At 65.8% G+C, this 56,266-nt stretch carries 50 protein-coding genes (2 of these 50 running past the window's edge); 8 read left to right on the top strand and 42 right to left on the bottom strand.

Features of this window, described 5'->3' with window-relative positions:
- From ntrB to FEZ61_RS06810, 26 genes are all read right to left on the bottom strand, one after another.
- Window positions 1–365: the 5' portion of a nitrate ABC transporter permease gene (ntrB, locus tag FEZ61_RS06935; protein ID WP_017642297.1), read on the bottom strand. It extends 481 nt beyond the left edge of the window; the window shows 365 of its 846 coding nt (coding positions 1–365); its start codon is at window positions 363–365; its stop codon lies off the left edge, out of view.
- Window positions 366–394: 29 nt separating this feature from the next.
- Window positions 395–1,720, bottom strand: coding sequence for a CmpA/NrtA family ABC transporter substrate-binding protein (locus FEZ61_RS06930; RefSeq protein WP_173147943.1), 1,326 nt, complete (start codon window positions 1,718–1,720; stop codon window positions 395–397).
- A gap of 290 nt (window positions 1,721–2,010) precedes the next feature.
- A complete protein-coding gene (locus FEZ61_RS06925; RefSeq protein WP_017642299.1) occupies window positions 2,011–3,255 on the bottom strand; it encodes a nitrate regulatory protein in 1,245 nt (414 codons plus the stop codon).
- A 63-nt stretch (window positions 3,256–3,318) separates the two neighbouring features.
- Window positions 3,319–4,989, bottom strand: a complete 1,671-nt coding sequence (locus tag FEZ61_RS06920) for a bifunctional protein-serine/threonine kinase/phosphatase (RefSeq protein WP_017642300.1) — start codon at window positions 4,987–4,989, stop codon at window positions 3,319–3,321.
- Window positions 4,990–5,062: 73 nt separating this feature from the next.
- On the bottom strand, window positions 5,063–7,096 hold the full coding sequence (locus FEZ61_RS06915; RefSeq protein ID WP_242455105.1) for a M13 family metallopeptidase: 2,034 nt from the start codon (window positions 7,094–7,096) through the stop codon (window positions 5,063–5,065).
- A gap of 150 nt (window positions 7,097–7,246) precedes the next feature.
- Entirely contained in the window at window positions 7,247–8,698 is a 1,452-nt protein-coding gene (nuoN, locus tag FEZ61_RS06910) for an NADH-quinone oxidoreductase subunit NuoN (RefSeq protein WP_173147941.1), read from the bottom strand.
- Between the two features lie 7 nt (window positions 8,699–8,705).
- The gene (gene nuoM, locus FEZ61_RS06905) at window positions 8,706–10,238 is read right to left on the bottom strand and encodes an NADH-quinone oxidoreductase subunit M (RefSeq protein ID WP_064308993.1); all 1,533 of its coding nucleotides are present in this window, start codon (window positions 10,236–10,238) and stop codon (window positions 8,706–8,708) included.
- A gap of 27 nt (window positions 10,239–10,265) precedes the next feature.
- Window positions 10,266–12,113 carry an NADH-quinone oxidoreductase subunit L gene (nuoL, locus tag FEZ61_RS06900; RefSeq protein WP_017642304.1) on the bottom strand — a complete coding sequence of 616 codons (1,848 nt, stop codon included), beginning with the start codon at window positions 12,111–12,113 and terminating at the stop codon, window positions 10,266–10,268.
- On the bottom strand, window positions 12,110–12,418 hold the full coding sequence (gene nuoK / locus FEZ61_RS06895) for an NADH-quinone oxidoreductase subunit NuoK (RefSeq protein WP_007158894.1): 309 nt from the start codon (window positions 12,416–12,418) through the stop codon (window positions 12,110–12,112). The genes nuoL and nuoK overlap by 4 nt, the downstream gene beginning before the upstream one ends.
- A gap of 25 nt (window positions 12,419–12,443) precedes the next feature.
- Window positions 12,444–12,956: an NADH-quinone oxidoreductase subunit J gene (nuoJ, locus tag FEZ61_RS06890; RefSeq protein ID WP_017642305.1), complete on the bottom strand. Its 513-nt coding sequence runs from the start codon at window positions 12,954–12,956 to the stop codon at window positions 12,444–12,446.
- Window positions 12,957–12,965: 9 nt separating this feature from the next.
- Entirely contained in the window at window positions 12,966–13,514 is a 549-nt protein-coding gene (gene nuoI / locus FEZ61_RS06885; protein ID WP_017642306.1) for an NADH-quinone oxidoreductase subunit NuoI, read from the bottom strand.
- 10 nt (window positions 13,515–13,524) lie between these two features.
- Entirely contained in the window at window positions 13,525–14,535 is a 1,011-nt protein-coding gene (nuoH, locus tag FEZ61_RS06880) for an NADH-quinone oxidoreductase subunit NuoH (RefSeq protein WP_017642307.1), read from the bottom strand.
- Window positions 14,532–17,249, bottom strand: coding sequence for an NADH-quinone oxidoreductase subunit NuoG (gene nuoG, locus FEZ61_RS06875; protein ID WP_173147939.1), 2,718 nt, complete (start codon window positions 17,247–17,249; stop codon window positions 14,532–14,534). Before nuoG ends, nuoH begins: the two co-directional genes overlap by 4 nt.
- A 138-nt stretch (window positions 17,250–17,387) precedes the next feature.
- Complete coding sequence (gene nuoF, locus FEZ61_RS06870; protein ID WP_093252346.1) at window positions 17,388–18,737, bottom strand: NADH-quinone oxidoreductase subunit NuoF; 1,350 nt, start codon at window positions 18,735–18,737, stop codon at window positions 17,388–17,390.
- Window positions 18,734–19,234, bottom strand: coding sequence for an NADH-quinone oxidoreductase subunit NuoE (gene nuoE, locus FEZ61_RS06865; RefSeq protein ID WP_017642310.1), 501 nt, complete (start codon window positions 19,232–19,234; stop codon window positions 18,734–18,736). The genes nuoF and nuoE overlap by 4 nt, the downstream gene beginning before the upstream one ends.
- Window positions 19,235–19,236: 2 nt before the next feature.
- Window positions 19,237–21,021: an NADH-quinone oxidoreductase subunit C/D gene (gene nuoC, locus FEZ61_RS06860; RefSeq protein ID WP_173147937.1), complete on the bottom strand. Its 1,785-nt coding sequence runs from the start codon at window positions 21,019–21,021 to the stop codon at window positions 19,237–19,239.
- Between the two features lie 51 nt (window positions 21,022–21,072).
- A complete protein-coding gene (locus tag FEZ61_RS06855) occupies window positions 21,073–21,747 on the bottom strand; it encodes an NADH-quinone oxidoreductase subunit B (RefSeq protein WP_007158886.1) in 675 nt (224 codons plus the stop codon).
- 10 nt (window positions 21,748–21,757) lie between these two features.
- Window positions 21,758–22,171: an NADH-quinone oxidoreductase subunit A gene (locus tag FEZ61_RS06850; protein ID WP_007158885.1), complete on the bottom strand. Its 414-nt coding sequence runs from the start codon at window positions 22,169–22,171 to the stop codon at window positions 21,758–21,760.
- A gap of 259 nt (window positions 22,172–22,430) precedes the next feature.
- Window positions 22,431–23,192 carry a secretin N-terminal domain-containing protein gene (locus FEZ61_RS06845; protein WP_064308994.1) on the bottom strand — a complete coding sequence of 254 codons (762 nt, stop codon included), beginning with the start codon at window positions 23,190–23,192 and terminating at the stop codon, window positions 22,431–22,433.
- Complete coding sequence (locus FEZ61_RS06840) at window positions 23,189–23,719, bottom strand: hypothetical protein (RefSeq protein ID WP_093252342.1); 531 nt, start codon at window positions 23,717–23,719, stop codon at window positions 23,189–23,191. Before FEZ61_RS06840 ends, FEZ61_RS06845 begins: the two co-directional genes overlap by 4 nt.
- 12 nt (window positions 23,720–23,731) lie before the next feature.
- Window positions 23,732–24,910, bottom strand: a complete 1,179-nt coding sequence (locus FEZ61_RS06835; RefSeq protein WP_093252337.1) for a cupin domain-containing protein — start codon at window positions 24,908–24,910, stop codon at window positions 23,732–23,734.
- Window positions 24,911–25,111: 201 nt separating this feature from the next.
- Window positions 25,112–26,482: an adenylosuccinate lyase gene (purB, locus tag FEZ61_RS06830; RefSeq protein ID WP_017641462.1), complete on the bottom strand. Its 1,371-nt coding sequence runs from the start codon at window positions 26,480–26,482 to the stop codon at window positions 25,112–25,114.
- An 83-nt stretch (window positions 26,483–26,565) separates the two neighbouring features.
- Window positions 26,566–27,186, bottom strand: a complete 621-nt coding sequence (gene hflD / locus FEZ61_RS06825) for a high frequency lysogenization protein HflD (protein ID WP_017641461.1) — start codon at window positions 27,184–27,186, stop codon at window positions 26,566–26,568.
- Window positions 27,183–28,292, bottom strand: a complete 1,110-nt coding sequence (gene mnmA / locus FEZ61_RS06820) for a tRNA 2-thiouridine(34) synthase MnmA (protein WP_017641460.1) — start codon at window positions 28,290–28,292, stop codon at window positions 27,183–27,185. The genes hflD and mnmA overlap by 4 nt, the downstream gene beginning before the upstream one ends.
- Before the next feature lies 1 nt (window position 28,293).
- Window positions 28,294–28,746 (bottom strand): NUDIX hydrolase, encoded by a 453-nt coding sequence (locus tag FEZ61_RS06815; RefSeq protein WP_017641459.1) that lies wholly within the window; start codon window positions 28,744–28,746, stop codon window positions 28,294–28,296.
- A 129-nt stretch (window positions 28,747–28,875) separates the two neighbouring features.
- A complete protein-coding gene (locus FEZ61_RS06810; protein ID WP_173147935.1) occupies window positions 28,876–31,107 on the bottom strand; it encodes an NADP-dependent isocitrate dehydrogenase in 2,232 nt (743 codons plus the stop codon).
- A 423-nt stretch (window positions 31,108–31,530) separates the two neighbouring features.
- On the opposite strand from FEZ61_RS06810, the gene FEZ61_RS06805 reads away from it, so the two are divergent.
- Complete coding sequence (locus FEZ61_RS06805; protein ID WP_007158876.1) at window positions 31,531–31,740, top strand: hypothetical protein; 210 nt, start codon at window positions 31,531–31,533, stop codon at window positions 31,738–31,740.
- A 425-nt stretch (window positions 31,741–32,165) separates the two neighbouring features.
- Here the strand turns inward: FEZ61_RS06805 and FEZ61_RS06800 are convergent, their stop codons facing one another.
- The 3 genes from FEZ61_RS06800 to FEZ61_RS06790 form a co-directional block, all read right to left on the bottom strand.
- The gene (locus FEZ61_RS06800) at window positions 32,166–33,632 is read right to left on the bottom strand and encodes an inorganic phosphate transporter (protein ID WP_173147933.1); all 1,467 of its coding nucleotides are present in this window, start codon (window positions 33,630–33,632) and stop codon (window positions 32,166–32,168) included.
- Window positions 33,633–33,856: 224 nt separating this feature from the next.
- Window positions 33,857–34,213, bottom strand: coding sequence for a 6-carboxytetrahydropterin synthase QueD (gene queD, locus FEZ61_RS06795; RefSeq protein ID WP_017641456.1), 357 nt, complete (start codon window positions 34,211–34,213; stop codon window positions 33,857–33,859).
- A gap of 106 nt (window positions 34,214–34,319) precedes the next feature.
- Window positions 34,320–34,577: a hypothetical protein gene (locus FEZ61_RS06790; RefSeq protein ID WP_173147931.1), complete on the bottom strand. Its 258-nt coding sequence runs from the start codon at window positions 34,575–34,577 to the stop codon at window positions 34,320–34,322.
- Window positions 34,578–34,691: 114 nt separating this feature from the next.
- Here FEZ61_RS06790 and FEZ61_RS06785 point away from each other — a divergent pair, with 114 nt between their 5' ends.
- Window positions 34,692–35,309, top strand: a complete 618-nt coding sequence (locus FEZ61_RS06785; protein WP_173147929.1) for a hypothetical protein — start codon at window positions 34,692–34,694, stop codon at window positions 35,307–35,309.
- Here the strand turns inward: FEZ61_RS06785 and FEZ61_RS06780 are convergent.
- From FEZ61_RS06780 to FEZ61_RS06770, 3 genes are all read right to left on the bottom strand, one after another.
- Window positions 35,264–37,135 carry an ABC transporter ATP-binding protein gene (locus FEZ61_RS06780; protein ID WP_017641453.1) on the bottom strand — a complete coding sequence of 624 codons (1,872 nt, stop codon included), beginning with the start codon at window positions 37,133–37,135 and terminating at the stop codon, window positions 35,264–35,266. The genes FEZ61_RS06785 and FEZ61_RS06780 overlap by 46 nt on opposite strands.
- A 104-nt stretch (window positions 37,136–37,239) precedes the next feature.
- Entirely contained in the window at window positions 37,240–37,791 is a 552-nt protein-coding gene (locus tag FEZ61_RS06775) for a peptidylprolyl isomerase (RefSeq protein ID WP_017641452.1), read from the bottom strand.
- A gap of 65 nt (window positions 37,792–37,856) precedes the next feature.
- The gene (locus tag FEZ61_RS06770; protein WP_017641451.1) at window positions 37,857–38,747 is read right to left on the bottom strand and encodes a LysR family transcriptional regulator; all 891 of its coding nucleotides are present in this window, start codon (window positions 38,745–38,747) and stop codon (window positions 37,857–37,859) included.
- 172 nt (window positions 38,748–38,919) lie between these two features.
- Here FEZ61_RS06770 and FEZ61_RS06765 point away from each other — a divergent pair, with 172 nt between their 5' ends.
- The 3 genes from FEZ61_RS06765 (at window position 38,920) to rarD (ending at window position 41,341) form a co-directional block, all read left to right on the top strand.
- A complete protein-coding gene (locus tag FEZ61_RS06765) occupies window positions 38,920–39,510 on the top strand; it encodes a DUF3060 domain-containing protein (protein WP_017641450.1) in 591 nt (196 codons plus the stop codon).
- Window positions 39,511–39,584: 74 nt separating this feature from the next.
- On the top strand, window positions 39,585–40,436 hold the full coding sequence (locus FEZ61_RS06760) for an EamA family transporter (RefSeq protein WP_017641449.1): 852 nt from the start codon (window positions 39,585–39,587) through the stop codon (window positions 40,434–40,436).
- Window positions 40,433–41,341, top strand: a complete 909-nt coding sequence (rarD, locus tag FEZ61_RS06755) for an EamA family transporter RarD (protein ID WP_173147927.1) — start codon at window positions 40,433–40,435, stop codon at window positions 41,339–41,341. Before FEZ61_RS06760 ends, rarD begins: the two co-directional genes overlap by 4 nt.
- Here rarD and FEZ61_RS06750 read toward each other — a convergent pair.
- From FEZ61_RS06750 to puuE, 4 genes are read right to left on the bottom strand one after another with little or no spacing between them, the layout of a single operon-like run.
- On the bottom strand, window positions 41,338–41,838 hold the full coding sequence (locus FEZ61_RS06750) for an ureidoglycolate lyase (protein ID WP_173147925.1): 501 nt from the start codon (window positions 41,836–41,838) through the stop codon (window positions 41,338–41,340). The two genes, rarD and FEZ61_RS06750, sit on opposite strands and share 4 nt — an antisense overlap.
- Window positions 41,835–42,842, bottom strand: coding sequence for an allantoicase (gene alc, locus FEZ61_RS06745; RefSeq protein WP_173147923.1), 1,008 nt, complete (start codon window positions 42,840–42,842; stop codon window positions 41,835–41,837). The genes FEZ61_RS06750 and alc overlap by 4 nt, the downstream gene beginning before the upstream one ends.
- A gap of 24 nt (window positions 42,843–42,866) precedes the next feature.
- Complete coding sequence (gene uraD, locus FEZ61_RS06740) at window positions 42,867–43,379, bottom strand: 2-oxo-4-hydroxy-4-carboxy-5-ureidoimidazoline decarboxylase (protein ID WP_017641445.1); 513 nt, start codon at window positions 43,377–43,379, stop codon at window positions 42,867–42,869.
- Window positions 43,376–44,284, bottom strand: a complete 909-nt coding sequence (gene puuE, locus FEZ61_RS06735; RefSeq protein WP_017641444.1) for an allantoinase PuuE — start codon at window positions 44,282–44,284, stop codon at window positions 43,376–43,378. Before puuE ends, uraD begins: the two co-directional genes overlap by 4 nt.
- A 214-nt stretch (window positions 44,285–44,498) precedes the next feature.
- Between puuE and uraH the strand changes: the two genes are divergently transcribed.
- Window positions 44,499–44,870, top strand: a complete 372-nt coding sequence (gene uraH, locus FEZ61_RS06730; protein ID WP_093252289.1) for a hydroxyisourate hydrolase — start codon at window positions 44,499–44,501, stop codon at window positions 44,868–44,870.
- 69 nt (window positions 44,871–44,939) lie between these two features.
- On the opposite strand, the gene FEZ61_RS06725 is transcribed toward uraH, so the two are convergent.
- Together FEZ61_RS06725 and FEZ61_RS06720 are read right to left on the bottom strand one after the other, a co-directional pair.
- Window positions 44,940–45,986 carry an SGNH/GDSL hydrolase family protein gene (locus FEZ61_RS06725; RefSeq protein ID WP_173147921.1) on the bottom strand — a complete coding sequence of 349 codons (1,047 nt, stop codon included), beginning with the start codon at window positions 45,984–45,986 and terminating at the stop codon, window positions 44,940–44,942.
- Between the two features lie 176 nt (window positions 45,987–46,162).
- Window positions 46,163–46,486 (bottom strand): metalloregulator ArsR/SmtB family transcription factor, encoded by a 324-nt coding sequence (locus FEZ61_RS06720; RefSeq protein WP_064309005.1) that lies wholly within the window; start codon window positions 46,484–46,486, stop codon window positions 46,163–46,165.
- A 92-nt stretch (window positions 46,487–46,578) separates the two neighbouring features.
- Between FEZ61_RS06720 and FEZ61_RS06715 the strand changes: the two genes are divergently transcribed.
- Window positions 46,579–47,676, top strand: coding sequence for an NADH:flavin oxidoreductase/NADH oxidase (locus FEZ61_RS06715; RefSeq protein ID WP_064309006.1), 1,098 nt, complete (start codon window positions 46,579–46,581; stop codon window positions 47,674–47,676).
- A gap of 154 nt (window positions 47,677–47,830) precedes the next feature.
- Here FEZ61_RS06715 and guaD read toward each other — a convergent pair whose 3' ends face one another.
- Genes guaD through xdhA form a run of 4 tightly spaced genes read right to left on the bottom strand, consistent with a single transcriptional unit; the run spans window position 47,831 to window position 53,808 of the window.
- A complete protein-coding gene (gene guaD, locus FEZ61_RS06710; protein WP_173147919.1) occupies window positions 47,831–49,135 on the bottom strand; it encodes a guanine deaminase in 1,305 nt (434 codons plus the stop codon).
- Window positions 49,136–49,155: 20 nt separating this feature from the next.
- Complete coding sequence (gene xdhC, locus FEZ61_RS06705) at window positions 49,156–49,980, bottom strand: xanthine dehydrogenase accessory protein XdhC (RefSeq protein ID WP_093252276.1); 825 nt, start codon at window positions 49,978–49,980, stop codon at window positions 49,156–49,158.
- Entirely contained in the window at window positions 49,977–52,376 is a 2,400-nt protein-coding gene (xdhB, locus tag FEZ61_RS06700; protein ID WP_173147916.1) for a xanthine dehydrogenase molybdopterin binding subunit, read from the bottom strand. Before xdhB ends, xdhC begins: the two co-directional genes overlap by 4 nt.
- Window positions 52,369–53,808: a xanthine dehydrogenase small subunit gene (gene xdhA, locus FEZ61_RS06695; protein ID WP_173147914.1), complete on the bottom strand. Its 1,440-nt coding sequence runs from the start codon at window positions 53,806–53,808 to the stop codon at window positions 52,369–52,371. The genes xdhB and xdhA overlap by 8 nt, the downstream gene beginning before the upstream one ends.
- Before the next feature lie 314 nt (window positions 53,809–54,122).
- Here xdhA and FEZ61_RS06690 point away from each other — a divergent pair, with 314 nt between their 5' ends.
- Window positions 54,123–56,266, top strand: partial view of an EAL domain-containing protein gene (locus tag FEZ61_RS06690; protein ID WP_017641435.1) — the 5' portion only. It continues 433 nt past the right edge of the window; 2,144 of the gene's 2,577 nt are visible here — the first part of the coding sequence; its start codon is at window positions 54,123–54,125; the stop codon falls past the right edge of the window.

The following is a 56,266-nucleotide window of genomic DNA, read 5'->3' as shown; positions in this document are numbered from 1 at the left end:
CCGCGCATGGCCCAGGCCGACTGGCCCACCAGCACGCCCAGGGCGATACCCACCACGGCGGCCATCAGGTAGCCGTAGGCGACGCGTTCGAGGCTGGCCAGCAGTTGCCAGGCCATGCCCACGTCATTGCCGCCGTTGTCGTAGAAGGGCTGGGTGATCAGCTCCCAGGTGTCGTTGACCACCTGGCTCGGCGGCGGCAGGGCCGCGCCGGGGCGACTGCACAGCAGTTGCCAGACGATCAGCAGCAGGGCGCCCACCACCAGCGGTGGCAGGCCATTGCGCAGCACCTGCTGGCCGAAGCGACGCAGACGGGTTTGCGGACGAAAGGTCGCGAGGGCCTTGGGCGGCCGGGTGTGGGCGTTCATCGGCGGCACTCCTTGAGGGATGGTGGACGTCAGGCCTTGAGCGTCAGGCTGGCGAGATAGGCCTTGGGATCGGCGGGGTCGAACACCTTGCCGTCGAAGAAGCTTTCCTTGCCGCGCGAGTTGCTGGCGGGAATGTCGCCGGCCGGGACACCGATGGCCGCCGCCGCTTCGCGCCAGAGATCGGCGCGGTTGACCTTGGCGATCAGGCCCTGGGCATCCAGGTCGCCGGGTAGATAGCCCCAGCGCTGGTTCTCGGTGATGAACCAGAGGTCGTGGCTCTGGTAGGGGAAGGAGGCATGCTCGTTCCAGAACTTCATCAGGTGCGGACTGTTCTGCACCACCCGGCCGGTACCGTAGTCGAAGGTGCCCTGCAGGCGGCCGACTACGTCCTCGGCGGGCGCGCCGATCCAGCGCCGCTTGGCGCAGATCTCGGCGACCTTCGGCTTGTTCGCCGCCACGTCGCAGTATTGCTGGGCCTCCAGTACCGCCTTGAGCAGCGCCACGGTGGCCTTGGGATTGGCCTGGACATAGTCGCCGCGCAGGGCCAGGGCCTTCTCGGGGTGATTGGCCCAGAGCTCGCCGGTGGTCAGGGCGCTGTAGCCGATGTTCTGCTTGATCAGCTGGGCGTTCCAGGGCTCGCCGACGCAGAAGGTGTCCATGTTGCCGACCTTCATGTTGGCGACCATCTGCGCCGGGGGCACCACCAGGGTGGTGATGTCCTTGTTCGGGTCGATACCGTTGGCTGCCAGCCAGTAGCGAATCCACAGATCATGGGTGCCGCCCGGGAAGGTCATGGCGGCCGAGGTCTTCTTGCCAGCGGCCTGGCGCGCGGCCAGGGCGGTCTTGAAGCCGCTGGCGTCTAGGCCGACCTTCTGCTCCTTGTAGTCGTTTGACAGGGAGATGCCTTGGCCGTCGACGTTCAGCCGCGCCAGCAGCGCCATGGGCAGCGGCTGGCCGTTGGGGGTGATCTTGCCGGAGGCCAGGTGATAGACCATGGGGGTGAGGATGTGGGCGCCGTCGATGCCATTGGCCGCCGAGCCCAGCACCAGGTTGTCGCGGGTGGTACCCCAAGAGGATTGCTTGAGCACCTCCACCTCGGTCATGCCGTACTTGGCGAACAGCCCGAGCTCGTCGGCGACGAACAGCGGCGCCGCATCGGTGAGGGCGATGAAGCCCAGTTTGGCCTTGGTCGTCTCCACGGCATCGCTGCCGGAGGCCCAGGCGGCGGACCTCAGCCCGGGTGGCAGCAGCGTGAGCGCGGCGCCAGCGCCCAGTACGCCGAGCGACTGCTTGAGGAAACTGCGGCGGGGGAGTCCGCGACCGGCCTGGTCATCGTTACGCGAGCTGTCGTCCATCGTCCTTCCTTATTTCGCGGGCACAAAAAAAGGCATCCACTCTCGGCAGGCTTGGGCTGCGAGCGTGGACACCTTCGTCCGGGGATTGCTGTGGGAGCGCATGGCGCTCGCCAGGGCTTCTGCAGGGACTGTGCCAAGCCCGGAATCCCGGGCGATCCAGGCCTTTTACGGTTCCTGGGCGCACAGTCAGGGGGCGTTCCGCTGGCGGGGTGCGCCCTGGCGGCGCATGGAAGGTGCCGAACGGGCCCAGGCAGTACGATGGCCAATACTGATCGATGAATAGTACCGACCTAGGGCTCCTGGCCGAGTAGCTGCCGGACCAGTTCGGGCAGCGGTCGGCCACTGCGCATCGCCAGTCGCTGCAGATGCTGGTGGGCGTCCGCCTCCGGCAGTTGCAGTTGCTGCATGAGCTGCTGCTTGGCGCGCTCCAGCAGCTTGCGCTCGACCAGGGAGCGGCGGGTTTCCTGAAGCTCCGCCTCCACCTCATGCAGGCGTCGGGTCTGCTCGTGCAGCAATTCGAGGATGCCGGGCTGACCTTCGCCTGGCCGGGCTTCACCCAGCGGATTGGCGGTCAGGCTGAACAGCAGTGGCGTGCTGGGCTCGCGGTCGAGCTCGGCCAGGCGGCGGGACAGCTTGCGATGGCTGTCCAGGTCCGCCCGGGCCTGGGCGATGCTCTTCGCACAGCGCGCGCGGAGCTCCAGGACCAGGTGCTGGGCGACCTCCTGCATGGCGTCCAGGCGGCGGGTATTGAGTTCGAACCAGATTTCGGCCAGCGCCGGCTCCACCTGGGCACTCGCCGAGGTGCGCTGGGCGACGCCGCGCAGCCGTTCGATCTGCTGCCGCGAGGCGCACTCCTGCACCCCGTGCCAGAGGACCAGGGCCTGGGGATCGGCATGGTCGAGGAAACCGGCGAAGCAACGGGCCTGGCCACTGTCCAGGTCGTCGAGACGGGCCAGCAGCACGGCATCGAAATGACCCTGGGCGAAGCCGACCACGCCGGTCGCCCGGGCCTGGCCCGCCAGTTCCTTGCCCTGCATGAAGTTGAACAGCGCCACCAGGGCCCGGCTGAGACCCGGGTCGCTCGCCGTGTCGGCCGCCTCGAAGATGACCGCCAGCAAGCCACCGATCAGGTGCGAGAAGGCCGCGGTGGCCTCTTCCATCCCCAGGCGCCGGTCGAGCACGCCGCGCCTCAGGCCCGGCAGGCCATCGAGCAGGTGCAGGACACAGGCGATGCGATTGAGCAGGCGCGGGCGATCCTGGGCCAGGCTGGCGTCGAAGGTGTCCAGGCCTTCGCGCAGGCGCGTCTCGCTGCAGCGCGTCGTTGCCGAATGCCGTTCCAGGGCGCTGCGATAGCGATCGCTACCCGTCCCCAGCAGGATATTGCTGAAGCCGCGCTCGCGCTGCAGGTCATGCACCAGCGCGCTGGCGTCCTCCACCAGCTCGCAGGTCAGGGCAAGACCCTCCAGTTGCTGCAGTTCGCAACGGCGGGCCGCCAGCATGAAACGCAGGGCAGGGGGCATCTGGCGATCGGACATGGGGCGAGACTCGAACAGGAGGCTGGCCAGTGGCCTGCAAAAGCTGCTCCAGACCGGGACGCCTCAGTGGCGATAGAGCCACAACAGCCCGAGCACCAGGTTGGCCAGAAGCGACAGGGTCGCGACCACCTGCCAGGTGCGCAGCGGATCGCGGTGCAGCAGCGGCAGAGCGCGGACTGCCGGCTGCCGCTCGCCCTGCTCTAGCAGCAGCAGGGCTTCTTCCGCGGTTTCGAAGCGCTCGGCGGGGTCGACCGCCACGGCCCGCTGCAGCCAGTCGTCGAGCCAGGCCGGTACATCCGGACGCCGGCGCAGGGCACTGGCGGGCGTGCCGAAGCGTGGGCGCTGGAAGGGCTCCACCTCGCCGTAGGGATAACCATCGGTCAGCAGTTGATAGAGGGTCACCCCGGCCGCATAGAGGTCCTGGGCGGGACTCGGCTCGGCGCCTTCGAAGGATTCCGGGGCCCGGTAGCTGGGGGTGCCCGGACTGTCCTGCAGATCCTGGGACAGTTGCGGACAGTAGGCCAGGCCGAAGTCCAGCAGGCGCAGTTCGCCGTCTTGGCCGCGGTGCAGATTGTCCGGCTTGATGTCGCGGTGAAGGATGTTGCGTCTGTGCAACTGGCCGAGCGCACGCAACAGGCGCGAGGCGACGTCCAGCCAGTCGGCCAGGGCCAGGGGCCCGTCGCCGGTCAGTTGCTGCGCCAGGGTGCGCCCCGGATATTCGCGCTGCACGAAATAGAGATGGGCGCGCCGTGGCAGCGGATGCACCTCGACGAAGGCGCGGCCGGCGACGCGCCGCAGGAACCACTCCTCCATGAGCAGGGCATGACCGGCCAGAGTGTCGAATTGCAGCGCCGCGGGCAGGGTCTTGAGCAGCCAGGGGCGGCCACCCTCGTCGGTGACCCGGTAGAGCAGCGATTGCCGCGACTCGGCCAGGCGCTCCACCACCGTCCAGCCCTCGAAGGCCTGGCCAGGCTTCAAGGCAGGCAGCGGCGGCCAGGTGTCGGCATTGGCCAGGGTATCGGCCAGGGAGATGTCCGGCAGGCGATCGACCCGCACCAGCAGGGCGCTGGCATTGTCCTGGCCGCCGGCATGCAGGGCGCCAGCCACCAGCGCCTGAGCGGTGGCGTCCAGATCGCTGACGCAGTCGACGAGGATGCGCCTCATGCTGTCTTCGCCCAGCGCGGCCCAAACCCCATCGCTCACCAGCAGCAGGGTTTCGCCGGCTTCCAGTTCGCCTTCGCGAAAATCCACCACCAGGTGGTTTTCCAGCCCCAGGGCGCGGGTCAGCACATGCTGCATGCCGGCCTGCTGCCAGACGTGGTCGACGGTGAGACAGGTCAGCCGACCGCCATGCCAGCGATAGGCACGGCAGTCGCCGACATGGGCCAGGGTGTAGCGCCGCCCGCGGATCACCAGGGCGGTAAGGGTCGTCAGCAGTGGCTGGCCATTGCCGGCGGCCTGCAGCCAGCGATTCTGCGCCAGCAGTAGCCGTTCCAGGGCCTGGGCCACCGGCCAGGTCTCCGGCGTGGAGTAGTAGTCCTGGGCCAGGGCCTGGAGCGTCGCGCGCGCGGCCAGGCCACCGTCCGGACAGCCGCTGACGCCATCGGCCAGGGCGAACAGATGTCCCTTGGTCGCCGCCAGGGCCGCACTGGGCTGGACGCTGCGCAAGGCGTCCTGGTTTTCCTTGCGCGGACCGGTCGCGGTGGCTTCGGCAAAGGCGAGTTCTAGGGGCATGGAAGGGGCGCCGGCAGGGAGGGGCGACAGCCGATGCAAAAGCGATACCCGTTCACCGGACGCCCCCGGACCCTCACCAGATTTCCACGCGTTTCTCGTCCGGTCGGACCATGGCATCGCCCACCTTGCAGCTGAACGCCTGGGCAAAGGACGGCATGTTGGACGGCGCGCCGATGGCGCGGAATCTCATGGGCGCATGGGGATCGGTGTTGAGCGAGAGGCGTAGCTGTTCCTCACGCACGGAGCTGCGCCAGACCCGTGCCCAGTTGAGGAAGAAGCGCTGCTGCTGGGTGTAGCTGTCGAGGGTGCGGTTGGCTTCCTCCGGCTTCTTCGCCAGCGCCAGTTGCAGGGCGTCGTAGGCTGCATTGATGCCGCCGAGATCACCGATGTTCTCGCCCAGAGTGAGCTTGCCGTTGACGTGCAGGTCCGGGTGATCCGGCAGCGGACGATAGTTGTCGAATTGCTCCACCAGCTTGCCGGTGCGGGCCTCGAAGGCCTTGCGATCGGCCGGGGTCCACCAGTCCACCTGGTTGCCGGCGCCGTCGAACTTGCTGCCCTGGTCGTCGAAACCATGGCTGGCCTCGTGGCCGATCACCGCGCCGATGCCGCCGTAGTTGATGGCGTCGTCGCCGTCCGGATAGAAGAACGGCGGCTGGAGGATGGCGGCCGGGAAGTTGATGGTGTTGTCGGTGGGGCTATAGTAGGCATTCACCGTCTGCGGGTACATGCCCCATTCCTGGCGGTCGGTGGGCTTGCCGATCTTGTCCAGGTCATGGCGATAGTTGAAGCGCGAGGCGGCTTCCAGGTTGGCGTAGAAGCCCTGGGGCTTGAGGGTCAGGCCGCTCCAGTCGCGCCAGCGCTCGGGATAGCCGATCTTGGGCAGGAAGCTGTCCCACTTGGCCAGCGCCTTCTGCTTGGTCTCGGGGCTCATCCAGTCGAGCTGCTCGATGCGCGCCTTGAGCGCCAGCATCACGTTGTCCACCAGCTCCTGGGCGCGGGCCTTGGCCTGGGGCGAGAAGTGCTCTTGCACATAGAGCTGGCCAAGGCCTTCGCCCATGGCACCGTTGACCGTGCGCAGCACCCGCTTCCAGCGTTCGCTCTGTTGCTGCTGGCCGCTCAGGGTCTTCTGGTTGAAGTCGAAGCTCTCCTGCTGGAAGGGTTTGGACAGCAGCGGCGCCGCATCGTCGATCACATGGGCGCGCAGATAGGCCTGCCATTGCTCGATGGGGGTCTCGGCCAGCATCCGGTCGAATTCGGCGAAGAAGCCGGGCTGGGACAAGGAAAAGCCCTGCTGGCCAGTGACGCCCTGGCTGGCGAAGAAGGCTTGCCAGTCGAAATGCGGCGTGACTTTGTTGGCTTCGGCGAAGCTCAGGTAATGATACTGGTTCTCCGGATTGCGCAGCTCCACCGGCTTGACCGAGGCGCGCGCCAGGCGACTTTCGAAGGCCAGTACCAGCTCGGCCTGGGCGGCCGCCTGGGCTTTGGGTACCCCGGTCAGGACCAGCAGTCGGGCGATGTGACCCAGATAGGCCTGGCGCAGCTTGGCGTAGTCGGCCTCGGTGTAGTAATCGGGGGTGGGCAGGCCCAGGCCGCCCTGGTAGGCATAGGCGATCTGCTGCTTGGCATTCTGGTAGTCGGCGCCGGAACCGAAGGAGAACACCTGCATGTCGCCGCGGGCGAAGCTCTGTTGCAGGTACTTCACCACGTCGGCCGTGGTGCGTAGCTCATCGATGGCGGCCAGTTGCGCCTGGATCGGCTGATAGCCGGCGCGCTCGATGGCGGCTTCGTCCATGCCCGAGCGATACAGCCAGCCGATCTTCTGTTCTACCGAACCCGCTTCCGCGCGATCCGCCGAGCGCGCGGCACGTTGCAGGATGGCGTGCTGGTCGTTGAGTGATTTTTCCCCCAGGGCCATGAAGGAACCCCAGCGCGACTTGTCCGGCGGGATGGGGTTGGCCGCCACCCACTTGGCATTGACGAAGGTGTCGAGGTCGGTACAGGCGGTTGCCGGGTCACCCAGTTCGGTGACGTCGAAGACAGGGGCGGCGAAAGCCTGGCTGCCAAGCAGCAGGCCGATGGTCAGGGCGAGGGGTTTCAACGCAGGCATGGGAGAAAGCGGTCTCCAGAAAAGGGCAGAAGAAGGCAGAGTAGGGGTCGAGGGTAGCGGTCACGGTGCGACCCTGCCAAGGGCGGGTGTTTCACCGGGGCCAGAAACGACGATCCCCGCCGAAGCGGGGATCGTGGGCGGCGTCTGGGATCAGAACACCGTCAGCTGCGCCAGTTGCAGCAGCGGCTGCGGATAGACACCCAGCACGAAGGTGGCGATGGAAATGGCGATCAGCATCACGCCACCGGCGCGCTGACCCCAGTTCATCGGCGCATCGTGGCGCTGCAGGCCCTGCTCGGTCAGGTACAGGGTGACCATCACGCGCAGGTAGTAGAACAGGCCGATGGCGCTGCCCAGCACGATGGCCGCGGTCTGCCACCACATGCCCGCTTCCACGCCCACGGTGATGACGTAGAACTTGCCGATGAAGCCGGCGGTGAGCGGGATGCCGGCCAGGGACAGCATCATCACCGTCAGCGCCGCGGTCAGGTACGGACGGCGCCAGAACAGGCCGCGGTACTCGAACAGGGCATCGGCGTCACGCTGGCCGTTGCTCGGGCTGGACATCAGGGTGATCACGCCGAAGGCGCCCAGGCTGGTGAAGACATAGGTCACCAGGTAGACCGCCACGGCTTCCATCGACAGGCCTTCGCCCGAGGCCACCGCCACCAGCAGGTAACCGAAGTGGGAGATGGAGGAGTAACCCAGCAGCCGCTTGAGGTTGCTCTGCATCAGCGCCAGCAGGTTGCCCACCAGCATGGAGGCGATGGCGATGAAGGCGATGGCATCGTGCAGCCAGCCGTCTTCGGTGGCCATGGGCATGGTCTGGAACACCCGTACCAGCACGGCGAAGACGGCGACCTTGCTGGCGGTGGCCAGGAAGGCACCGACCGGAGCCGGCGAGCCCTCGTAGACGTCCGGGGTCCAGAGGTGGAAGGGCACCAGCGACAGCTTGAAGCCGAGGCCGACGATCAGCATGCCGAGGCCGATTTCCATCAGCAGGCCGGTGCTGGCCGGGGCGTCCATCTGCATGCCGATGTCAGCGAAGTTCAGGCTGCCGGACTGGGCGTAGAGCAGGGCCATGCCGAACAGCAGGATGGCCGAGCCGGCGGCGGACAGCACCAGGTACTTCATGCCGGCTTCCAGGGAACGGCGATTGAAGTAGCTGTAGGCCACCAGGCCGTAGACCGGTACCGACAGCAGTTCCAGGCCGATGAACAGGCCGGCGACGTTCTGCGCCGCCACCAGCACCAGACCGCCGGTGGCGGAGATCAGCAGCAGCAGGTACAGCTCTTCACGGTTGCCCGGATAGCCTTCCATGTAGGCGTGCGACAGGGTCATGCAGGCCAGGGTGGCGATCAGGATCAGCGCCATGTAGAAGCAGCTGAAGCCGTCGATGCGCAGCAGCGGGGTGACGTCGATGGCGCCGACGCCCAGGGCCGGGATGCAGGACAGCAGGGCCAGGTTGAGACCGATCACGCCCAGGGTCGGGATGATGGTGTGATCCCGCCGCCAGGCGATGCCCAGCATCACCACCACGGCGGTGAGGCCGGTGATGCTGATCGGCAGGAGGGCGATGAAGTGTTCGTAGGTAAAGGTCATGGCGCTCTTACCGGGCGGAAACGAGAGAGGAGAAGGCTTCGCCGAGCCACTGCTGGACACCGGCCATGCTCGCGGCCGAGGTATCCAGCACCGGCTGCGGGTAGACGCCGAGCAGCACCAGCAGCACGCCAAGCAACAGCAGCATCGACAGTTCCCGTGCGTTCAGACCCGGCAGGGCACCCTCGGCCTTGGCTGGGCCGAAGTAGGCACGGTGGATCATGATCAGCGAATAGACCGAGGCGAACACCAGGCCGAAGGTGGCGATGACGGTGATCATCGGTACCACCGGGAAGGCGCCCAGCAGGATCAGGAACTCGCCGACGAAGTTACCGGTACCGGGCAGACCCAGGGACGCCGAGGCGAAGAACAGACTCAGGGCCGGCAGGTAGGGCAGGCGTGCCCAGAGACCGCCCATCTCGCGCATGTCACGGGTATGCATGCGCTCGTAGAGCTGGCCACAGAGGATGAACAGGCCGGCGGCGGAAAGACCGTGGGCGATCATCTGCACCACCACGCCCTGCAGCGCCTGGGGGCTGCCGGAGTAGATGCCGATCAGCACGAAGCCCATGTGCGAGACGCTGGAGTAGGCCACCAGGCGCTTGATGTCGGTCTGGGCGAACGACAGGATGGCGCCGTAGAAGATGCCGATGATGCCCAACCACATGGCGATCGGCGCGAATTCCGCCGAGGCGTTGGGGAACAGCGGGATGGCGAAGCGCAGCAGGCCGTAGGCGGCGGTCTTGAGCAGGATACCGGCGAGGTCGACGGAACCGGCGGTTGGCGCCTGGGCGTGGGCATCGGGCAGCCAGGAGTGCAGCGGCACCACCGGCAGCTTCACCGCGAAGGCGATGAAGAAGCCCAGCATCAGCAGGTACTCCAGCTTGGGGTCCAGCTGCAGCTGCAGCAGGTCTTCGTAGTCGAAGGTCAGGACGCCGGTCGCACCGTAGTTCACCAGTACCAGGGCGATGATCGCCACCAGCATGATCAGGCCGCTGGCCTGGGTGAAGATGAAGAATTTGGTGGCGGCGGTGATGCGGCTCTTCTTGCCGTCCGCGGAGCTATGGCCCCACAGCGCGATCAGGAAGTACATCGGCACCAGCATCATTTCCCAGAAGAAGAAGAACAGGAACAGGTCCAGCGCCAGGAACACCCCCACCACGCCGCCGATGATCCACAGCAGGTTGAGGTGGAAGAAGCCGACGTGGCGCTGCACTTCGCGCCAGGAGCAGGTCACCGCCAGCACACCGAGCAGGCCGGTGAGCAGGATCATCAGCAGCGACAGGCCGTCGAGGCCGAAGTGCAGGCTGATGCCGAAGCGCGGAATCCAGTCCATCTGGAATTCCGCGGTCCAGGCGGTTTCGGCACCAGGGGCCGGCGCCAGGCTGTAGTCGCCGTGGGCCCACAGCCAGAGGCCGAGCGCCAGCTCCAGCAGCATGGTGAACAGAGCGATCCAGCGGGGCACCAGCGGGCCGGTCTTTTCCGTGAGGAAACAGAGCAGGCCGCCGATGAAGGGGATCAGGATTAGCCAGGGCAGAAGCATGACGTGTACTTATCCTTAGTCAGGGGGTCAGGCCAGCAGCAGCGCGCCGAGCAACAGCACGGCGCCTCCCACGATGGAAGCCGCGTACCAGCGCAGACGGCCGTTCTCGGTGATGCTCAGTGCCAGGTTGCCACCGCGTGCCAGCATCGGGATCAGGCCGATGGCCTGGTCGAAGGGATCGCGACGCAGTAGGCGGGTCAGCAGCAGGTACGGCTTGACGAAGATCAGGTCGTACAGCCAGTCGAAGCCCCAGGCGTGATACCACCAGGTCCCGAAAAAGCGGCCCGGCGCGCTCTTGGCCAGACCGTTCACGAAGGAACGCTTGCCGAGGAAGAGCAGGGCGGCCAGGAGGATGCCGGCGATGGCGATGGCCCCCGAGGTGATCTCCAGCGAGTGCTTGGCTTCGCCACCGGCATGGCCGACGGATTCCGGCAGCACACCGGCCAGCGGCGGCACGATCATCGCGCCGACGAAGGTCGAAAGCACCAGCAGTACCGCCAGCGGCAGGTTGTGGGCGATGCCGTGGCCGGCATGAGCCTCGGTGTGCGACTCGCCATGGAAGGTGATGAAGATCAGGCGGAAGGTGTAGATCGAGGTCAGGAAGGCACCGGCCAAGCCTGCATAGAGCAGGTAGGTGTGACCGCTGGCCATGGCTTCCCAGAGGATCTCGTCCTTGGAGTAGAAGCCGGCGGTTACCAGCGGCAGTGCCGCCAGGGCCGAACCGCCCACCACGAAGCTGGCGTAGGCCAGGGGGATCTTCTTCCACAGGCCGCCCATCTTGAAGATGTTCTGCTCGTGGTGGCAGGCCAGGATCACCGAACCCGAGGCAAGGAACAGCAGCGCCTTGAAGAAGGCGTGGATCATCAGGTGGAAGATCGCCGGCTGCCAGGCGCCTACACCCAGGGCCAGGAACATGTAGCCGATCTGGCTCATGGTCGAATAGGCCAGGATGCGCTTGATGTCGGTCTGCACCAGGGCGGCGAAACCAGCCAGCACCAGGGTCACGGCACCGACGATGCCGACCAGGTGCAGGATCTCCGGCGCCAGCAGGAACAGGCCGTGGGTCCGGGCGATCAGGTAGACGCCCGCGGTCACCATGGTCGCCGCGTGGATCAACGCCGAGACCGGGGTCGGACCGGCCATGGCGTCCGCCAGCCAGGTCTGCAGCGGCAGCTGGGCCGACTTGCCGACGGCACCGCCGAGCAGCGCCAGGGTGGCCAGTACGATCAGCGGATCACCGCTGGCGAAGACGTCAGGGGCCTTCTGCAGCAGCTCCTGGATGTCCAGGGTGCCCAGGGTCATGAACAGGATGAACAGACCGAAGGCCATGAAGACGTCGCCGACGCGGGTGACGATGAAGGCCTTCAGCGCTGCGTTGCCGTTGGCGCGCTCGCTATAGTAGAAGCCGATCAGCAGGTAGCTGCACAGGCCCACGCCTTCCCAACCGAAGTACAGCAGCAGCAGGTTGTCGCCGAGAACCAGCAGCAACATGCTGAAGATGAACAGGTTGGTGTAGGCGAAGAAGCGCGAATAGCCCTCTTCACCGCGCATGTACCAGGAGGCGAACAGGTGGATCAGGAAGCCGACGCCGGTGACCACGCCGAGCATGGTCAGCGACAGGCCGTCCAGGTAGAGCGCCATGTTGGGCGCGAAGCCCTCCACGTTCATCCACTGCCAGAGGACGATGGTCAGGTGGCCGTCAGCGGGCGGTGTGACGTGGAAGTTCCAGCCGACCCAGGCGGCGACCAGCGCCGCCAGGCCTACCGAACCCACGCCGATCAGCGCGGAGAGATTCTCCGACAGCCGACCGCGGGAGAAGGCCAGCAGGAAGTAGCCGACCAGGGGAAAGGCGAAGGTGAGGGGTAGCAGGTTCATCCGTGCATCTCGCTGGCGGCATCGACGTCGAGGGTGTGGAAGCGGCGATAGAGCTGCAGCAGGATCGCCAGGCCGATACTGGCCTCGGCGGCGGCCAGACTCAGCACCAGGATGAACATCACCTGGCCGTCGGGAGCGCCCCAACGGCTACCCGCGACCACGAAGGCCAGGGCGGCGGCGTTCATCATGATTTCCAGACTCATGAGCACGAAGAGGATGTTGCGGCGGACCATCAGGCCCACCAGGCCAAGGGCGAACAGGGCGCCGGCGAGGGCCAGGCCGTGTTCCAGAGGTATGGCGTTCATTGGCTGTTCTCCAGTCCTTGGCGACTCACTCGCCGATCCCGTCTTTGACGTCGCTGCGGCCCAGGTGGTAGGCCGCGACCAGGGCACCCAAGAGCAGCATGGAGGCCAGTTCGACCGCCAGCAGATAGGGTCCGAACAGACTGATACCCACGGCCTTGGCCTCTACCGAGGTGTGACCGATGGTGGCGCCACCCGGGGTGCGTGCCAGCACCACCAGCAGTTCCACCAGCAGGGCACCGGCGAGGATCGAGGGACCGATCCAGACCTTGGGGGTCAGCCACTTGCGTTCCTGGTCGGCGACGACCGGCCCGAGGTTGAGCATCATCACCACGAAGACGAACAGCACCATGATGGCGCCCGCATAGACGATGATCTCCAAGGCGCCGGCGAAGGGCGCGCCCAGGGCGAAGAACACCATGGACACGGCCAGCAGCGAGATGATCAGGTACAGCAGCGCATGCACCGGATTGGTGTTGGTGATCACCCGGAAGGTGGCCAATACGGCCACCCCGGCGGAGAAATAGAAGGCGAATTCCACGACAGCTCCTTAGGGCAGCAGGCTCTTCACGTTGATCGGCTCTGCCTCGCTCTGCGCGGCACCCTTGGGCTTGCCCGCGATGGCCATGCCGGCCACGCGGTAGAAGTTGTATTCCGGATACTTGCCCGGACCCGAGATCAGCAGGTCCTGCTTCTCGTACACCAGCTCCTGGCGCTTGAACTCGGACATCTCGAAGTCCGGGGTCAGCTGGATGGCGGTGGTGGGGCAGGCCTCCTCGCACATGCCGCAGAAGATGCAGCGCGAGAAGTTGATGCGGAAGAACTCCGGATACCAGCGACCATCTTCGGCCTCGGTCTTCTGCAAGGAGATGCAGCCGACCGGGCAGGCCACGGCGCACAGGTTGCACGCCACGCAGCGCTCCTGGCCATCAGGGTCACGGGTGAGCACGATGCGGCCGCGATAGCGCGGCGGCAGGTACACCGGCTCCTCGGGGTATTGCAGGGTGTCGCGCTTGCGGAAGGCGTGGCCGAAGACCATCACGATGCTGCGCAACTGGGTGTAGGTGCCATGCAGGACGTGCAGGATTTCCTTGATCATGACGGATACCTCACTGGCCGATGGCCGGCGTGGCGGTGTAAAGCACCACCGCGCCGGTCACCAGCAGGTTGATCAGGGTCAGGGGCAGGCAGAACTTCCAGCTGAAGGCCATTACCTGGTCGTAGCGCGGACGCGGAATGGACGCGCGCAGCAGGATGAAGATCATGATGAAGAAGGCGGTCTTCAGGGCGAACCAGAAGAACGACAGCCAGGGCAGGGTGTCCAGGAAGGGACCGTGCCAGCCGCCGAAGAACAGGGTCACCAGCAGCGCCGAGATCAGCACGATGCCGATGTACTCGCCGACGAAGAACATGCCCCACTTCATGCCCGCGTATTCGATGTGGTAACCGTCGGCGAGCTCCTGCTCGGCTTCCGGCTGATCGAAGGGGTGACGGTGGGTGACGGCGATGCCGGCGATGAAGAAGGTACAGAAGCCGAAGAACTGGGGAACGATGAACCACCAGCCCTGGTGCTGCGCCTCGACGATGTCCCTCATGTTGAAGGAACCGGTCACCGCGACGATGCCCATCACCGACAGACCCATGAACACCTCGTAGGAGAGCGTCTGGGCCGAGGCGCGCATGGCGCCCAGCAGCGAGAACTTGTTGTTGCTCGCCCAGCCGGCGAAGAGCACGGCATAGACGTTGACGCCGGCCATGGCGAAGAAGAAAAGCAGGCCGACGTTCAGGTCAGCCACGCCCCAGGTGGGGGTGATCGGAATGACCGAGAAGGCCACCAGCAGCGAGCCCATGGCGATCACCGGTGCCAGGGCGAAGATCATCTTGTCGGCGAACGGCGGCGTCCAGTCCTCCTTGAAGAACATCTTCAGCATGTCGGCGCCGAGCTGGAAGGCACCGAAGGGGCCGACCCGGTTGGGACCATGACGGTCCTGCCAGAGACCCAGCAGGCGCCGTTCGACAAAGCTCAGCAGCGCCCCGCAGATGACCACCGCCAGGAGGATGACGATGGCCTTGAGGACGCCGATCACCACGGCGATGAGGGTAGGGGTGAGCCAGGTCATGCCGCGGCCTCCTGCAGTCCTTCCACGGTAAGGCCGGCGAAGTCCACCGGAATCCCTTCGAAGCCGGCGGGCAGGCCGACCAAGCCAGCGGACAGCTCGGCCTTGATCTGCAATGGCAGGCGCAGTTCCTGACCGGCGACCTGCAGGCGCAGCAGGGCACCTTCGTTGACGCCCAGGCGGTCGGCATCGGCCTTGGCCAGGGCCACGTAGGCCACCGGGATGCGCTCACGCACCGGCTCGGCGCGGGAAGAGGTCTCTTCGCTGCCGAACAGGTGGTACAGCGGTACGGCCTGGAAGCCGGACTCGGCGCCGCGCACGGCAGCGGTCGGCACGGCGAACCAGCTCAGGCGATCACCCTGGGACTCGATCAGGCGTACGCCCGGATCGCCAGCGCGCAGGTGACCACCCACCTCGTCCTGGAACTTATTCCAGGCCTGGGGCGAGTTCCAGCCCGGCGACCAAGCGAAGGGGATCTGCTGACGCGGCTCGGCGCTGCCGGCATAACCTTCCATGGAAAAGGCAAAGGCGGTGTCGGCGTCCTGGGGCGCACGCGGCTCGTGCACGCTGAGGTTGGCACGCATGGAGGTACGGCCACTGTAGCGGTGCGGTTCACGAGCGAGCTTGAGGCCCTTCACCCGGAAGCTGGCGTTGGGCGCGGCATCGCGGATGCCGTCCAATTGCGGTGCGGCGGTGGCCACGGCGTCGGTGACATGGTCCAGTTGGGTCCAGTCCACCGGGCGGTTGTCCAGGGTGTTGCGCAGGGCGTGCAGCCAGCGCCAGCCCTCGCGGACCAGGCTGGAGGGATCGTAATAGCTCGGTTCGTAGACCTGGAAGAAGCGCTGGGCGCGACCTTCCTGGCTGACCAGGGTACCGTCGCCTTCGGCGAAGCTCGCCGCCGGCAGCACCAGGTCGGCGCGCTGGGCGGTGGCGGTACGCTGGTGATCCAGCACCACCAGCACCTGGGCGCGGGCCAGGGCCTGATCCACCCGCTGGGCCGGGGCACGGCGATAGAGGTCGTTCTCCAGCACTACCAGGGCATCGGCCTGGCCATTTTCCAGGGCGGCGAAGGCGTCTTCGACGGACTCGCCGCCGTAGAGCGCCAGGCCCAGGCTGTTGGCTTCGGGCACCACCAGACTCAGGGAGCCGGCCTTGCCCTTGGCGGCCAGGGCCTTGGCCAGGTTGGCGGCGGCTTCGATCAGCGCCGGTTCACCCAGGGAGGTACCGGATACCACCAGCGGCCGTTCGGCGGCCAGCAGGGTTTCGGCGAGCAGGCGCGCCTGCTCGGCGACTTCGCTGGTCAGGCCGTCGACGGCCGGGGCGCTGGCGTCGATGGCGTGGGCCACGGCGTGGCCGAAACGGGCCAGTTCCAGCGGCGAGCCATGCAGACGGGCGTCGGCGACGTCGTCCAGGCGGGTGGCGGCGACGCTGGCGATGAACAGCGGATTGCGCTCGCTCTGGCCGATGTTCTGCACGGCCGCATTGAGCCAGGGCTGGATTTTCTGCGCCGCGGCCATGGCCTCGGGCTTGCCCTTGACGGACTGCCGCAGGGACAGCGCCAGGCGGGCGGCGGTCTGGGTCAGATCCTCGCCGAGGACGAAGACGGCATCGTGCTTCTCCATGGCGCGCAGGGTCGGGACGGGCAGGGGGCTGTCCTTGAGGACCTGCAGCACCAGGCGCACGTTAGCCAGGTCACGAGCGCTCATGCCGCTGGAGAAATTCTCGGCGCCGACCAGTTCGCGCAGGGCGTGGTTGCTTTCCAGGCTGGCGCGGGGCGAACCGATACCGATCACCTTCTTGCCGCGCAGCAGCAGGGCAGCGCGATCCAGGGCGGCGTCGATGCCGGTTTCCAGGCTGCCGTCCTTCAGCAGGGCCTGACGCGGGCGGTCCTTGCGATTGACATAGCCATAGCCGAAGCGGCCACGGTCGCAGAGGAAATACTGGTTCACCGAGCCGTTGAAGCGGTTCTCGATGCGGCGCAATTCGCCATAGCGCTCGCCGGGGCTGATGTTGCAGCCGGAGGAGCAGCCATGGCAGATGCTCGGAGCGAACTGCATGTCCCACTTGCGGTTGTAACGCTCGGAGTGGGTCTTGTCGGTGAACACCCCGGTGGGGCAGACCTCGGTCAGGTTGCCGGAGAATTCGCTCTCCAGGGCACCGTCCTCGACGCGGCCGAAGTAGACGTTGTCGTGGGCACCGTAGACGCCCAGGTCGGTACCGCCGGCGTAGTCCTTGTAGTAGCGCACGCAGCGATAGCAGGCGATGCAGCGGTTCATCTCGTGAGCGACGAACGGGCCGAGGTCCTGATTCTGGTGGGTACGCTTGGTGAAGCGATAACGGCGCTTGTTGTGACCGGTCATCACCGTCATGTCCTGCAGGTGGCAGTGGCCGCCTTCTTCGCAGACCGGACAGTCGTGGGGATGGTTGGTCATCAGCCATTCGATGACCGAGCTGCGGAATTCCTTGGCTTCGGCGTCTTCGATGGAGATATAGGTCTTGTCGCTGGACGGGGTCATGCAGGACATGACCAGGCGCCCGCGGGTGTCATTCTCGTCGGCGAACTGCTTGACCGCGCACTGGCGGCAGGCGCCGACGCTGCCCAGCGCCGGGTGCCAGCAGAAATAGGGGATGTCGAGCCCCAGGGACAGGCAGGCTTCGAGGAGGTTGTCCGCCCCGTCGACCTCGTACGTCTTGCCGTCTACATGGATAGTGGCCATAGGGTTTTCTTCTCACCCGCGCAGGGCGGGTCTGGCTAATGGGAAAACGTTCGCGCCGCCCTGGCGGTCGCCAGTGGCAGCGCCGGCCGGGTCGAGCCCGGCCAGAAAGCGATGGGAGCGGCCCCGAGGGGCCGGTCCTCAGATCACGGTCGCGGAAGCAGTCGGACGAGGTTCGCTGGGCGCCTTGCGCACACCGGCCTCGAACTCCTCGCGGAAATACTTGATGGCACTACCCAGAGGCTCGACGGCGCCTGGTGCGTGGGCACAGAAGGTCTTGCCTGGGCCGAGGAAGTTGACCAGCTGCAGCAGGGTATCGAGATCGCCCTGCTGGCCTTCGCCTTTCTCCAGGCTGCGCAGGAGCTTGACGCTCCAGGGCAGGCCGTCGCGGCAGGGGGTGCACCAGCCACAGGATTCGCGGGCGAAGAACTCTTCCATGTTGCGCAGCAGCGAAACCATGTTGACGCTGTCGTCCACGGCCAGGGCCAGACCGGTGCCCATGCGGGTACCGACCTTGCCGATGCCGCCGGCGTACATCTGCGCCGAGAGGTGCTCGGGCAGCAGGAAGCCGGTACCGGCGCCACCGGGCTGCCAGCATTTCAGCTTGAAGCCATCGCGCATGCCGCCCGCATAGTCCTCGAACAGCTCCTGGGCGGTGATGCCGAAGGGCAGTTCCCAGACGCCGGGATTCTTCACCTTGCCGGAGAAGCCCATGAGCTTGGTGCCCATGTCTTCGCTGCCTTCGCGGGCCAGGCTCTTGTACCAGTCCACGCCACCCGCGACGATGCCCGGCACGTTGCACAGGGTCTCGACGTTGTTGACGCAGGTCGGCTTGCCCCAGACGCCGACGGCGGCGGGGAAGGGCGGCTTGGAGCGCGGGTTGGCGCGGCGACCTTCCAGGGAGTTGATCAGCGCGGTCTCTTCGCCACAGATGTAACGACCGGCACCGGTGTGGACGAACAGCTCGAAGTCGAAGCCGCTGCCGAGGATGTTCTTGCCGAGCAGACCGGCGGCCTTGGCCTCTTCCACCGCGCGCCGCAGGTTGGCGGCGGCGTCGACGTATTCGCCGCGCAGGAAGATGTAGCCACGGTAGGCCTTGAGTGCCCGGGCGCTGATCAGCATGCCTTCCACCAGCAGGTGCGGCAGCTGCTCCATGAGCAGGCGGTCCTTCCAGGTGTTGGGCTCCATCTCGTCCGCATTGCACAGCAGGTAGCGGATATCGAGGGATTCGTCCTTGGGCATCAGGCCCCACTTCACGCCGGTAGGGAAGCCCGCACCGCCGCGGCCCTTGAGGCCGGAGTCCTTGACTTCCTGGACGATGGCGTCGGGTGCCAGCTCGGTCAGCGCCTTGCGCGCCGCGGCGTAGCCGTCCTTCGCCTGATATTCCTCCAGCCAGACCGGGGCGCCGTCTTCACGCAGGCGCCAGGTCAGGGGATGGGTCTCGGGGGTACGGGCGATGCTGTTGGCAGGCCCGAAGGAGGTCAGTCTCATGCGTATCCCTCCAGCAGTTTGGCCACGCCCGCAGGTTGGACATCGCCATGGGTGTCGTCGTCGATCATCAGCGCCGGGGCCTTGTCGCAATTGCCCAGGCAGCAGACCGGCAGCAGGGTGAAGCGGCTGTCGGTGGTGGTCTGGCCCAGACCGATGCCCAGCTGACGCTGGATCTCGCCGACCACGGATTCGTGGCCGCCGATGTAGCAGGTCATGCTGTCGCACACGCGGATGATGTGGCGACCGACCGGCACGCGGAAGATCTGGCTGTAGAAGGTCGCCACGCCCTCGACGTCGCTGGCGGGAATGCCCAGCACCTCGCCGATGGCGTAGATGGCGCCGTCCGGCACCCAGCCACGTTCCTTCTGGACGATCTTCAGGGCTTCGATGGACGCCGCGCGCGGGTCCTCGTAGTGATGCATCTCGTGCTCGATGGCCGAGCGCTCGGTGTCGCTCAGGACGAAACGGTCGGTTTGAATCAGGGTTTCGGTGCTCATGCTCAGCGGTCCACGTCGGCCATGACGAAGTCGATACTGCCCAGGTAGGCAATCAGGTCGGACACCATGCTGCCGCGGATGACGGCCGGGATCTGCTGCAGATGCGGGAAGCTCGGCGTCCGGATGCGGGTGCGGTAGCTCATGGTGCTGCCATCGCTCGTCAGGTAATAGCTGTTGGCGCCCTTGGTCGCCTCGATCATCTGGAAGGCTTCGCCCGCCGGCATCACCGGACCCCAGGACACTTGCAGGAAGTGGGTGATCAGGGTCTCGATGTGCTGCAGGGTGCGCTCCTTGGGCGGCGGCGTAGTGAGCGGGTGATCCGCCTTGTACGGGCCTTCGGGCATGTGCTGCAGGCACTGCTCGATGATGCGCAGGCTCTGGCGCATCTCCTCGACGCGCAGCATGCCGCGGTCGTAGCAGTCGCCGTTGTGGGCGATGGGCACCTCGAATTCGAAGTTCTCGTAGCCGGAGTAGGGACGGGCCTTGCGCAGGTCGAAATCGAGACCGGTGGCACGCAGGTTGGGGCCGGTGACGCCCCACTCCAGGGCTTCCTTGGTGTTGTAGACGGCGACGTTCTTGGTCCGGCCGATGAGGATGCTGTTCTTCATCGCGGCTTTCTCGTACTCGTCCAGACGCTTGGGCATCCAGTCGAGGAATTCGCGGACCAGCTTGTCCCAGCCACGCGGCAGGTCATGGGCGACGCCGCCGATACGGAACCAGGCGGGGTGCATGCGGAAGCCGGTGATGGCTTCGATCACCTTGTAGGCGCGCTGACGGTCGGTGAAGGTAAAGAACACCGGGGTCATGGCGCCGATGTCCTGGATATAGGTACCCAGGAACAGCAGGTGGCTGTTGATGCGGAAGAACTCGGCCATCATCACGCGGATGAAGTCGACCCGCGACGGCACCTTGATACCGGCGAGCTTTTCCACCGAAAGGACGTAGGGCAGGTTGTTCATCACCCCGCCCAGGTAGTCGACCCGATCGGTGTAGGGGATGTAGCTGTGCCAGGACTGGCGCTCACCCATCTTCTCGGCGCCGCGGTGGTGGTAGCCGATCTCCGGAACGCAGTCGACGATCTCTTCGCCGTCCAGCTGCAGAATGATGCGGAAGGCACCGTGGGCGGAGGGGTGGTTCGGGCCCAGGTTGAGGAACATGAAGTCGGAATTTTCCGCATGCTCCTTCATACCCCATTCCTCGGGCTTGAATCTCAGGGTTTCCTGTTCGAGATCCTGCTTGGCGGCATTCAACGCATAGGGATCGAACTCGGTGGCCCGCGCCGGATAGTCCTTGCGCAGGGGGTGCCCCTGCCAGTTGTCGGCCATCAGCATGCGCTTGGGCAGCGGGTGACCGTCGAAATGGATGCCGTACATGTCCAGCACTTCCCGCTCGTACCAGTTGGCATTGGGGAAGATGCCGGTGGCGGTGGGCAGGCGCAGGTCGTTGGCGGACAGGGCTACCTTGAGCATCACATCGCTGTTACGGTCGATGGACAGCAGGTGGTAGAAGACCGTGAAGTCCGCGTTGGGCAGGCCGCGGCGATGGGTCCGCAGGCGTTCGTCCACGCCATGCAGGTCATAGAGCATGACGTAGGGGCGGGGCAGGTTGCGCAGGAAGCGCAACACTTCGATGATTCGTTCGCGCGCCACCCAGATCACCGGCATGCCGGTACGGGTGTCTTGCAGGGTCAGGGCGTCGGCGCCGAATTGGCCCTGGAGTTCGCCAACCACCGACGCTTCGCCGGCAGGGGCGAGCGCAGAGGCGGACAGAGCGGTATCTGCGGTCATGATGTTCCGTCGCTAATCGATCGTCGTCAGCGTGCAGGTCCTGGAAGGGACTTACACTTCGTCTGGGCTGCGCAGGTTGGTGACCTGGATGCGGCGCTCGCGGTTCTGCTCACGCTGCGAAGGCATCTCGGCGCGGTAGATACCCTGGTCGCCCACTACCCAAGAGAGGGGGCGGCGTTCTTCACCGATGGAGTCCTGCAGGAGCATCAGGCCCTGGAGGAAGGCTTCGGGGCGAGGCGGGCAGCCGGGCACATAGACGTCAACGGGCAAAAACTTGTCCACGCCCTGAACGACCGAGTAGATGTCGTACATACCGCCGGAGTTGGCGCAGGCGCCCATGGAGATCACCCACTTGGGTTCCAGCATTTGCTCGTACAGGCGCTGGATGACCGGGGCCATCTTCATGAAGGGGGTGCCGGCGATGACCATGAAGTCGGCCTGACGCGGCGAGGCCCGGATGACTTCGGCGCCGAAGCGGGCGATGTCGTGGGGCGCCGTGAAGGCGGTGGTCATTTCCACATAGCAGCAGGACAGGCCGAAGTTGTACGGCCAGAGGGAGTTCTTGCGCCCCCAATTGACCGCGCCCCGCAGGACATCTTCGAGCTTGCCCATGAAGATGCTGCGGTTGACCTGACTTTCGACGGGGTCGGCCACGGTTTCCCGCTGGCCGGCCGGATAGCGGTCTACTGCCGCATCGGGATCGATCCGGGTGAGATTGTATTGCATTGCCAAAGCCTCATTGTTTCGACTTCGCCTGCCGCTCGCGACGGCTCGCAGGCGCCCAATCGAGCGCTCCGATTCGCCACAGGTAGACAAGACCCGCCAACAGAATTGCTATGAAAATGGAGGCTTCCACGAAGCCGGCCCATCCCGATTCACGGATGGAGACCGACCAGGCGAAGAGAAAGAGGGCTTCGACGTCGAAGATCACGAAGAGCATCGCGACCAGATAGAACTTGGCAGAGAGACGGAGACGAGCACCCCCGGTGGGGACGATGCCGGACTCGAAGGGATCGTTCTTGCTACGGCCCACGGCTTTGCTGCCGAGCAGGCTCGAGACTCCGAGCATGAAGGCAATCAGACCGACCACGCCCAGGAGAAATACCGCGAAGCTCCAGTTGTGGGTCAGTAGGCTGATCGACTCAGACATGCTTTGAATCCTTAATTATTGGGTATCAGGCGCTATCAGTGCGACACGGTGTCGCAACACAGACAGATTTTATGCTCTATCGATTCATTCTGTAAATTTATTGGCTTAAAAAGATTCTATTGGACTGCTTTGAATCAAACTAAACGGAACTTCAGGTTTATTTGAGAATGAATATAAGAATTATTCTCAAATAAGTTTCTTTTGCTTCCTGTGTCCTAGATTGCCAGTTGCCGCCAGAGTTCTGCCGTTCGCCGATTCGCTAGTCGATGAGGTCGGCGCGAATGCTCAGTTGTCGGTCGTCACGACCCTCGGTCGAGTAGTAGCGGGTGAGGCCGTTCTGGTCGCTCTCGACCTGTTGGCGAAAGCCGCCCAGATCCAGCCATTGCCCCAGCGGGCCGCTGATGCGAGTGGCGGCGCTCTGGGTCTGCACCGTGCCCGGGCGCATGGCCGCGGCGCGATCATCCACGCTGTTGATGTCCAGATGGACTAGGTTGCCGCTCAGACGGGCGGTGACCTGAAAGCCGCGTTCGAGCCGGCGGTAATCGGTCTGGGCGTAGCTCTGGCCATAGGGCGAGGTCTGGTAGGTGGTCACCGGCACGTCTGCGCCGAAGCGGATGAAGGCGGGATAGCCCTCGGTGACCTGGACGCGCTGGGCGCCATCCTCCTTCTGGTCGGTGCTGTCCTCGATGATGCGCACCTGGGGCGAGCGCACATCGCCGTTTACCGAATAGCCCTGACTGGCGCCCGAACTGCCGGCGCGGGTAGCCAGGGTGATGAGCAGGCGCCGCGGTTGGGTATCCAGCTGGGCCAGCAGATTCTTGATCTCGGCCAGCTTGGCCGGCTCGGCGTTGACGATCAGCTGATTGCCATAGACGTTGACCTTGCCTTCGCCGCCGAGGACGGCTTGCAGGGTAGGCAGCAGGTCGTCGGCGGTGCGGTATTGCAGCGGAATGACTTCGGTGCGGGGGGCGGCCCAAACGGTGGCCGTCAACAGCAGCAAGAGCGCCAGCAGGCCTTTCACAGCAGCATCCTCCGCAATTCCTGATCCGGTTGGCTGATCGCCCAGAGGCGATCGAAGACCTGTTGTTGCACCTTGACCGCAGCGCGGTCGCCATAACGGACGAAGCCGGTGGGTGCGCTGCCCGTGCGGCGCAGCAGGGCCTGGTCGTCGACGATCAGGCAGGCGCCTTCCGGTTGCTGGTCGGCCGGTGGTCGCCGAATCAGCAGGTTGCTGGTCAGGCGCTGCGCCAGGGCGATGAGGCGATGGCCCTGGCGCATCGCGAGGGCGCTGTCGTTGATCAGGAGACGTACCTGATGCCGTGGATGGCCCAGCAGCAGGCGCTTGATCGCCGTCTCGACGTCCCGGTTGTCGTAGAGGGGCGCTTCCAGGTCAGGCGTCTGGATACACAGCTGGCGGCTGGCTTGAGCGATGAGGCGGACGCTGTGCTCACGCAGGGCGTCCAGGCCTTCGAGGCGCAGGGCGAGATCCTGGCCGAGCTGAGGTTCGGGCAGGGCGTCCAGGGTCAGATCGGCAAAGGACTCGTCCACAGCGGCTCCCTCTCACTCGTCGTCGTCTTCTCCGGCGAAGATCAGGCTGCCCTGCTGGAGCAGTTCGCGGATCAGGCGCATGGCATCGTCGTCCTGCAGCCAGGGCGCGAGATTGGCCTCGTGCAGGACCTCCGCCGAGCATAGCAGGTCGAGCAGCGGTTGCAGTCGCATGGGCAGCAGGCGGCTCTGGCCGCTGGCGAAGACCATCACCTCGTCTTCCAGGCGACTCCAGGCGATGCGGCCACTGGGATTGCGCATCAGCAGGGCGCCTTCGTCGAGTTCCTTGCGCAGCTGCTTGGCGCTGAGGTTTTCCCCGGCGACCCGCTCCGGATAGCGTGGCTCGGTCATGTGCTGGCCGAACCAGGCCAACAGCAGGCGATCGTCGCTCAGGTGGCGTTTCATCAGGCCGCGCAGGCGCTCGATGGCCTCGGGCGGGATCTCGGCCGGATGCTCGCTGGCCGGCGCGCAACCGGCGTCGCTGTAGCGCTCGTCCTCGGGGATGAACTGGGCGAGGAAGTCGGTGAAGTGGGTGAGCACCTCGCCAGCACTGGGGGCGCGGAAGCCGATGGAGTAGGTCATGCACTCGTCTTCGGCGATGCCGTCGTGGGCCAGACCCGGCGGCAGGTAGAGCATGTCGCCCGGTTCCAGGACCCATTCGTCGGTCTGCTGGAAGTCGGCGAGGATCTTCAGCTCCAGGCCGTCGATCAGCGGGCTGTCGGCGGTGCATTGCTGGCCGATGCGCCAGCGGCGGCGACCATGGCCCTGCAGCAGGAAGACGTCGTAGTGATCGTAGTGGGGGCCGACACCGCCACCGGGGGCGGCATAGCTGACCATGATGTCGTCGACGCGCCAGTTGGGCAGGAAGCGGAAGGACTCCAGCACCTCGGCCACCTCGGGGACGAACTGATCGACCGATTGCACCAGCAGGGTCCAGTCCCGCTCGGGCAGGCTGGCGAAGGTGTCTTCCGGCAGGGGGCCGCGGCGCAGTTCCCAGGTACGGTCCTGGCCGATGATCAGGCGGGATTCGATTTCCTCTTCCAGCGACAGGCCGGCCAGTTCGTCGGGCTCCAGGGGATTCTGGAAGTCCGGGAGGGCCTGGCGGATCAGCAGGGGTTTGCGCTGCCAGTAGTCGCGCAGGAATTCACGGGCGGTCAGGCCGCCGAGCAGTTGCAGGGGTTGATCCGGGTTCATGCACACCTCGCGCAATGAAAAACGCCCGGCAAGGCCGGGCGTAGAAAAGTAGGCAGCCTCAGAACCTGTTTACGATCTTGCGAGCTAGAGTCAAACAAGGCGAAAAGGCCTGAGGAAGCGGAGTTTACGAGTGGTAAATGAGCATTCCGAAGGCATTTTCAACGCCGTTTGGCCGACGCGCAGCAGATCGTGGGCAGGTTCTCAGACCCGACGGGCCTGTTCGGCAGCGTTGCCGATATAGCCGGCCGGAGTCAGTTGGCGCAGCTCGGCCTTGGCGGCCTCGGGGATTTCCAGGCCGTCGATGAAATCCTGCAGGGCGCTGGCACTGATGCCCTTGCCACGGGTCAGCTCCTTGAGCTTCTCGTAGGGGTTGGCCACGCCATAGCGGCGCATCACGGTCTGCACCGGCTCGGCCAGAACTTCCCAGCAGGCGTCCAGGTCTTCGGCGATGCGGGCGGCGTTGAGTTCCAGCTTGCCGATGCCCTTGAGGGTGGCTTCGTAGGCGATCACGCCGTGGGCTAGGCCGGTGCCCAGGTTGCGCAGCACGGTGGAGTCGGTCAGGTCGCGCTGCCAGCGGGAGATCGGCAGCTTGCTGGCCAGGTGCTGGAGGATGGCGTTGGCGATGCCCAGGTTGCCTTCGGAGTTCTCGAAGTCGATGGGGTTGACCTTGTGCGGCATGGTCGAGGAGCCGATCTCGCCGGCCACGGTCTTCTGCTTGAAGTAGCCGAGGGAGATGTAGCCCCAGATATCCCGGTCGAAGTCGATCAAGATGGTGTTGAAGCGAGCGATGGCGTCGAACAGCTCGGCGATGTAGTCGTGCGGCTCGATCTGGGTGGTGTAGGGATTCAGGGTCAGTCCGAGGTCGTCTTCGATGAAGGTGCGCGCATTGGCTTCCCAGTCGACGTCGGGGTAGGCGGACAGGTGGGCGTTGTAGTTGCCCACGGCGCCGTTGATCTTGCCCAGCGGGCGGATGGCGGCGATCTGCTCGATCTGGCGTTCCAGGCGATAGACCACGTTGGCCAGTTCCTTGCCCAGGCTGGTAGGGGAGGCGGGCTGGCCGTGGGTCCGCGACAGCATGGGCACGTCGGCGAAGCGATGGGCCAGCACGCGGATCTCGCCGGCGATCTGGCGCATCAGCGGCAGCAGCACCTGGTCACGGCCTTCGCGCAGCATCAGGGCGTGGGACAGGTTGTTGATGTCCTCGGAGGTGCAGGCGAAGTGGATGAATTCGCTCACCGCAGCCAGCTCCGGCAGGTTGGCGACCTCTTCCTTGAGCAGGTACTCGATGGCCTTGACGTCGTGGTTGGTGGTGCGCTCGATGTCCTTGACCCGCTGCGCCTGCTCGACGCTGAACGCGGTGGCCAGCTTGTCCAGCAGGGCATTGGCTTCGGCGGAGAAGGGCGCGACTTCGGGAATGCCCGCGTGGGCGGCCAGGCGCTGCAGCCAGCGGACCTCGACCTGGGCGCGGAAACGGATCAGGCCGAATTCGCTGAAGATGGGGCGCAGGGCGGCGGTCTTGCCGGCGTAACGGCCGTCGATGGGCGATACGGCGGTGAGCGAGGAGAGCTGCATGGGCATTCTCTTGGTAGCGGGGGAGAAAGGGGCCGAATTCTACACGCAAAGGCCGGGGCTGTAGTACCGCCGCCGGCCTGGGATCAGCCGTTGCGCAGGGGGTAGAGGTTATCGAGCAGCTTGCGACGATTGAGCACCAGCTGCCAGCGATGGCCGCCGAGCTGGCGCCAGAGGCGCGCCGAGCGAATCCCGGCCAGCAGCAGGGCGCGTACCCGCGAGGCGGTGGCGGATTGCTGCAGGTAGCGCATCTCGCCGTGCACCTGGATGCGCTGCTTGAAGGTGCTCAGGGTGTCCTCGTAGAGACCACCGCAGGCGGCGATGACGTTCTCGTGGGCCACACCGAAGTGTTCCACCTGGGACTGGATCTGGGTGAGGCGCCGGCCGATGAGGTCGAGCAGGTCGCCGCGCTTCTCCAGCTTGCGTTCCAGGGCGGTCATCGCCAGGGCATAGCGCAGGGGCTCCCGCTGCAGGCTGTTGGGATTGCGCTCCAGGGTGCTGGAAAGGGCGCCCAGGCCCTCGCGCAGCGGCACTACGCTGCCGCCGTAGACGTCCAGGGTGCTGCCCGGATCCCGGACCAGCAGGCTGCCGAGCAGGCAGGCCAGGGGTTCTTCGGGCACCTGGCCGGTGCGCGCCAACTGGTCCACCAGCACAGCGGCCTGGAAGACGCCGCCCAGGGCGATGAGTTGTTCCTGGGTGCGATTCATGCGGCGGGCGCCTCGGCGCAGGCAGGTTGATAGTGTTCGATCACGCCACCGCCCAGGCAGACATCGCCGTCATAGAAGACCACCGATTGACCCGGGGTCACGGCGCGTTGGGGCTCGTCGAAGACCACCCGGTAGCCGCTGCCCTGGCGTTCGATCCGGCAGGGCTGGTCCTGCTGGCGATAGCGGACCTTGGCGGTGAGACGGCGCGGCTGGGTGAGGTCCAGGCCATTGACCCAGAACATCTCGCTGACGGTCAGGGCCTCGGCGAACAGCCAGGGGTGGGCGTTGCCCTGACCGACGATCAGCACGTTGCGGGTCAGGTCCTTGCTCAGCACGTACCAGGGATCGTCACCGGCATCCTTCATGCCGCCGATGCCCAGGCCCTGGCGCTGCCCAATGGTGTGGTACATCAGGCCGTGGTGGCGGCCGATGACCTCGCCGGTGGTGGTCTCGATGTCACCCGGCTGGGCCGGCAGGTACTGCTTGAGGAAGTCGCTGAAGCGGCGTTCGCCGATGAAGCAGATGCCGGTGGAGTCCTTCTTGCGCGCGGTGGCCAGGCCATGCAGCTCGGCGATGGCGCGGACCTCGGGCTTTTCCAGTTCGCCCACCGGGAAGAGGGTGCGCGCCAGTTGCTCGCCGCCCACGGCGTGGAGGAAGTAGCTCTGGTCCTTGTTGGCGTCGAGGCCCTTGAGCAGCAGGGTCTGGCCGTCGACGTCGCGACGGCGCACATAGTGACCGGTGGCGATCAAGTCGGCGCCCAGGGCCAGGGCGTAGTCGAGGAAGGCCTTGAACTTGATCTCGCGGTTGCAGAGGATGTCCGGATTCGGCGTGCGACCGGCCTTGTATTCGGCGAGGAAGTGCTCGAAGACGTGATCCCAGTACTCGGCGGCGAAGTTGGCCGTGTGCAGCGTGATGCCGATGCGGTCGCAGACCGCCTGGGCGTCGGCCAGGTCTTCCTTGGCGGTGCAGTACTCGGTGCCGTCATCCTCGTCCCAGTTCTTCATGAACAGGCCCTCGACCTGATAGCCCTGCTCCTTGAGCAAGAGGGCCGAGACCGAGGAATCCACTCCGCCGGACATGCCGACGATGACGCGGGTGCCGTTCACTTCAAAAACCTCTCATATCTACGATCATCGACAGGGGGTAGCGGTGTCCGTCCAGGTATTTCTCGATGGCGTCCAGGACCAGGGGGCTGCGCAGCCGTGCCTGTTCGGCGCGGATCTCGTCGAGAGTCAGCCACACCGCGCGGGTGATGTCGGCGTCCAGGGCGCGCCCGGGCTCGTGGGCCAGGGGGCGGGCATGGAAGGCGGTGCGGTAGTAGGTGACGCCATTGCCCGGCGCGACATAGAGGCCGATGCCGATCACGCCCTGGATCTCCACCTGCCAGGCGGTTTCTTCCAGGGTCTCGCGGCGTGCCGCCTCGATCAGGCTCTCGCCCGGCTCCAGGTGGCCGGCCGGCTGGTTGAGCACCAGGCGACCCTGCTTCTCTTCTTCCACCAGCAGGAAGCGACCGGCGTCTTCCACCACGGTGGCCACGGTGACGTGGGCGTGCCAATCCATCTCGGACTCCGCTATCGGTAATCGCGCAGTATACGCCTTAAGTTTTGTCGGTCCCAAATGCAGAAAACCCCGGCCAGGGCCGGGGTTCGCTGAATCAACCTATCAGGCTGCGGACGCAGCCTGATAGGTTCAGCCCTTGAGCTGTTCCAAGGCGGCGTTGAGCGTGGCGCTCGGACGCATGGCCTGGCGGGTCTTGGCCTGGTCGGGGTGGTAGTAGCCACCGATGTCCACGGCCTGGCCCTGGACGCCGTTCAACTCGGCGACCACCTTGGCTTCGTCGGCGGTCAGCGACTTGGCCACCGGCTCGAACTGGGCCTTGAGCTGGGCGTCGTCGCTCTGCTCGGCCAGAGCCTGGATCCAGTACAGCGCCAGGTAGAAGTGGCTGCCGCGGTTGTCCAGTTCACCGGCCTTGCGCGACGGCGACTTGTTGCTGTCGAGGAACTGGCCGTTGGCCTGGTCCAGGGTCTTGGCCAGGATCTTGGCCTTGGCGTTACCGGTGGTCTCGCCCAGGTGGTTGAGGGATTCGGCCAGGGCCAGGAACTCGCCCAGGGAATCCCAGCGCAGATGGTTTTCCTGCACGAACTGCTGGACGTGCTTGGGTGCGGAGCCGCCGGCACCGGTCTCGAACAGGCCGCCGCCGTTCATCAGCGGGACGATGGACAGCATCTTGGCGCTGGTGCCCAGTTCCATGATGGGGAAGAGGTCGGTCAGGTAGTCGCGCAGGACGTTGCCGGTCACCGAGATGGTGTCCTCGCCCTTGCGGATGCGCTCCAGGGACACGCGGGTGGCTTCCTCGGGCGCCAGGACGCGGATGTCCAGACCGTTGGTGTCGTGATCCTTGAGGTAGCGCTCGACCTTGGCGATGACCTGGGCGTCGTGGGCGCGGTTCTGGTCCAGCCAGAAGATCGCCGGAGTGCCGCTGGCGCGGGCACGGTTGACGGCCAGCTTTACCCAGTCCTGAATCGGCGCGTCCTTGGTCTGGCACATGCGCCAGATGTCACCGGCCTCGACCGAGTGCTCGAAGACCACCTTGCCCTGGTCGTCGGTCACGCGCACGGTACCGTCGGTGGGGATCTGGAAGGTCTTGTCGTGGGAGCCGTATTCCTCGGCCTTCTGCGCCATCAGGCCAACGTTGGGTACGCTGCCCATGGTGCTGGGATTGAAGGCGCCGTTCTGCTTGCAGTCCTCGATCACCACCTGGTAGACACCGGCATAGCAGCGGTCGGGGATGATGGCCTTGGTGTCCTGCAGGTTGCCTTCGGCGTTCCACATCTTGCCGGAGTCACGAATCATGGCCGGCATGGAGGCGTCGACGATGACGTCGCTCGGCACATGCAGGTTGGTGATGCCCTTGTCGGAGTTGACCATGGCCAGTGCCGGGCGCTGGGCGTACTGGGCGTCGAAGTCGGCCTTGATGGCGGCCTGGGTGGCTTCCGGCAGGCTGGACAGACGGGCATAGAGGTCGCCGATGCCGTTGTTGCGATCGAAGCCGGCTTCTTTCAGGGCGGCTTCGTGCTTGGCCAGCACGTCCTTGTAGAACTCGCCAACGATGATGCCGAACATGATGGGGTCGGAGACCTTCATCATGGTGGCCTTCAAGTGCACGGAGAACAGCACGCCCTGGGCCTTGGCGTCTTCGATCTGGGCGGCGATGAAGCTCTGCAGGGCCTTGCGGCTCATGGTCGAGGCATCGACGATCTCGCCCGCCTTGACCGCGGTCTTCTCTTTCAGGACCTTGCTGCTGCCGTCCTTGCCGATCAGTTCGATCTTCAGGCTGCCGGCGTTCTCGACGGTGGCCGAGCGCTCGCTGCCATAGAAGTCATGGGCGTCCATGTGGGCGACGTGGGACTTGGAGTCGGCACTCCAGGCGCCCATGCGATGGGGGTGCTTGCGGGCGTAGTTCTTGACCGACAGCGGCGCGCGGCGGTCGGAGTTGCCTTCGCGCAGGACCGGGTTCACGGCGCTGCCCTTGACCTTGTCGTAGCGCGCCTTGACGTCCTTTTCCTTGTCGTCCTTGGGCTCGTCCGGATAGTCCGGCAGGGCGTAACCCTGACCCTGCAATTCCTTGATCGCGGCTTTGAGCTGCGGCACCGAGGCGCTGATGTTGGGCAGCTTGATGATGTTGGCTTCGGGAGTGGTGGCCAGTTCGCCGAGTTCGGCGAGGTGGTCGGAGATGCGCTGCTCTTCCTTCAGGTACTCGGGGAAGAGCGCGATGATGCGGCCGGCAAGGGAAATGTCACGGGTTTCGAGGGCGACGCCGGAGGAGGCGGTGATGGCCTCGACGATGGGGAGCAGCGAATAGGTCGCCAGGGCGGGCGCTTCGTCGGTCAGGGTGTAGATGATCTTCGACGTGGTGGACATGTCTTGCTTTAACTCCTCTTTATCACAGCTGTGGCGCGAAGCCGGGCGAGCGAGGATCGACCCTTGAGTCGATAGACGCCCCAAGAAGGCGTTATCGGGCCGCGCGACAGGCGCGGCGGCGATGGACGTGCGATGCGACAAAGCGTCGCTGCGGAAGTTGCAGGATCGGCCGATACAGCCAGCGGAACCGGCAGGGCCTGCAGCGACCCGTCAGTCGGCGGAGTATACCAGCGCGGCGCCTGGCGTGCATTCGTGCCACTGCAGCTTGCCTGTGTGGGGAAGTCGCCGACCCGGAAGGGCCGTCGAACTTGGGCAAGTTCGTCGCGGTGTCAGGTCAATGAGCTTGACCAATCGACGACTGGCGCTGCACGGAAGTTGCTTAAGGGACTAAACTATTGCCCCTCTAAATTTCACGAGGTCGTTATGAAAACCAAGGACAATGCGTCCAAGAGTCGTTCCTGGGCTATCGTCGGGCTGGAAACGCTCGTCATCGTCGCCCTGTCGCTGTACGTCGCCTTTGGCGCCGGGCTGTTCATCAAGCACCACTGCTGGGACACCCTGACCCCGCAACAGCAAGACCAGATTCTCGAGCAGATGAGCCGCAGTGCTCAGGAAAACACCCTGCTCACCTGATTCGCTTTCGCTCGAATCCCTTCTTCTCAAACAATAAGAATCCTTCCTTTTTCTCCCGCGCACCGCCTAGGTGTCGAGGTGGCTTCGTCACGTCTAGAGCTCTAGCAGACCAGGTGTTTGCCTGGACTCACGGGGACGGTGGGGGTTGCCTTTGGCAGCACCCTGGGCGAGGACATCGCCACGGGGCGGGCGCGCCGCGCCAGGCGCAGCATGGCCCAGAGTATGGCCAGCGACAGGGCTAGCCAGCCAAGTATCAGAAGAAGGATGTAGGTCGCAGGAGTCATTGACGTTCACCGTACGGCTGTCTCGGAAAGGTGTCTTTGCTGGGACACATTTCTCTAGACTCGTCAATAGCTATCCTGTTCAGGCTTTCCCGACGAGGGGTCCAACCGGGCACCGCTCGCGCGGAGCCCGGTGGATGGGGATCACAGGAACAGGTGCGCCAGCCAGAACAAGCCGGCGGAGAGGGCCATGGAGGTCGGCAGGGTCAGGACCCAGGCCATGAGGATGTTGCGCACCGTGCTGCCCTGCAGGCCGCTGCGGTTGGCGACCATGGTGCCGGCCACGCCCGAGGACAGCACGTGGGTGGTGGAGACGGGCAGGGCGAAGACGTTGGCCATGCCGATGGCCGCCACCGCCGTCACCTGGGCGCTGACGCCTTGGGCATAGGTCATGCCCTGGCGGCCGATCTTCTCGCCCACGGTGAGCACCACGCGACGCCAGCCGACCATGGTGCCGATGCCCAGGGCCAGGGCGACGGCGATGATGACCCAGAAGGGGGCGTATTCGGTGGTGCTGGTGAGGTCCTTGCGCAGGCGGCTGAGATCGTCGCGATCGCGCGCGGTCAGCACCGGCAGCTTGCTCACCTTCTTGGCGGTGTCGTCCAGGCATAGCAGGTAGCGGCGCACCTGCTGGCGATGGTCGTCGCTCATGGCACGGTAGTCGGTGACGCCTTCCAGGTCGGCCAGCAGCGCCTGCAGCGTTGGTACGGTCATGTGCGGGGCGCAGCGGAATTCCTGGGGCAGGTCGCGATTGCCGGGTACTTCGGCAAGGAAGTCCTTGAGGTTGTCGCCCTGGCGCTCATAGAACTGGCCCAGGTGGATGGCGGCGTCACGGGTCCGCTCGATCTGGTAGGTGGTGCTGTCCAGATCCAGCACGAACTTGGCCGGGACGATACCGATGAGCACCAGCATGATGAGGCCGATGCCTTTCTGGCCGTCGTTGGATCCATGCACGAAACTCATGCCCATGGCCGAGAGGACCAGCATCAGACGATTCCAGAAGGGTGGGTGCTTCTTGGCATCCAGTTCGCGGCGCTGTTCCGGGGTCTTGTGCATCTTCGACAGCGGTCGCCAGCGCTTGAGCGCGAGCAGCAGCAGACCGGCGACGGCGAAGCCGGCCAGTGGCGAGAAGATCAGCGACAGGCCGATGTCGATCGCCTTCTGCCAGTTCACCCCTTCGCTCACCGGGATGCCGGTCAACAGGGCGTTGGTCACGCCGACGCCAAGGATGGAGCCGATCAGGGTGTGGGAGCTGGAGGCGGGGATACCGAAGTACCAGGTGCCCAAGTTCCAGGTGATGGCAGCGGCGAGCAGCGAAAACACCATGGCCAGGCCGTGGCCGGTGTTGACGTTGATCAGCAGCTCCACCGGCAAGAGGTGGACGATGGCGTAGGCGACGCCGACGCCACCGAGCAGCACGCCGAGGAAGTTGAAGATGCCGGAAAAGAACACCGCGAGGTGCGGGGGCATCGCCTTGGTGTAGATCACCGTGGCGACGGCGTTGGCGGTGTCGTGAAAGCCGTTGATGAATTCAAAGGCCAGCACAAAGGCCAGGGCCAAGACGAGGCTGATGGCGACCCAGGCGTGGAGTCCGCTGAAAAGTTCGAACATGGGGATACGTCGACAGTTGGCAGGCGCGAATTATGGCAGAAAAATGACTGCCGCCATCGGCACCTTGAATGGGAGGGAAAAATTAAGGCTTGTCTGAACAGCAGCCGAGCGAAGGTCAGGCAAGGCGAAAATCAGCGAGGAAGCGGAGTTTACGAGGGGTAAATGAGCATTCCGGGATGATTTTCAACGCAGTATGGCCGAGCGCAGGCGCGTTTCCGACAAGCCTAGTCGCCGCGGTAGATGCAGCCACAGGTGCAGGTCTCATGGACGCGAACCTGGCTGAGTTCGGGGAGCAAGGGCTTGAGCTGTTGCCAGATCCAGCGCGCGAGCACTTCGCTGGTAGGGTTCTCGAGACCCGGGATGTCGTTCAGATAATGGTGGTCGAGACGCTCGTACAGGGGTTTGAAGGCGGCCTTGATATCGGCGAAATCCCGGACCCAGCCGGTATGGGGATCGACAGCACCTTCGATGTGCAGGCCTACCTTGAAGGAATGCCCATGGAGACGTCCGCACTTGTGGCCTGCCGGAACATTGGGCAGGAAGTGCGCGGCTTCGAAAATGAATTCTTTGAAAATTTCCACGATAACCACTCGCGTTGGGCCACGGGGTGTGGCGGCTGCGGGGCGGCAGTCTATCAGCTCGACACCGCCTTGCCGAACCTCGCGGTCGCCGACCAGGGGCGGCGGTCTAACCCGGCATCGACCAGGGCTCCAGCAGGTAGCCGTCGTGTGCCAGCTCCAGGCGAGTCTGCTCGATCAGGGCGGCGAGGTGGCCGGCATGGCTGTATTGACTGCGCGCGACATGGGCGATCGAGGCCAGTACCCGGGCGCCGTTGGTCACCTCAAGGGAAAAGCTGGCGTCGCTGGGATCTTCGCGGGCGTCGCCGCGCAGGGGCAGAAAGGCCTTTTCGACGATGTGGACGGCACGGGCGAGATCGATGGACATGGGCGGACTCCTCGGCAAGTGGCTTTCAATAGAGGGCCAGGGTCAGGAGAAATTCGGATTTGCCTTCACCGGCGGGCTTAGGCAGTCTCCCGGTCTTTGTCTGGACGATTCCCCATGCGCAGCAGCAATCCTCGTACCTTCTGGGCTCTGGTCGGCCTGGCCGCCGCCTTTGGTCTCGCCGGCCTGATCGGCAATCGAGTGGGCTGGGAGCGGTTGGAGATCGGCTATCGAACGGTACCGTCGCCCAGCGGGCTGGACATCGGCGTGGCCGGTCAGGTCATCACCGGCCTGCCGTCCCTGTGCATCGCTCTGGCGCTGGTCACCGTGGTGACGGCGCTGATCATCCGGGCTGGGCGCCGCTTTCGTTCGCGGCTACCCCTGCCGGTGACGGCGGGCATTCTCTGGGTGCTGCTGGCGGGCCTGCTGGTGCTTTTCTATCCCAGCACCCTGGCGTTCCAGTGGGAGAATCATCGCGGCGCGGCGGAGATCGACTTCTATGTCCTGCAGGATCGCCCCGGTCCCTTCCAAGGCACGGCGCAAAAGAGCCAGCGACTGACCTACTACCGCGACTGCGGCGGTACCGGGCAGGCGGCCTGCCCGGTGTTCGAGTGCGTGGTGGAGCGGCGCAGCTGGCTGGGTGGCCTGCAGAAGATCGAAGGCTTCTACCCGGGCCTGGACCAGGAACGTCAACTGGAGCTGCTGCGTACCCGTTGCCTGCCCGGCACGCCGTGACCGACGAAACCGCCGGTCTGGTGACGCCATAGGCGGGCATAGAGGCCGTTGTAGGCGATCAGTTCGTCGTGGGAACCCATCTCGACGATCTGGCCACGTTCCATGACCACCAGGCGGTCCATGCGCGAGATGGTCGACAGCCGGTGGGCGATGGCGATCACCGTTTTGCCTTCCATCAAGGTTTCCAGACTCTCCTGGATCGCGGCCTCCACCTCGGAGTCGAGGGCGGAGGTGGCTTCGTCCAGCAGCAGGATGGGCGCGTCCTTGAGCAGGGTGCGGGCGATGGCGATGCGCTGGCGCTGACCGCCGGAAAGCTTGACGCCGCGTTCACCCACCTGCGCATCCAGCCCGGTACGACCATGGGCGTCGGTGATACGGGCGATGAAGTCGTCGGCCTTGGCCTTGCGCAGAGCGGCGTGCAGTTCTTCATCAGTGGCCTCGGGACGGCCATAGAGCAGGTTCTCGCGGATCGAACGGTGCAGCAGCGAGGTGTCCTGGGTGACCACGCCGATCTGGCATCTCAGGCTTTCCTGGGTGACATGGGCGATGTCCTGGCCGTCGACCAGGATGCGACCGCCTTCCAGGTCATAGAGGCGCAGCAGCACGTTGATCAGCGTGGACTTGCCGGCGCCCGAGGGGCCGACCAGGCCAATCTTCTCGCCCGGGGCCACGTCCAGGGTCAGGCCTTCGATGATGCCGGCGCCCTTGCCGTAGTGGAAGGCGATGTCCTCGAACAGCACCGCGCCACGGGTCACCTGCAGCGGCTTGGCGTCCGGGGCGTCGCCGACCTGGCGCGGCTTGGCGATGGTGCTCATGCCGTCCTGCACCATGCCGATGTTCTCGAAGATGCCGTTGACCACCCACATGATCCAGCCGGACATGCTGTTGATGCGGATCACCAGGCCGGTGGCCAGAGCGATGGCGCCGACGCTGATGACGCCCTGGTGCCAGAGCCAGAGGGCCAGGCCCGTGGTGCCAGCAATGAGGAAGCCGCTGAGGATGGCGATGGTCACGCCCATGGCGGTGATCAGGCGGGCGGCGCTCTCGGCTTTCTCGGTCTGCTCTTCCATGGCCTGGCGGGCGTATTGCTCCTCCTGGGCCGAGTGGGAAAAGAGCTTGAGGGTGGAGATGTTGGTGTAGCCGTCGACGATGCGCCCGGAAAGCTGCGAGCGGGATTCCGAGGCGATGGCCGAGCGCTCCTTGGTCTGGGGCACGAAATACCAGAGGGCGATGACGTAGCCGATGATCCAGAGGACCAGCGGGACCATCAGCCAGACGTCGGCCTGGGCGAACAGGATCAGCGAGGTGACGGCGAAGATCAGCACGTGCCAGATGGCGTCCACTGCCTGCACCGCCGAATCGCGCAGGGAGACGCCGGTCTGCATGATGCGGTTGGAGATGCGCCCGGCGAAGTCGCTGTGGAAGAAGCCCAGGCTCTGCTTGAGCACGTAGCGATGGTTCTGCCAGCGGATCAGGGTGGTGAGGCTGGGGGTGATGGTCTGATGCACCAGCAGATCGTGCAGGCTGATGAACAAGGGGCGGATGACCAGGGTGACCACCGCCATCCAGATCAGGGTGCCGCCGTGCTCCTGGAAGAACACCGTGCTGTTGGGCGCGCTGCCCGCCAGGTCGACCAGTTGGCCGATGAAATTGAAGAGGGCGACCTCGATGAGGGCGCCGATCAGGCCAACCACCAACAGCAGGGCGAAGGCCGGCCAGGCTTGCTTGAGGAAGTGGAGATAGAAGGCGCCGACCCCAGTGGGCGGCATTTCATCGGGGGCTTCCCGGAACGCATCGATGATGCGTTCGAAGCGGCGAAAGATCATGCGGGGTCCTTGTAGAGAGGAGACAGCGTATCGCGTCGCCGGAAGGGGGACCTCGCCGTTGGGACTGGATGACCGACGCGCGGCATCCAGCCGGACGGGTCGGCTTACAGCCGTTTGGCAGCGAGAATCATGACCGGTTCACGGGGAATGTCGCGCAGCATGCCCTGGCGGGTGGTCTGGACGCCGGCGATCTGGTCGACGACTTCCATGCCGCGCACGACCTTGCCGAATACGGCGTAGCCGAAGTCGCGCGAACCGTGGTCGAGGAAGGCATTGTTCTCGACGTTGATGAAGAATTGACTGGTGGCGGAGTTGACGTCCGAGGTGCGCGCCATGGCCAGGGTGCCGCGCAGATTCTTCAGGCCGTTGTCGGCTTCGTTCTTGATCGGGGCCTTGGTGCGCTTCTCCTGCATGTCGCGGGTGTAGCCGCCGCCCTGGATCATGAAGCCGGGGATGACGCGGTGGAACAGGGTGCCCTTGTAGAAGCCGCTGTCGACATAGCCCAGGAAGTTCTCGGTGCTGACCGGCGCCTTGGCCGCATCCAGTTCGACCTCGATGTCACCCTTGTTGGTGCTGATGAGCACGTGCGGATTGTCCGCGGCCCAGGCGGTGGAGGCGACGAACAGGGCGCAGGCGGCAAGCAGGGCTTTGAACATGATGGATCCTTGAGTGGCGGAGACGACTGGCGAACGATAGCAACCCGGCTGGCACCCCGCCACGGTCAGCGTGGCAGGGCATGTTTGCGCAACAGGTTCATGAGGATCTGCGAGGCTGGGCCCAGCTCGTGCTGGCGCGTCTTGTAGAGCTGGAAGGGATGGAAGCGCTGGGCGCCCTGTTCCAGCGCCAGCGGCTTGAGCAGGCCAGCGTCGAGATCGGTCTGGATGGCGTCCCGGGGCAGCCAGGCGAAGCCCAGGCCGTCACGCAGGAAGGTGGCGGCGGTACTGATGCTGCCTACCGTCCAGCGCTGTTCGGCGGCCAGCCAGCCGGCATCCCGCGGCTGGGCGCGGCCACTGTCGCGGATGACGATCTGCAGCTGCTCTTCCAGATCGGCGGTCACCAGGGTGCGCTGCAATTGATGCAGCGGATGCTCGGGATGGGCGACAGCGACGAACTCGACATTGCCCAGGGAGGCGCCCAGGTGGGCCGCGATCACCAGGCCGGTGATCGCCAGGTCCGCCGAGCCGTCGAGCAGGGCCTCCTCCACCCCGGACAGGACCTCTTCGCGCAGCCGTACCCGGCAGCCACGACTCTGCGGCATGAATTCGCGCAGGCACAGCAGCAGGGGGCGAGTGGGATAGGCGGCATCCACCACCAGCCGCACCTCGGACTCCCAGCCCTGCTCCATGTGATAGGCCAGTTCCTCCAACTGGCTGGCCTGCTGTACCAGGCGCCGCGAACGGCGCAAGAGCACGGCGCCGGCATCGGTCAGCACGGCGCGGCGGCCCTCCAGGCGCAGCAGCGGCACGCCGAGCTGCTCCTGCATGCGGGCGACGGTATAGCTGACCGACGACTGGGAGCGATGCAGCACCTCGGCGGCCTGGGCATAGCCGCCGTGATCCACCACAGCCTGCAGGGTCCGCCACTGATCGAGGGAAACGCGAGGAGTCTTCATCGAGCGCTCTGGGGCCACGAAAGGGCGCATGTTAGTGCCTGCGGGGGTGATGGGAAAACGCGGCGGCCATCACGGCCTGAAAAAATGTCGGACGCCGGGTCAAATGTCCCGTCGGCGCTGCCCTCCAAGCCAGCCGATGAGTGTCCCCCTCTAGGCAAGACAAGGAGTCTCCATGTCGTCATTCAAGGCGTTGCTGGGTTGTTGTCTGGTCATCGCGCCGCTGCTGGTCCAGGCCGAGGAATCCGCCGCGGCGGCCGTCGAGTCCATCGATATCGACGGCATGAACATCAGCCGGACCCTCGACTGCGAGGGGCGAGACGTGTCCCTGTCCGGCGAGGGCAATACCCTGACGTTGAAAGGTCAGTGCGGCACCGTGACCGTCTACGGCAGTCATCATCGGCTGGTGCTCGACGGCGCCCAGGTGCTGAACATCCATGGCCTGGGCAGCGTCACCACGGTCAGGGGCGCGGTGGCCAGTCTGAGCATCGGCGGTGGCTATCAGCAGGTGCAGGCCAAGGTACGCGGCAGCGACGGCATCGCCAAGGTCGATGCCTATGGCTACGGCGCCAAGGCACGGCTGACCCTGCTTAGCCAGGCCGACATCGCCGTGGGCGGTTCCAATCAGCAGGTCTACTGGTCTCGCGCGGCCGGCGTGGCCGAGCCCAAGACCCTGGTCTCGGGCGCCGATAACGTGCTGCAGGCCAATCAGTCGGTGGCGGCGCTTACCGGTGCCGAACCCTCGGGCCTGAACGCCACCCGCTAGACTGCGATAAGCCGGGGGTTTCCCTCCGGCAACGGGCGCGTTAAGGTCGCGCACCTTTTTCGTGCGTCGCCGCCATGCCCTACCTTCTGCTCGTCACCCTTATCTGGGCGTTTTCCTTCAGCCTGATCGGCGAGTACCTCGCCGGTCGGGTCGACAGCGATTTCGCCGTGCTGGTCCGCGTGGCCATCGCCTTCGTGCTGTTCCTGCCCTTCACCCGCTGGCGCGGAGTGCCGGGGCGCTTCGCCCTGGGGCTGATGGCGGCAGGCGCCCTGCAATTCGGCATCACCTATCTGTGCCTGTATCGCAGCTTCGCCGTGCTGACGGTGCCGGAGGTGCTGCTGTTCACCGTGCTCACGCCGATCTATGTGACCCTGCTCGACGATGCCTGGCAGCGCCGCTTCCGCCTCTGGTCGCTGCTGGCCGCCGTGGTGGCGGTTGGGGGCGCGGCGCTGATCCGCTTCCAGCCGCTGACCGGTGACTACCTGCTGGGCTTTCTCTTGCTGCAAGTGGCCAACCTGACCTTCGCCGCCGGCCAGGTGCTGTGCAAGCACCTGGGGCACGCCTATGCCGGGCAGGGTGCGCTGCATCGCTACTTCGGGCTGTTCTTTCTCGGCGCCCTGCTGGTGGCGGCGCTGTCCTTTCTGTTGTTCGGCAATCCGGCGCGGCTGCCCAGCACGGGCCTGCAATGGGGCGTGCTGGTGTGGATGGGCGTCTTCGCCACGGCGCTCGGTCTCTACTGGTGGACGCTGGGCTCGCTGCGGGTCAATGGCGGCACCCTGGCGATCATGAACGAGGCCCACGTGCCGGCGGGTCTGCTGGTCAGCCTGCTGATCTGGCAGCACCCAGCCGATCTGCCTAGGCTGTTGCTGGGCGGCGGCATCATCCTGCTGTCGCTGTTCATCAACCGTCAGGGGCGTCAGTCATGAACGTGCTGTCCGGCAAGGGCCTGGGCCTTTCGGTGCTGTCGTCGGTGCTGTTCGCGCTGATGCCGGTGTACTTCGTCTGGCTGGCGCCGCTGGACGGCCTGCAGGTGGTGGCCCTGCGGGTGGTCTGGTCGCTGCCGATGGTGCTCCTGCTGGTGGTGGTCCTGCGTGAGGGCAAGGCCTTGCTGGCCACGCTCAAGCGGCTGGTGCGCGAGCCCCGGCTGTGTCTGGCCATCCCGGCGGCGGCGCTGCTGATGGGCATCCAGTGGTGGGTGTTCGTCTGGGCGACCATGAATGGCGAGGCCATGGCGATGTCGCTGGGCTATTTCCTGCTGCCCCTGGCCATCGTGCTGACCGGGCGGCTGGTCTATGGCGAGCGCCTGCGACCGCTGCAGCGCCTGGCGGTGGGCTGTGCGCTGCTGGGGGTGATCAACGAGGTCTGGGTGACCGGAGCGCTGTCCTGGGTCAGCCTGCTGCCGGTGCTGGGCTATCCGCCGTATTTCGTCCTGCGCCGCTGGATGGCGGTGGATGCGCTGTCCGGCTTCGTCCTGGAGATGTGCTGCCTGCTGCCCTTCGCGCTGCTTGCCTTGCACTGGTTTTCGCCCAGCCTGATCCTGCAGCAGACACCCTGGCTGTGGGCGCTGCTGGCGGGGCTGGGTCTGCTCAGTGCCATCGCCTTCGCCGCCATGCTGGCGTCGAGTCGCATGCTGCCGCTGAGTCTGTTCGGCATCCTCAGCTATGTGGAGCCGGCGCTGCTGGTCTTCGTCGCCCTCTATGTGCTGGGCGAACAGCTGCCGGAGGGCGCCATCTGGACCTATGGTCCCATCTGGCTGGCGGTGGCCTGGGTCTGCCTGGACAGTGCGCGCCTGCTGCGCAAGCAACTCAGGCGCGCACCGGCTGCGCCCTAGAGCACCAGGGTCGGGCATTCACCTGCGGCGAAAAAGAACTCGTCGCAGTTGGGCAGGGTGCCGGCGCGATCGACGATGAGGAATTCGTCCTCGTCGCGCAGGGCCAGCACCGGGTGGTGCCAGACCCCGGCGTGGTAGTTGATGCCCTGGCGGCCATCGGTGCGAAAGGCGCGGATGGCGCCGGCATCCGGCTGCGCCGCGGGCGGTGCCACCACCACCAGAAAGGGTTCGCCGCGTAGCGGGACGAAGGCCTGGCTGCCGTGGGGATGGCGTTCGAGCATGGTGATGGTCAGCGGATAGTCCAGGCGCCGGGCGCGAAAGATGCTGATGATCGCCGCGCCGTCCGCCGGCCCTGTCTCGATCCGCGCCAGGGCGTGGTATCTCTGGGTCGAGCCATTGTTGATGGGAAACCAGTCCCGGCCCGCCGTCTCGATGACCTCGCCGAAGGGCGTGAAGCCCTCGGCGGTCAGCGGCTCGATGCGCAGTGGCCGGCTCATGCCTGGCCCCGGGCGACCTTGCCGAATAGCCGCAGGCGGCTGACACCGCCGTCGGGGAAGATGTTCAGGCGCACGTGGGTGATGGGGCCGAGGTCGCGCACCTGCTCGCGGAAGCTGTGCTCCTGGTGCATCTGCAGCTTTTGCGGCGGCAGCAGCTCCTTCCAGAACAGGCTCTGGGTCTCGATCTGGCCGTCGGTACCGCCGCGCACATAGGCGCCCTGGATCTGGCAGCTGTCCGGATAGTTGCCCTTGAAGTACAGGGTGTCCACCAGGATTTCCTCCACGATGCCGGCATGGCCCAGGGCGATGATCACCCAGTCGTTGCCAGGCGTGCGGCGGCGCGCGGTTTCCCAGCCGTCGGCCATGCTGTCGGCGCGACCCGGATTGAGGATGTTGCTCATGCGGCCGTAGTGCTCATCGTTGCAGGCCAGGGCGCGTCCGCCGTTGAGGGCGGCGGCTAGGTCCAGCACCTCGTCTTCGGCCTGGGTCGACCAGTCGCGATGGGGAATGCCGTAGACCCGCAGGCGGGCCACGCCGCCATCGGGATAGATGTTCAGCCGCAGGTGGGTCCAGGGGCGGTCATCGGCGATGGCATGGTAGTGGTGGCTATTGCCCTGCATCTCGATGGCCGGCAGCACTTCGGTCCAGGCAGCGTCTTCGGCCGGATCGCCCTCGGCACAGAAGCAGGCTTCCAGGGAGGCGGAGGGCGGGTAGTTGCCGGTGAACCAGCGGGTGTCGATGTCGACGCCCTTGATCGAGCCCGGTACGCCCAGGCGGATCACCGCATGGTCGTAGCCTTCGAACCTCTTGCGCCGCGATTCCCAGCCGTCCATCCACTTGCCATTGTCGTCATAGACGCCTTCCTTCCACTCCGGCTCATGGGGCTGGAGCATGCGGTCGGCGGCGGCGAACCAGTCGTCGGTGACGCTGATGACGCGGGTGCCGAGGCGGGCATCGGCGAGGTTGAGGTACTTTTCGAAGGGCGCGGCGTAGGTGCGTTTCATGGGCGGACTCTTGTGCGGAAGGGGTCAGAGGGTCTGCAAGCGGAAGAGGGCGATGCGGTCGATCTCGGCCAGGGCGCGCTGGAATTCCTGCTCTGGGGTGTTGGGCAGGCGCTCCTCGAAGGCCGCAAGGATCAGGTGCCGGTTGCTGCCCTTCACCGCCATGATGAAGGGGAAGCCGAATTTGGCGCGGTAGGCCTCGTTGTGGCGGGTGAAGCGGGCCAGCTCGTCCGGGGTGCATTGATCGAGGCCGGCACCGGCCTGTTCGCCACTGCTGGCGGCGGTCAGCTCGCCAGCCAAGGCCGCGCGTCCGGCAAGGTCCGGGTGCGCCTGGATCAACGCCAATTGCTCGGCCTGGCTGGCCCGGGCGACCTGCGCGGCGAGACGCTGATGCAGGGTGTCGACGCTATCCGGCAGCGGCTGGCCCTCGTCGAAGGCACGCTCGGCGACCCAGGCGGAGTGTTCGTAGATGCCGCCGAAGGCCGCGACGAAGGCGGCGCGATCCAGCTGGCTGGGCGTGACGGTCTGGAAGGCGCTCATGCCGGCGGATGCTCAAGGTGCCAGTGGCGAGCAATGTCCACCCGGCGGGCGAACCAGACCCGTTCGTGGCTCAGGGCGTACTCCAGGAAACGCTTGAGGCCCACCAGGCGACCGGGGCGGCCGATCAGGCGGCAGTGCAGGCCGATGGAGAGCATCTTGGGCGCGGTGGCACCTTCTTCGTAGAGGGTGTCGAAGGCGTCCTTGAGGTATTGGAAGAATTGCTCGGCAGTGTGGAAGCCCTGGACCTGGGTGAATCTCATGTCGTTGGTGTCCAGGGTGTAGGGGATCACCAGGTGCGGCTTGCCGGTCGGGTTATTGGGTTCCCAGTAGGGCAGGTCGTCATCGTAGGTGTCGCTGTCGTAGAGAAAGCCGCCTTCCTCCATCACCAGGCGCCGAGTGTTGGGCCCGGTACGCCCGGTGTACCAGCCCAGCGGGCGTTCACCGGTCAGCTCGGTGAGGATCTCGATGGCGCGCTGCAGATGGGCGCGCTCCTCGGCTTCGTCCAGGTACTGGTAGTCGATCCAGCGATAGCCGTGGCTGCAGATCTCGTGGCCGGCCTGGACCATGGCGCGGATGACCTCGGGGTGGCGCTCGGCGGCCATGGCCACGGCAAAGACGGTCAGCGGCACCTGGTGTTTGGCGAACAGCTCCAGGATGCGCCAGACGCCGGCGCGGCTGCCGTATTCGTAGAGGGACTCCATCGACATGTTGCGCACCCCTTGCAGGGGCTGCGCGGCGACCATCTCGGACAGGAAGGCCTCGGACTCCTTGTCGCCGTGCAGGATGTTGCGTTCGCCGCCCTCTTCGTAGTTCAGCACGAAGGACAGGGCGATGCGGGCATCACCCGGCCAGCGGGGGTGGGGCGGCTGAGCGCCATAGCCGATCAGATCGCGGGGATAGGTCATGGAAGGGGCATCCTGGCAGTCGAGATGTTTTGTATACAATGTTTGGAGACCTTTGCCGAGTCCCAGCAAGAATCCTGCCTAACTGGTCTGACCGGTCTGAAGACTTTCCCACGCTGGAGGGCAGCGGTCCCGCGGATCGGGCCGGGGCTGGGCTGTATACAATCGGCAGGTGAAAAGCTGCTAGGCTGGCGCACCCCTCTGCAGGAGCTTTCCCATGTCCACTCCATCCACTGGCGGTTACCTGACGACCCACGTGCTGGACACCACCGGTGGCCGCCCAGGTGCGGATATCGCTGTCCGGCTGTACCGGCTGGAGGGGGCGGCGCGGCAGGCGCTGGGTGAGATGCGGACCAATGCCGATGGTCGCAGCGACACGCCGCTGTTGCAGGGCGAGCACTTCACGGCGGGGGTCTACGAACTGGAGTTCGACGTGGGCGATTACTACCGGCGGCGCGACGTGGCGCTGGAGGAACCGGCCTTTCTCGATACCGTGGTCTTGCGCTTCGGCCTCGCCGACGAGGGAGCGCATTACCATGTGCCGCTGTTGGTCTCGCCCTACAGCTATTCGACCTATCGCGGCAGCTAGGTTAGATTGCGCCGCCGCGGTGCGCTTCTGCCCGGGCCGGCACCAGGGTAGGGCGCGGGTCCAGCGGCGCTAGTGGATGGTCGGTTCGGTGTTCGATCGCGCGGTGGCGAGCAGCGGTCGATCCGGCACGGCACTGCCGGGCCAGGTCTGGGCGATGCGTTCCAGCACCACCTGGGCCAGCATGCTGTGGGTACGGCTGGCGAAATGACCGCGGGCACCGAAGATATAGGCCTGATCGGCGCCCGGTTCGACGTAGCTGTCCGGATCGCAGAACTCGCGACCGGGCAGGCAGGCATCACCTTCGGCATGGGTGAAGCCGTAGTTGCCGTAGTGGGCGAAGACCTCTTCCATCACCCGATAGGCATCCACCAGCAGCAGACGATCACTGGCTGGCAAGTTGGCCTGCAGGGTGTCGTTGTAGAGGCGCACCAGCTCGTGGTTACGCTCGGCCAGGGCGGGTGTCCAGGGTTCGAGATAGGGCGCCTTGCCATAGTCGGTGTTGTTGAGCACCACCAGGCGCTGGGCACCCAGACTCAGCAAATGGCGCAGCAGCTTGACCTCGTTCAGGGCCGTATGGCGGATCCGCGCCTCGACCTGCTCGCGGATCGCCGGGGGCAGGGGGTCGTCGGCCATCAACGCGGCCTTGAGCGTCTTGTCATAGAAGGGGCCGATGATGTCGTTGCCGCCGATCTGCACCAGGACCAGATCCTGCTGGCGGAAGCGGCCATGCTGCATCTCGAAGTTGCGGATCTGCTGGGAAAAGGCCAGCGGCGCTTCGTTGTGATCGAAGCCCGGCTCGGTGAAGCTCCCGGTCACGGCGCCGCCCTCGGCGTAGCAGAGACCATCGGGATCGCTCGGTCCCTCCTGGCCATAGCCTTCCACCTGCCGATTGGGGCCCAGCTCGATACCGTAGGCGTCGGCGATTTCCTGAGGATAGGTACGCCCTGGGTTGGTGGCATAGATATGGCCGAAGGTGCCGCAGTCCATCAGGCTGTCGCCAAAGGCGATCACCCGCTGGATACCACGCGCCTCGGCGATGGGCTCAGGGCTGGGTACGAGGGCGAGCAGCGCGGCGACACCTGCGAGTGCGGTCGCCAATCCCCAGTGCTTGCCCATCCTCTACCTCCCGGCAGCGTCCAGCGCCTGTGCTGCCCATAGCTATTCTTTTGCAACCTTCATACCGGGAAGAGCGAAGAACGCCGCTCAGAGTTCCCGGCGCCCAGACCAGCGAGACGGCAGGCGACGACCAGCACGACGCCGGGCAGCGTCTGCTGGTGCTGCCCGCCACTGAGCTAGTCGGGCTTTGTCACGGGATCGGAGGATTGCGCCAGGATGGCTGCCATCAGGCCGGGGAAACGCTGATCCAGGTCTTCGCGGCGCAACTGATTCATGTGCGTGGTGCCGGCGTTGCGCGTATGCACCAGCCCGGCATCGCGCAGGACGCGGAAGTGATGCGACATGCTGGACTTGGGGCGGCCACCATCGAGTTCGCCACAGGTGGCCTCGGTGACCCGTGCCAGATAACGGACGATATCCAGACGCACCGGATCGCTGAGCGCATGGAATAGACGCTCGAGGGAGAATTCGTCAGGACTGGGATGTTTGAAAGGGCGCATGAGCCAATCATACACCGGGGGTTGGCGATTATGTTATGTTCGATTAATATCGAAATAACGAACCAATATCTGTCCTATGGGAGACCGCTCAGATGTCCGCATTGTTCCAACCCTTCACCCTCAAGGACGTGACGCTGCGTAACCGCATCGCCATCCCGCCCATGTGCCAGTACAGCGCCGTCGATGGCGTCATCAATGACTGGCATCAGGTGCACTATGCCGGCCTGGCGCGTGGCGGTGCTGGCCTGGTCGTCGTCGAGGCCACTGCGGTCTCGCCGGAAGGCCGCATCACCCCCGGCTGCGCCGGTATCTGGTCGGACGCCCAGGCTCAGGCCTTCGTGCCGGTGGTCCAGGCGATCAAGGCCGCCGGTTCGGTGCCGGGTATCCAGATCGCCCATGCCGGCCGCAAGGCCAGCGCCAATCGTCCCTGGGAAGGCGACGACCACATCGCCGCCGACGACGCCCGTGGCTGGGACACCATCGCCCCGTCCGCGGTGGCCTTTGGTGCCAACCTGCCCAAGGTGCCCAAGGCCATGACCCTGGACGACATCGCCCGTGTCCGTCAGGACTTCGTCGATGCCGCCAAGCGTGCCTACGAAGCCGGCTTCGAGTGGCTGGAGCTGCACTTCGCCCACGGCTACCTGGCGCAGAGCTTCTTCTCGGTGCACTCCAACCAGCGTGACGATCAGTACGGTGGCGACCTCGCCGGCCGCAGTCGCTTCCTGCTGGAAACCCTGGCCGAGGTACGTAAGGTCTGGCCGGAGCACCTGCCGCTGACCGCCCGTTTCGGCGTGATCGAATACGACGGCCGCGATGAAGAAACCCTGGCCGAATCCATCGAGCTGGCCCAGGGCTTCAAGCGCGAAGGGCTCGACCTGCTGAGCGTCAGCATCGGTTTCTCTACCCCGACCGCCAACATTCCCTGGGGCTCGGGTCTGCTGGCGCCTATCACCGAGCAGGTACGCAAGGCCACCGGCCTCAAGGTCGCCTCGGCCTGGAACATCGATACCCCGGTGCTGGCCAACCAGGTAGTGGCCGACGGGCAGCTGGACCTGGTCATGGTGGGCCGCGCCCACCTGGCCGATCCGCACTGGCCCTACTATGCGGCCAAGGCCCTGGGCGTCGACCAGCCGTCCTGGGTGCTGCCGGCGCCCTACGCCCACTGGCTGGAGCGCTATCGCACCAGTTGAGTCGGCTCAGGCTGAACGCGAAAGCCGCTCCTCGGGGCGGCTTTTTTGTGCGTATGGGATGGGGGTGGGTTTTGTTGGGCTTCGCTGCGCTCAGCCCAACCTACGGTGATGGGTAGGTTGGGTGAGGTGGCTCCATCGCCGAAGCCCAACGGGCTCAGGCGTCCCGACTATGTACTCGCCGACCCGCGGCATGGGTTTCGCGCACCACGCGGTCGTCGCCCAGGGTGGTGAGGACGAAGAGGGTTTCCTCCAGGCTCTTGGACTGCTGCAGGCGGTAGTCCAGCAGTGGGGTGGCCTTGAGATCGAGCACCACGAAGTCGGCATCGTGGCCGGGGGCCAGGCTGCCGATGCGGTCGTCCAGGCGCAGGGCGCGGGCGCCGCCGAGGGTGGCCAGGTACAGCGACTTGAAGGGGTGCAGGCGATGGCCGCGCAGCTGTTGCACCTTGTAGGCCTCGCCGAGGGTCTGCAGCAGCGAGAAGCTGGTGCCGGCGCCGACGTCGGTACCCAGGCCGACATTGATCTTGAAGGCTTCCATCCGCTCGAGATCGAACAGGCCGCTGCCGAGGAAGAGGTTGGAGGTAGGGCAGTGGGCCACGGCCGAACCGGTCTCGTGCAGGCGCTGGCATTCGGCATCGCAGAGGTGGATGCCATGGGCGAACACCGAGCGCGGGCCGAGCAGCTGGAAGTGGTCATAAACGTCCAGGTAGTTGCTGCGCTCCGGAAACAGCGCCTTCACCCAGTCGATCTCCTTGAGGTTCTCGGAGAGATGGGTATGCAGGTAGACGTCCGGGTGCTCGGCCAGCAGGCGTCCGGCTGCTTCGAGTTGTTCCGGGGTGCTGGTCGGCGCGAAGCGCGGGGTGACCGCGTAATGTAGGCGACCCTTGCCGTGCCAGCGCTGGATCAGGGCCTTGCTGTCGGTATAGGCGGACGCGGCCGTGTCCTGCAGATAGCCCGGCGCATTGCGGTCCATCAGCACCTTGCCGGCGATCATGCGTAGATCGAGTCGTTCGGCGACCTCGAAGAAGGCATCCACCGACTGCGGATGGACGCTGCCGAACACTAGGGCGGTGGTGGTGCCGTTGCGCAGCATTTCACCGACGAAAATCTCCGCCACCTCGGCGGCCTTGGCCGGATCGGCGAAGGCACCCTCGGTGGGAAAGGTGTAGGTGTCCAGCCAATCCAGCAGCTGCTCGGCGTAGCTGGCGATCATGCCGGTCTGCGGATAGTGAATATGGGTGTCGATGAAGCCGGGGGTGATCAGGGCGTGGGGGTGCTCGATCACCGGGGTGCCGGTGGGTAGGGTGGGCAGCAGTTCGGCGGCCGGCCCCATGGCCTGGATGCGGCCGTCCTCGACCAGCAGCAGGCCGTCGGCATGGTATTCGTAGGAGGCGTCCAGCCCCACCTCGGCCGGGTCGGCAAGGCTGTGGAGCAGGGCGGCGCGATGGGCGATGGCGGTCATAGGGTTCTCTGATTGCAAAGCTAACTTGGGCTGGCGGTGACCAGGCGCAGCGGCAGATCCGTCTGCTGGGCCTGGCGACCGTAGTGGGCGATGACCTCGCCGGCCACCGCGATGGCGATCTCCAGCGGCAGCTTGCCCTGGACCTCGGGCAGGCCCAGGGGGCAGCGCACCGTGGCCAGGCGGTCGGCGCCGTGGCCACGCGCTGCGAGACGGTGGCGGAACTTGGCCCACTTGGTCCGGGAGCCGATCAGGCCGAAGTAGCCATGGTCGCCGCGAGCGAGGATGGCGTCGGTCAACTCCAGGTCCAGGGGGTGATTATGGGTCATGACGATATAGTAGGCACCCGCCGGCATGCGGGCGATCTCGTCGACTGGCTCTTCGGTGACGATCTTTGCGACGCCAGCGGGCAGCGGATCGGGAAATTCCTGGGGCCGCGAATCGACCCAGCGCACCGCGCAGGGCAAACCGGCCAGCAGCGGCACCAGGGCGCGGGCGACATGGCCGGCGCCGAAGACGATCACCGGGACGTCCTGTGCCAGCTGGGGTTCGAACAGCAGGGTGGTGACGCCCCCGCAGCACTGGCCGAGGCTGGCGGCCAGGGAGAAACGCTCCAGGCGCGGCTGGCGCGTACCGGCGGCGAGCATTTCCCGGGCGATCTCCACCGCGCGGTATTCCAGGTGGCCGCCGCCGATGGTCAGGTGCTGTTCCTCGCGTCCCACCAGCATCTTGGTGCCGGCCTCGCGAGGGGTGGAGCCCTGTTCGTCGGCCACGGTGATCAGCACGCAGGGTTCGCCGCGTGCCTCGAAGTCGGCCAGCAGGGCCAGCCAGCCACGTTTGGGGGTCATGCGGGCTCCTCCGTGGCGGGGACCGGGGCGGCTTGCAGCTCGGCGGCCAGGCGGCGCATGCGCTCCACGCCCCAGAGCACCCGTTCCGGGGTGGCCGGCGCGTCCAGCGCGGGATGGAAGCGGTAATGCGCCACGCTGGCCACGGCGTCCTGCAGGGCGCACCACACCGAGATGCCGAGCATGAAGGGCGGCTCGCCCACGGCCTTGGAGTGGAACACCGTGGCCTCGGGATTCTGTCGATTCTCCACCAGGCGCACGCGCAGATCCGGTGGCACGTCGCTCACCGCCGGAATCTTGTAGGTGGAGGGTCCGGCGGTGAGCAGCTTGCCGGCGTCGTTCCACACCAGTTCTTCCATGGTCAGCCAGCCCAGGCCCTGGACGAAGCCGCCTTCCACCTGGCCGATGTCGATGGCCGGATTCAGGGAGGCACCGACGTCGTGGAGGATGTCGGTGCGCAGCAGGCGGTATTCGCCGGTGAGGGTGTCGATCAGCACCTCGGAGCAGGCGGCGCCGAAGGCGTAGTAGTAGAAGGGCCGACCGCGGGCCTGGTCGCGGTCGTAGTGGATCTTGGGCGTGCGGTAGTAGCCGGTGCTGGACAGCGATACCTGGCCGACATAGGCCAGCTGGATCAGCTCCTCGAAGCTCAGCAGGCGATCGCGCACCCTGACAAGGCCATTGCGGAAATCGACCTCTTCGGGCCCGACGTGGAAGTGTCGACTGGCGAAATCGATCAGCCGGTCCTTGATGGTCTGAGCGGCGTTCTGTGCGGCCTTGCCGTTGAGGTCGGTGCCGCTGGAAGCGGCGGTGGGCGAGGTGTTGGGCACCTTGTCGGTGTTGGTGGCGGTGATCTGGATGCGGGCTATGTCGACCTGGAAGACCTCGGCTACCACCTGGGCGACCTTGGTGTTGAGCCCCTGGCCCATTTCGGTGCCGCCATGGTTCAGGTGGATGCTGCCATCGGTGTAGACGTTGACCAGGGCGCCGCCCTGGTTGAGGAAGGAGGAGGTGAAGGAGATACCGAATTTCACCGGGGTCAGGGCTAGGCCCTTCTTCAGTACCGGACTGCCCTGGTTGAAGGCGCGAATGGCTTCGCGTCTGGCCTGGTAGTCGCTACTGGCCGCCAGGTCCGCGGTCATCTCTTCGAGCAGATTGTCTTCCACCACCTGGTGGTAGTGGGTGACATGGCGCGTCTCCTTGCCGTAGTAGTTGCGCCGCCGGACCTCCAGCGGATCGAGACCGCGATGGCGGGCGATGGCGTCCATCACGTTCTCGATGGCCAACATGCCCTGGGGGCCGCCGAAGCCGCGGTAGGCGGTGTTGGACGCCAGATGGGTCTTGCATCTGTAGCCGGTGATCTGGGCGTTGCCGAGGTAGTAGGCGTTGTCGGCATGGAACATGGCGCGGTCGATGATGGCGTTGGACAGGTCCGGCGAATAGCCGCAGTTGCCCGCCAGTTCGAAGCGGATGCCCAGCAGGCGGCCGTCGTCGTCGAAGCCGACGTCGTACTCGACGTGGAAGGGATGGCGCTTGCCGGTCATGTGCATGTCTTCGAAGCGCGGCAGGCGCATCTTCACCGGGCGCCCGGTGAGATGGGCGAACACCGCGCAGAGCGCCGCCGGCATGCCGGCCTGGCTCTCCTTGCCGCCGAAGCCACCGCCCATGCGTCGCATGTCGACGGTGACCCTGTTCATCGAGACGCCCAGCACCTCGGCCACCTGTTTCTGCACCTCGGTGGGATTCTGGGTGGAGGAATAGACCAGCATGCCGCCGTCCTCGGTGGGCATCACCGAGGCCACCTGGGTTTCCAGGTAGAAGTGCTCCTGGCCGCCGATGGCCAGCTCGCCCTGCAGGCGATGGGGCGCGGCGGCCAGGGCGGCGGCGGCGTCACCGATCAGGTGGCTATGGCTGGGGGAGATGAAGTGTTCGCGCTTGAGCGCTTCCTTGACGTCGAGGATGGCCTCCAGCGGCTCGTATTCGACGATGGCAGCCTGGGCGGCGCGGCGGGCGGCGTCCAGGCTGGTGGCGGCCACCGCTAGTACGGGCTGGCCCAGATACTGGACCTCGCCATCGGCCAGCAGCGGATCCCCCGGCAACACGGCGCCAATGTCGAGCTGGCCGGGTACGTCGGCGGCGGTGATGGCCAGGGCCACACCGGGGATCTGGTAGCAGGGTGAGAGATCGATGTGCGTGATACGCGCATGGGCGTGCTCGCTCATCCGCGCATAGACGTGCAGCTGATTGGGAAATTCCAGGCGGTCGTCGATGTAGAGGGCTTCGCCGCTGACATGCTTGTCGGCGCTCTCGTGCTTGAGCGGCTTGCCGACGCCGGTGGCCAGGCCGGCAGCGAAGGCGGCGGCCATTTCCTCCGGGGTGCGGGCGGGCAGGGTGCTAGACATGGGCGGTGACCCTCGTGACGAGCGCGGGCTGGGTGGTCTCCAGATGACATTTGCGCAGCAGATTCTGCGCTGTCAGTAGGCGGTATTCGCGACTGGCGCGGAAATCCGACAGCGGGGCGAAATCCTCCGCCAGGGCCTGGACGGCGCGCTCGATGGACACCGCGTTCCAGGGCTGGCCGAGCAGCGCCTGTTCGCAGCGGGCGGCGCGTTTGGGCGTGGCCGCCATGCCGCCATAGGCGATGCGCACGCTGGCGACGCGGTCCTGCTCCAGTTCCAGGGCGAAGGCGGCGCAGACCGCGGAGATGTCGTCGTCCAGGCGCTTGGACACCTTGAAGGCGCGGAAGACCAGGCCCGCGTGTGACCGTGGCACCCGTACCGCCTGGATGAATTCGCCCGGCTCCAGGGCGGTCTGGCGATAGTCGAGGAAGAAATCGTCCAGGGCCAGTTCGCGCAGGCGTTCGCCCTGGCGCAGCAGCACGTTGGCCCCGAGCGCCAGGAGCAGGGGTGGGCTGTCACCGATGGGCGAGGCATTGCCGATATTGCCGCCGAGGGTGCCCTGGTTGCGGATCTGCAAGGAGGCGAAACGCTGCAGCAGCGCACCGAAATCCGGATAGTCGGCGGCCAGGGCGGCGGCGCAGTCGGCCAGCGGGGTGGCGGCGCCGATCTCGATACATTCCTCGCTGACGGTCACGCCATGCAGCTCGGGCAGGTTGCCCAGGTAGATGAGGGTCTCCAGGCGGCGATGCTGCTGAGTGACTTCCAGGGCCAGGTCGGTACCGCCGGCCAGCAGGCGCGCCGCGGGCTGCGCCTGGTAGAGGCTGGCCAGTTCGCTCAGGGTGGTGGGGCTGTGGCAGCGCCGGTTGGCGCCTTCCAGGCGTGTGTGCGGCGCCGGCGCCAGGGCCTTGAGGCGCTCCAGGGTCTGCTGCTCCCGGGCATCGAACTGGTCCGGCTGGCGCTGGGTGCAGGCCTGTTCGGCGGCGGCCAGGATTGGCCGGTAGCCGGTGCAGCGGCAGAGATTGCCGGCCAGGGCCTCGTGGGTGGCAGCGTTATCGGGCGCGGCGACGTTCTTTTGCAAAGCGAACAGCGACATGACGAAGCCCGGCGTGCAGTAGCCACACTGGGAGCCATGGCAGTCGACCATGGCCTGCTGCACACTGTGGAGGCGGCCCTGATGCTTGAGGTCCTCCACACTGATCAGTTGCCGGCCATCCAGCGCCGCGACGAAGGTCAGGCAACTGTTAACCGTGCGATAGCGCAGCCGCTCGCCGTCGGGCTCGGCCAGCACCACGGTGCAGGCGCCACAGTCGCCCGAGGCGCAGCCTTCCTTGGTGCCGGTCTTGCCACAGTGCTCGCGCAGGTACTGCAGTACGGTAAGGTTGGGATCGAGCTGCTCTTCGACGCGCAGCTCCTGGTCCAGCAGAAACCTGATCACGGCCGCTCTCCACCTGCTCTCGAATGCCTTGATGGTGGGTAAAGCTGACCGATAGGTCAACATTTGCCCGGGCAAGTGGCCGACCTCTGTCGTTTTTGGGCAAGAGGCCTGGGCAAGGCTGCGCCGTCTTGGCGCGCCCAGCGCTCCTTTGCCCGCGGATGGTGCAAAACCAGCCGCTCTAACGCGTGTTTCTGCGGAATATTCATTCGGACGCTTCAAGGCGCTCGGGCCGATGCCGATATATAGGCAGACGATTACGGCCTGGTCGCCTGTCGTCAGCACCCTCGTACAACCCGTTGCAACAGGTCGCTACCGTGCCTACCCAACTCAACCGTGTCGCCCGTCAGGCTTCCCTTGGTTTCTTCGCCTTGGTCACCCTCATCTTTACCCTGGCCGGGTGGATGCTGTTCGACCTGTGCGCGCGCATCGACGAGCAGCAACGCCACCACAGCGAGGCGGACGCCCAGCGCGCGTTGGAAACGCGGCTGGACAGGCTTGGCCGGGTCTTGACTGACTATTCTTTCTGGATGGAAGCCTATGCACGGACCAGCAAGAAGGTCGACGTGAATTGGGCCTATGAGGAAGACAACGTCGGGCCCTCCCTTTACAGCGACTATGGCGTGAATGGCGCCTTCATCCTGGCGCCCAACGGCGTCACGCGCTACGCCGTGGTCGGCGGCGGACGCAGCAAGATGCAGCTGGATACCTGGCTGGGTGACGACCAGGCGACCCTGCTGGCCCAGGCCAGGGAGCGCTCGCTCAAGGATGGCCATGCCCAGGGCTATTTCCTGATCGAGGGCAAGCCGGCCAGCGTAATGGTCGCGGTCATCCGCCCGGATGCCACCTACCAGGACTTCAAGCGGCTGTCCTACATGGTGTTCGTCGATATCCTCACGCCGGACAAGCTCGCCCAGCTTGGCCAGACCTTCGAATTGCCCGGGCTGACCGCGGAGCCAGGGGAACTGCCCGTCGTGGCGGAGCGGCCGACCCTGGTGGTGAGGTCCGACCCGGGTATCGCGGTGACCTTTCACTGGCTGGTGCATGGCATGGGGCAGCGCCTGCTGGCGCAGTTCCTGCCGTTGCTGGCGACGATGTGTGGTCTGGCCTTGCTGCTGGTCTGGTACCTGCGTCGGCGGATCGCGCTGGCGGCGCGGCAGACGGATGTGGCCGAAGATGCCCTGAGGCATAGCGAGCAGCGCTTCCGCACCGTGTCCGAGGCGTCGTCCGACTGGATCTGGGAGAGCGACGCCGAGCAGCGGCTGGTCTATCTTTCGGAGCGTTTCGTGGCCGTCACCGGCTTCAGCCGGGAAGCCTGGCTGGGTCGCCCGTTGCACGAGCTGCTCGGCTATCCGCCGAGCCAGGTCGAGGAGGTGGCCAGGACACCGCTGGCGGCCGGCCGGACCCGGCGCCCCCTGCGCTGCGAGATGCGCGACGCCCAGGCCAAGCTCAGGTACTGCCAGTTGACGGCGCAACCCATCATTAGCGGTGGCCTGCTGGCCGGTTTTCGCGGCACCGTGTGCGATGTGACCGAGGAGATCGAGGCCAAGGCGCGCATCGAACACATCAGCCAGCACGATGCCCTCACCGGACTGGCCAACCGTCACCAGTTGCACCGCTACCTGGCGCAGCGCTTCGCCGAGGGCGTCAGTGCCAGTCAGCCGCTGCACCTGTTGGCGCTGGACCTGGACCGCTTCAAGCCGGTCAACGATTCCCTCGGCCATGGCGCCGGCGATCAGGTGCTCTGTCAGGTCGCCCGAGAGCTGCGCGCCAGCGTGCGCGAGGGCGATCTGGTGGCCCGTATCGGCGGCGATGAATTCGTCATCGCGGTGAATGGCTGCCTGAGCGCCGAGCAGGTGAGCCTGCTCTGCAACCGGATGTTGGAGGGCATCGGCCGGACCATGCGCATCGACGAGCACGACATCAACATCGGTGCGAGCGTCGGCATCGCCCAGGCACCCCAGGATGGCCACAGTGCCGAGGATCTGCTGCGCTATGCCGACATCGCCCTGTACGAAGCCAAGGCGGCGGGGCGTAACACCCTGAGATTCTATGAGCCCACCATGAACCAGCGCATCCTCGCGCGGCGTCAGCTGGAGACCGAGTTGCGCCTGGGATTGCAGCGGCTTGAGTTCGAGCTGGATTTCCAGCCGCGTTTCGACGCCAGCAGCCAGCGCCTGCTGGGCGCCGAGGCCCTGGTGCGCTGGAATCATCCCATCCGTGGCCGCCTGGCGCCTGCCGAGTTCATCGGGGTGGCGGAGGAGACCGGGCTGATCCTGGGCCTGAGCGACTGGGTGTTGCAGGAGGCTTGCAGCCAGGCGATGGACTGGTCGCCGGAGTTGATCGTGTCCATCAACCTGTCACCGCTGGAGTTCCAGCGCGACGATCTGGTCGCCCGGATCCACAAGGTGCTCGAGCGCACCGGCATCGACCCGGCACGGGTCGAGCTGGAGCTGACCGA

It is taken from the genome of Pseudomonas sp. MS15a(2019) (assembly GCF_013277805.1).
Classification (GTDB): domain Bacteria; phylum Pseudomonadota; class Gammaproteobacteria; order Pseudomonadales; family Pseudomonadaceae; genus Chryseomonas; species Chryseomonas benzopyrenica.
The sequence above is the reverse complement of the archived record's forward strand: the minus strand, read 5'-3'. Positions and strand labels throughout refer to the sequence as shown.

Excerpts from the sequence above, each read along its gene's own strand:
- FEZ61_RS06930 (WP_173147943.1), bottom strand. The coding sequence starts at position 1,720 with ATGGACGACAGCTCGCGTAACGATGACCAGGCCGGTCGCGGACTCCCC.
- FEZ61_RS06925 (WP_017642299.1), bottom strand. The coding sequence starts at position 3,255 with ATGTCCGATCGCCAGATGCCCCCTGCCCTGCGTTTCATGCTGGCGGCC.
- FEZ61_RS06920 (WP_017642300.1), bottom strand. The coding sequence starts at position 4,989 with ATGCCCCTAGAACTCGCCTTTGCCGAAGCCACCGCGACCGGTCCGCGC.
- FEZ61_RS06915 (WP_242455105.1), bottom strand. The coding sequence starts at position 7,096 with ATGCCTGCGTTGAAACCCCTCGCCCTGACCATCGGCCTGCTGCTTGGC.
- nuoN (WP_173147941.1), bottom strand. The coding sequence starts at position 8,698 with ATGACCTTTACCTACGAACACTTCATCGCCCTCCTGCCGATCAGCATC.
- nuoM (WP_064308993.1), bottom strand. The coding sequence starts at position 10,238 with ATGCTTCTGCCCTGGCTAATCCTGATCCCCTTCATCGGCGGCCTGCTC.
- nuoL (WP_017642304.1), bottom strand. The coding sequence starts at position 12,113 with ATGAACCTGCTACCCCTCACCTTCGCCTTTCCCCTGGTCGGCTACTTC.
- nuoK (WP_007158894.1), bottom strand. The coding sequence starts at position 12,418 with ATGAACGCCATACCTCTGGAACACGGCCTGGCCCTCGCCGGCGCCCTG.
- nuoI (WP_017642306.1), bottom strand. The coding sequence starts at position 13,514 with ATGATCAAGGAAATCCTGCACGTCCTGCATGGCACCTACACCCAGTTG.
- nuoH (WP_017642307.1), bottom strand. The coding sequence starts at position 14,535 with ATGACCTGGCTCACCCCTACCCTCATCGCCGTGGTGATCGGCGTCCTC.
- nuoG (WP_173147939.1), bottom strand. The coding sequence starts at position 17,249 with ATGGCCACTATCCATGTAGACGGCAAGACGTACGAGGTCGACGGGGCG.
- nuoF (WP_093252346.1), bottom strand. The coding sequence starts at position 18,737 with ATGAGACTGACCTCCTTCGGGCCTGCCAACAGCATCGCCCGTACCCCC.
- nuoE (WP_017642310.1), bottom strand. The coding sequence starts at position 19,234 with ATGAGCACCGAAACCCTGATTCAAACCGACCGTTTCGTCCTGAGCGAC.
- nuoC (WP_173147937.1), bottom strand. The coding sequence starts at position 21,021 with ATGACCGCAGATACCGCTCTGTCCGCCTCTGCGCTCGCCCCTGCCGGC.
- FEZ61_RS06855 (WP_007158886.1), bottom strand. The coding sequence starts at position 21,747 with ATGCAATACAATCTCACCCGGATCGATCCCGATGCGGCAGTAGACCGC.
- FEZ61_RS06850 (WP_007158885.1), bottom strand. The coding sequence starts at position 22,171 with ATGTCTGAGTCGATCAGCCTACTGACCCACAACTGGAGCTTCGCGGTA.
- FEZ61_RS06835 (WP_093252337.1), bottom strand. The coding sequence starts at position 24,910 with ATGAACCCGGATCAACCCCTGCAACTGCTCGGCGGCCTGACCGCCCGT.
- purB (WP_017641462.1), bottom strand. The coding sequence starts at position 26,482 with ATGCAGCTCTCCTCGCTCACCGCCGTATCGCCCATCGACGGCCGTTAC.
- hflD (WP_017641461.1), bottom strand. The coding sequence starts at position 27,186 with ATGAATCGCACCCAGGAACAACTCATCGCCCTGGGCGGCGTCTTCCAG.
- FEZ61_RS06815 (WP_017641459.1), bottom strand. The coding sequence starts at position 28,746 with ATGGATTGGCACGCCCACGTCACCGTGGCCACCGTGGTGGAAGACGCC.
- FEZ61_RS06810 (WP_173147935.1), bottom strand. The coding sequence starts at position 31,107 with ATGTCCACCACGTCGAAGATCATCTACACCCTGACCGACGAAGCGCCC.
- FEZ61_RS06805 (WP_007158876.1), top strand. The coding sequence starts at position 31,531 with ATGAAAACCAAGGACAATGCGTCCAAGAGTCGTTCCTGGGCTATCGTC.
- FEZ61_RS06800 (WP_173147933.1), bottom strand. The coding sequence starts at position 33,632 with ATGTTCGAACTTTTCAGCGGACTCCACGCCTGGGTCGCCATCAGCCTC.
- FEZ61_RS06790 (WP_173147931.1), bottom strand. The coding sequence starts at position 34,577 with ATGTCCATCGATCTCGCCCGTGCCGTCCACATCGTCGAAAAGGCCTTT.
- FEZ61_RS06785 (WP_173147929.1), top strand. The coding sequence starts at position 34,692 with ATGCGCAGCAGCAATCCTCGTACCTTCTGGGCTCTGGTCGGCCTGGCC.
- FEZ61_RS06780 (WP_017641453.1), bottom strand. The coding sequence starts at position 37,135 with ATGATCTTTCGCCGCTTCGAACGCATCATCGATGCGTTCCGGGAAGCC.
- FEZ61_RS06775 (WP_017641452.1), bottom strand. The coding sequence starts at position 37,791 with ATGTTCAAAGCCCTGCTTGCCGCCTGCGCCCTGTTCGTCGCCTCCACC.
- FEZ61_RS06770 (WP_017641451.1), bottom strand. The coding sequence starts at position 38,747 with ATGAAGACTCCTCGCGTTTCCCTCGATCAGTGGCGGACCCTGCAGGCT.
- FEZ61_RS06765 (WP_017641450.1), top strand. The coding sequence starts at position 38,920 with ATGTCGTCATTCAAGGCGTTGCTGGGTTGTTGTCTGGTCATCGCGCCG.
- FEZ61_RS06760 (WP_017641449.1), top strand. The coding sequence starts at position 39,585 with ATGCCCTACCTTCTGCTCGTCACCCTTATCTGGGCGTTTTCCTTCAGC.
- rarD (WP_173147927.1), top strand. The coding sequence starts at position 40,433 with ATGAACGTGCTGTCCGGCAAGGGCCTGGGCCTTTCGGTGCTGTCGTCG.
- FEZ61_RS06750 (WP_173147925.1), bottom strand. The coding sequence starts at position 41,838 with ATGAGCCGGCCACTGCGCATCGAGCCGCTGACCGCCGAGGGCTTCACG.
- alc (WP_173147923.1), bottom strand. The coding sequence starts at position 42,842 with ATGAAACGCACCTACGCCGCGCCCTTCGAAAAGTACCTCAACCTCGCC.
- uraD (WP_017641445.1), bottom strand. The coding sequence starts at position 43,379 with ATGAGCGCCTTCCAGACCGTCACGCCCAGCCAGCTGGATCGCGCCGCC.
- puuE (WP_017641444.1), bottom strand. The coding sequence starts at position 44,284 with ATGACCTATCCCCGCGATCTGATCGGCTATGGCGCTCAGCCGCCCCAC.
- uraH (WP_093252289.1), top strand. The coding sequence starts at position 44,499 with ATGTCCACTCCATCCACTGGCGGTTACCTGACGACCCACGTGCTGGAC.
- FEZ61_RS06725 (WP_173147921.1), bottom strand. The coding sequence starts at position 45,986 with ATGGGCAAGCACTGGGGATTGGCGACCGCACTCGCAGGTGTCGCCGCG.
- FEZ61_RS06720 (WP_064309005.1), bottom strand. The coding sequence starts at position 46,486 with ATGCGCCCTTTCAAACATCCCAGTCCTGACGAATTCTCCCTCGAGCGT.
- FEZ61_RS06715 (WP_064309006.1), top strand. The coding sequence starts at position 46,579 with ATGTCCGCATTGTTCCAACCCTTCACCCTCAAGGACGTGACGCTGCGT.
- guaD (WP_173147919.1), bottom strand. The coding sequence starts at position 49,135 with ATGACCGCCATCGCCCATCGCGCCGCCCTGCTCCACAGCCTTGCCGAC.
- xdhC (WP_093252276.1), bottom strand. The coding sequence starts at position 49,980 with ATGACCCCCAAACGTGGCTGGCTGGCCCTGCTGGCCGACTTCGAGGCA.
- xdhB (WP_173147916.1), bottom strand. The coding sequence starts at position 52,376 with ATGTCTAGCACCCTGCCCGCCCGCACCCCGGAGGAAATGGCCGCCGCC.